The sequence below is a fragment of the Phenylobacterium sp. LjRoot225 genome, from assembly GCF_964252855.1.
Classification (GTDB): Bacteria; Pseudomonadota; Alphaproteobacteria; order Caulobacterales; family Caulobacteraceae; genus Phenylobacterium.
This window is the reverse complement of record NZ_CAXUPL020000001.1, coordinates 2,066,903-2,123,446: the sequence shown is the minus strand read 5'-3', so window position 1 is coordinate 2,123,446 and position 56,544 is coordinate 2,066,903. Positions and strand designations below refer to the sequence as shown.

The following is a 56,544-nucleotide window of genomic DNA, read 5'->3' as shown; positions in this document are numbered from 1 at the left end:
CCTGGGGGGCCTCTACGCCTGGGAGTTCGAGAAGGACGGGCGCGAGCTCAACGTCCGGGTCGACGGGCAGCTGGCGTTCAACGACGTGGCGATGATCCTCAACGCGGCGGTCGCAGGCTTCGGCCTGGCCTGTCTGCTGGAGGATGCGGTCGCCGATCATCTCGCGGCCGGTCGGCTGGTGCGCGTTCTCGAGGACTGGTGTCCGCCGTTTGCGGGCTACCACCTCTACTATCCAAGCCGCCGCCAGGCGGCGCCGGCCTTCACCCTGCTGGTCGACGCCCTGCGCTATCGCGGCTGACGGGCCCTGCAACCAAGCGCTTGCTAACAGACGTCGCGGGGTGCTTGATGCCGCTGCCGGGATGGTTTCGACGCAGCATCTGCTGTGATCGGGACGCCGACGCGGTGTTGCGAACAGGGGGAAGCGGCGTGCTGCAGGCGGGATATATCGACGGCGTCTTCGTGACTGGATCCGGGGAGATCCTGGCGGTCGAGGACCCCTCCGACGGGCGCGAGATCGCGCGCCTTGCGGGACTGTCCGCTCCGCAGGTCGAGGACGCCATCCGGGCGGCGCGACTGGCTTTCGATCGCGGCGTCTGGAGCGAGCTTGCGGTCGCCGAGCGCGCCGCGGCGCTTAGGCGCTTCGTCGCGGCTCTGGCGCAGCGCGAGGCGAAGCTCGCCGAGGTGACCGTCGCGGAGACGGGCTGTCCGCCGCATTCCGGGACCATGCGCGTGCAGGTGAAGGCGCCTCTGCGGATGGCGCTGGAGTGCATCGACTTCTTCGCCGCCCTGCCGGAGATCGAGGAAAATCCCCTGCCGCTGGCCGAGCGCGCGACGCCGACCGGCATGATGCTGCAGAGCCTGCGTCGCTACACCCCGATCGGGGTGGTGGCGGCCATCGCCGCCTACAACTTCCCCTTCTACACCGCGATCTGGAAGGTCATCCCGGCGCTGATGGCGGGGAACACGGTGGTTGTTCGCCCGAACCCGCTCACGCCGCTGTCGGCGATGATCCTCGGCGAGGCGGCCGAGGAGGCGAAGCTTCCGCCCGGCGTGCTGAACGTGGTGCTCGAAGCCGGCCACGACGGCGCCCGTCTGCTGACGACCCATCCGGCGGTCGACATGGTGGCCTTCACCGGATCCACCGCCGTCGGCGCCCAGGTCGCCATCCAGGCCGCGCCGACGTTCAAGCGGGTCCAGCTCGAGCTGGGCGGCAAGTCGGCCCAGATCTTCCTCCCGGACGCGGTCAATCGGTTTGCCGCCCAGGCGGTCGTCGTCTGCACCGCCCACGCCGGCCAGGGCTGCGCGCTGGGCACGCGGCTGTTCGTGCCCGAGGCGCAGAAGGCCGAGCTGGTCGAACAGGCCGCCGCCGCCTTCCGCCGCCTCAAGGTCGGTCCCGCCCTTGATCCCGAGACACAGGTGGGCCCGGTCATCAGCGCCGCCCAGGTGGCGCGTTGCGAGCACTTCGTGAAACTCGCCGTCGAGAACGGCGGGCGTGTCGCGGCCGGCGGCGCGCGCCCGTCGCACCTCGATCGCGGCCACTATTTCGAACCGACCCTGCTCGACCTGCCCGACAATTCGAACCCCGCCGCCCAGGAGGAGATCTTCGGCCCGGTGGTCTCGGTGATCGGCTATCGCGACCTCGACCACGCGGTCGAGATGGCCAACGATTCCAAGTACGGCCTGTCGGGCTACGTCCATGGCGAGGACGCGGCGACGGCGCTGAAGGTCGGCGCGCGGGTGCGCAGCGGCTCGGTGCACGTCAACGCCGCGGTGATGAGCACCTACGCCTCGTTCGGCGGCCAGCGGGCGAGCGGCTACGGACGGGAACGCGGCGTTGAAGGTATGCGCCTCTACCAGCAGCTCAGCTGCCTTACCCTGGGCGGCTGACCCCGCCGACGCGCCAGCCTCAGGCGGGCCGATTGAAATTGCGGCGCGCGGCGCTTCATTCCGCGGCTGGCGGCCGAGGCCATTGAATTTGGCCGAGCCCCTGACGCAGATCTCCGTCTCAGAGTGAGCGGTGCGATTCTGTGCGGTGGCGAGGCGTTCCATGAAGTGCGTTTGGGCTTTGGTGGCGCTGGTCGCCGTGGCGACGGAAAGCTTTGCGGGCGAGCCGCCGCCGCGCCCGAGGGCGGAAGCCCAGGCGCTCGAACTTGCCCAGAAGGCGATCTCGCTGCGCTCCGTCCGTGGACCGGGCAATCAGACGCCGCAGGTCGCCGAACTCTTCAAGGCCGCGCTCGTCCAGGGCGGGTTCGCCCCCCAGGACGTCAGCATCACGCCCGTCGACGACACGGCCTACCTCATCGGACGCTGGCGGGGGCGCGATCCGAAGCTCAAGCCGCTGGTCATCTCCGGCCATATGGACGTGGTCGAGGCAAACCCCGCCGACTGGAAGCGCGACCCGTTCACCCCGGTGATCGAGGACGGCTATCTGTTCGGCCGCGGGGCGACCGACATGAAGCTCGACGGGGCGATCGCCATCGCCTCCCTGATCGAACTCAAGCGCCAAGGCTATGTCCCGCGGCGCGACATCGTCATCGAGTTCTCGGGCGACGAGGAAACGACGATGAAGACGAGCGCGATCATCGCCGAGAAGCTCGCCGACGCCGACCTCGTGCTCAACATCGACGGCGGCGGCGGGGTGCTGGACGACAAGACCGGGGCGCCGCTCTACTTCACCTGGCAGGGCGCGGAGAAGAGCTACGCCGACTTCAAGCTCACCGTCACCAATCCGGGCGGACACTCCAGCCAGCCGCGTCCCGACAACGCCATCGACCAGCTGAGCGCGGCCCTGCTGCGCATTCACGCCTATCAGTTCAAGCCCGAGCTCAACCCGATCTCGCGAGCCTATTTCCAGGAGGCCGCGAAATACGAGTCGCCGGAAATCGGGGCCGCCATGCGCGCCTTCGCCGCCGACCCTGCGGACAAGCGCGCCATCGCCACCCTGAGCGGCGAGCCGGCCTTCGTCGGAAAGATCGGCACCACCTGCGTGGTCACCCTGATCAAGGGCGGCCATGCGGAGAACGCCCTGCCGCAGCGCGCGGAGGCGAACATCAACTGCCGGATCTTCCCGGGTCATCCGCGCGCCGAGATCATGGCCGAGCTGCAGCGGGCCGCAGCCGATCCCGCAGTGAGCATCACCGACGTGACCGAGGGCTCGGTCGCGACCGACGCCTCGCCGATGCGGCCGGATTTCATCGCCGCGGTGAAGAAGGCCCTGGGCACCGTCTATCCCGGCGTGCCCGTGTTCCCGAGCATCGCCTCGGGCGCCAGCGACAGCATGTGGTCCCGCGCCAGGGGGGTGGCCAGCTATGGCGCGGGCCCGATCTTCATCAAGCCGTCGGATGACTTCAGCCATGGGCTGAACGAGCGCACGCCGGTGGCCAACATCCGTCCCGCGATCGACTACTATCTGTCCCTCGTCACCGACCTGTCGAAGTAAGGGCCGACCATGTCAGAAGAGTCTCCTGCGCCGGGCCCGGACCGTCAGCCCGCGATCCGGGTGACGGCCATGCCGGCCGACGCCAATCCGAGCGGAGACATCTTCGGCGGCTGGCTGATGGCGCAGATGGACCTTGCGGCGGGGCTGGTCGCCATGCGGGTCGCCCGGGGACGAACCGTCACCGTGGCGGCCGACGCCATGACCTTTCTGTCGCCGGTCTCCGTGGGCGACGAGGTCTCGGTCTACGCCGACGTGGTCAGCCGCGGCCGGACCTCCCTGCGGATCGCCGTCGAGGCCTGGCGGCGGGAACGCCACGCGGAGGTCCGGCGCAAGGTCACCGAGGCGGTCTTCACCTTCGTCGCGATCGATAAGGACCGGCGGCCGACGCCCCTTCCGCCGGTGGACTAGAGGCGGCTACCAGCCGGGCCGGCCGGCCAGGAACACCTTCACCATCCTGCGGGTCCAGGCCTTGATTTCGGCCGCGGTGGCGACGTGGCCCTTCAGCATCACGTCGCCGTAGAAGCCCCGCAGCAGGGTCGTGAACATCTCGGCGGCGGCTTCGGGGTCGCGGCAGGTGATGCCTTCCTTGGCCGCGTAGTCCTGTATGAAGTCGGTGACCTGCTGCACGCCGGCGCGCGAGCGCGCCCAGGCGGCTTCGCCGAGCTCCGGAAACCGCCCGGCCTCGCTGTAGATCAGCCGGTTCAGTTGCACGATCTCGACGGACAGGCTGTCCTGCAGCGCGCGCTCCGCAAAGCCGCGCAGCATGGCTTCGAGGGTCTTGGGCCTGGGCCCCAGGTGACGGCCGCCGTCGCCGGTCTGCTGGATCTGCTGGTCGATGATCGCCCGGAAGAGATCCGCCTTCGACGGAAACCGGGCCCAGAGCGTTCCCTTCGAAATCCGCGCTGCCTTCGCCACCTCGTTCATCGAGGTCGCGCCATAGCCGTTGACGACGAACTTCTGACGCGCCACGCGGATCAGGCGGTCCTCGAGCTCCGCAAGGTCTTCAGCCTTGGGGCGGCCGCGCGCGCGCCGCGGCTCGATCTCGATGGCGGCTCTGGTGTTCTCCGGCATGACCTTCGCAAGCCTAATGGCGTCGCCCTGAGGCGTGCGAACGCCGACGCGGATGCGCCGCCCGCTCGCCCCGAGCTGCCTGCCTTTTAGCGCGTGGGCGGTTCGATTCCCACCAGAGCGCTCGCCCTGCAGATTCCGCCGCAGGGTCTCGGCGACCCTTGACAAGGCCCAGGCGACGAGGGCGTGATCGAACCGAACCAAATGGTACGATTTGGAGCCGGCCGCTTGAACGCCGGGCGCGCCATCGGAGGGAGAGAATGTCGTTCGAAGCGATCAAGCTGAAAGACTGCATTGGCTCGGAAATCCGCTCCGACGTTCCGTCGCTTTTGACGCCCGAGATCGCCGCCGAGGTGCGTCGCCTGCTGGTCAAGCGCGGCGTGCTGGTCTTCAAGACGCTCAACCTCAGCGACGACCAGCAGGTCACCCTGGCGGGAATGCTGGGTTCGCTCCGCGAAGAAGGGGAGAAGGGCATCTTCAAGGTGACCCTCGACCGGAAGCTCAATTCGCGCGCGGACTACCTGAAGGGCTCGTTCCTCTGGCACATCGACGGCACGCATGACGACACGCCGGTCTTCGCCTCGCTGCTCAGCGGCCGTACGCTCTCCACGATCGGCGGCCAGACCGAGTTCGCCAGCACCTACGCCGCCTATGACGCCTTGCCGCAGGAAACCAAGGATCGCATCGACGGGCTCAAGGTGGTTCACAGCTTTGCGGTCTCCATGCGCCGGGCGGGAGTCGAGCCGACAGAAGCGGATCTCGCCCATTGGCGCAGCATTCCGGACAAGACCCACAACCTCGTCTGGACCCACAGGTCGGGCCGGAAGTCCTTGGTGATCGGCTGTCATGCCTCGCACGTCGTCGGCATGGACCGTGCGGAGGGCGAGGCGTTTTTGCGGGAACTGCTGGATTGGGCGACCCAGCCGAGGTTCATGTACCGGCACGAATGGTCGCCGGGCGACATGCTGATCTGGGACAATACCGGCGTGATGCACCGGGCAGAGCCCTATCCGCTCGACAGCGGACGGGTCATGCACCGCACCACCCTGCTGGGCGAGGAAGCCTTCGCCTGACGGCGCGAGCCGGGGCGCCAACTATCACGGAGAGGTCTTCGATTCATGGCTGAGAGAACAGCTCTCGTGACCGGCGCAGCCGCCGGCATCGGCGCGGCCTGTGCGAAACGCCTGGCGCGGGACGGCGTCGCGATCGGCGTCCTCGACCTCGATGCGCAGCGGTGTGCGGGCACGGTCGAGGAGATCGCAGCCGCAGGCGGCAAGGCTGTCGCGCTCGGCGCCGACATCTCGGACCGCGCCCAGGTCGTGGCGGCGGTCGCCAGGCTGCGCGAGGCGTTCGGGCCGATCAGCATCCTCGTCAACAACGCCGCGATCACCGGCTATGGGCCCTTCCTCGAGTTGACCGACGAGCAGTGGGAGCGGGTGCTGAAGGTCAATCTCACCGGGACCTTCATCGTCACCCAGGTCGTGCTCCCGGACATGATCGCGGCCGGATGGGGCCGGCTGATCAACATCTCCTCGTCCGGAGCCCAGTCGGGCGCAAAGCACATGGCGCCCTATATCTCGTCCAAGGGCGGGTTGATTTCGCTGACCCGCGCGCTTGCCGTGGAATTCGGTCCGAGCGGCGTCACCGCTAACGTCGTCCCGCCGCGCTTCATCACCGGCACCATCATGTCGGAGCAGTCTTTCGCCGGTCAGAAGCAGCCGCGGGGACGCGAAGCGGAGGTCGAGGCCGGCCCGATCCAGCGCGAAGGCCGCCCGGAGGATGTCGCCGGCGCCGTGGCCTGGCTGGCGTCGGAGGAGGCCGGCTACGTCACCGGCCAGGTCATCGGCGTCAACGGCGGCCGCTATATCTGACGGGAGACCGGCCAGAAGACCGACCCGATAAACAGGAGGAAGCCCATGAGCGAACAGAACAAGCAGACCGTCGTCAGCTTCATCGAAGCCTTCAGCCGGGGCGATGTCGAGGCGGCGAAGGCCTGTCTGGCGCCGGACGCGCTGACGATCGCCAAGGGCTTCGGCAAGCTCTCCGGCCCGCGTCCGTATGAGCTCATCGTCGCCACGACCGGCGCATTCAAGGAGCTGATCCCCACCGGACTGCGGCCCAGCTTCAAGAGCGTGACGGCCGAGGGCGACCGTGTGGTGGTCGAATTCGAGGGCGACGCCACGCTGGTGAACGGCGAGCGCTACTGCAACCAGTATTGCATGGTGTTCACGCTCGAGGACGGCAGGATCAAGCTGGTCCACGAGTACTATTGCACCATCCTCGCCGACGAGAAGATCGGGCCCCTCCTGGCTGGGGTCGAGGCGCAACGGGCCGCAATCGCGCCCCCAAATCCATGAGCCTGCTGGACGATCTCCAAAGCGGGAAGCTGGGCCTTACGCCGGCATAAGGGAGAGGAGAAGCGTCATGACGGAGCCGTTCGCGGCCTATTGGATCCTGCTCGTGGGCGCGCTCATGCCCTATGTGCTGGTCTTCATCGCCAAGGCGAACCGCGACTACGACAACGCCGATCCGCGCAATCCCGCGGCGCTGACCACGCCTTTTCGGCGGAGCGCCTACGGGGCGCACCTCAACAGCCTGGAGGCGTTTCCGCTGTTCGCCGCGGCGGTGCTGCTGGCGGGACTGCGGCGTGCGCCGGCCGAGGCCGTAGACCTGGCCGCCTGGCTCTGGCTCGCGTTCCGGCTGGCCTATGCGGCCTGCTACCTGACGGGGCGGCCGAGCCTGCGCAGCCTGAGCTGGTTGGGCGCGACCGCCTGCAGCCTGGCCATTCTGGTGATGGCGCTCACCCACGGGGCGGGCGCCCCATCGTGAAGCCCTTCGCGCTTGACCTGCGGCCGCCCCGGGGCTGAACCTGATGGTTCGGGGCGAGCATTGAGCAAGGCGAGATCTGCGATGAGCGACCTGCGACCCCCGCGTACGCGCGACGAGATGGACTTCACGATCTCCGGCGAGAGCCATGTGCGCGCCTATCGCGCGACCAACGGCGAGCAGGGCTATATCTGGAACAACGCCCCGATCCTGCTGCTCACCACCAAGGGACGTGAATCCGGCGAGCCGCGGACCACCCCGCTGATCTTCGTGCGCGACGGCGAGAATTACGTGATCATCGCCTCGCTTGGGGGCGCCCCCAAGCACCCCGCCTGGTACCTCAACCTGCAGGCCGAGCCGCGGGTGCAGCTGCAAGTCAAGGCGGAGGTCTTCGACGCGATCGCGCGGACGGCTCCGTCGCCGGAGCGCGAGCGGCTCTGGGCCAAGGCGGTTGAGGTCTGGCCGCAGTACGAGGACTATCAGGCGATGACGGAGCGCCAGATCCCCGTCGTGGTGCTCGAGCGGGCGGCCGGCTGATCGGGCGCGCCCGTCAGCCCTTGCGGGCCATCTCGAAGCTTCGCGTCAGATGGTCCATGTAGCCGGTGACGCTGGGGAATATCCACAGCCTGTCGGTGTCGCGGATGGCGTCGATGTTGTCGGCCACATCGTCGATGGACCAGGCGGGGCGATAGACGCCCTCGGTTTCGGCGACGAAGGCCCTGGCGACGCGCCCGGCCATGGAGACGAACAGCTCTCCGGTGACCGAACAGGATTCGTGGGCGAGCCAGCCCACCACTGGAGAGACCAGCTCCGGACCCATGGGCGGATACTGAGTAGTGTCCAGACCCTCGGCCATGCGCGTCACGGCGCCGGGCAGGATGATGTTGGACTTCACGCCCTTCGGGCCGCCCTCGATGGCGATGACATTGTTCAGGCCGATGGTCCCGGCCTTGGACACGCCGTAGTTCACCACATTGTTGGTGCCGTAGAGGCCGCCGATCGAGGAGGTCAGTATGATCCGGCCGTAGCCGGCCTCGCACATGATCGGGAAGGCCGGCCGCACGACGTGGAAGGCCCCCATCAGGTGGACGTCGACGACGGCTTCGAAGTCTTCCTGGGTGATGGTGTCCAGCGACGCGTAGCGGACGTTGCCGGCGTTGTGGATCAGGATGTCGATCCGGCCCCAGGCAGCGAGCGCCGCCTGGATGATCGCTTGGCCGCCTTCGGGCGTCGCGACGGTGTCGGTGTTGGCGATGGCCTCGCCGCCCGCCGCGCGGATCTCCTGGGCCACCTCTTCGGCAGGGCCGGCGTCGACGCCGTCGCCGTGCATGCTGCCGCCGAGATCGTTGACGACGACCTTGGCGCCTTTCGAGCCCAGCAGCAGGGCGTATTCGCGCCCCAGGCCCCGTCCGGCGCCGGTGATCACCGCCACGCGGCCGTCGAATCTGCGTTCCGTCACAGGGCGTTCCTCGTCATGTCTCTTAGGGGGCGCGTCGCCGGCTAGACCGGAGTCCAGATCGGCGCGCCGCGCTCGGCGCGCAGCGACGGGATCGTCCGGCCGTCGACGTCGGTGACGCCATAGTCCTGCGCCAGCTCGGCGTTGATGAAGGTTCCGCCCGACCGCGTCATGACGTCAGGATCGCCGGCGAGGGCGGCGATGACCCGCCCGGGGAACTCCACCGAGCTGCCGACCGCGCTGTTGAGCTGCGAGGCCATGCCGGGGACGGTCTTCAGGTTCTCCTGCGCGCGCTCGGTGTAGGTGAACCCCTGCCAGAGCGACAGCGAGGCGACATTGTGGGGCTTCAGCTCGATGGCCATGTCGCGGGCCATCCGGTCGGTGGCGGCCTTACAGGTCCCGAAGATCACGTCGTAGGTGTAGGTCACCCCGACATAGCCGGAGAGGGCGACGATCAGGCCCGACTTTTGTGGAACCATGATGTGGGCTGCATTCCACGCGGCGGTGAAGTTGGAGCGCAGGCCGACGTCGATCATCTCCCAGTTGGCGACCGGCTTCTCCCAGAAGGGGACGCGGTCGGTCATCGAGGCCGGGATGGCGATGGCGTTGTTGACCAGCAGGTCGAGCCGGCCCTGCTCGCGTTTCACCTGGTCGAACAGGGCGGCGACCTGGTCGTCGTCGGCGTGGTCGACCTGGACGGCGATCCCCTTGCCGCCGCGGCGATCGACCTCGGCGGCGGTCTCGCCGACCGTGCCGGGGAGGGGATAGCTGCCGGGCGTGACCGTCCGGCCGGTGACGTAGACGGTCGCGCCTTGGTCGGCGAGCGCCAGGGCGATGCCTCGGCCGATCCCGCGGCTGGCGCCGGTGACGACGGCGACCTTGCCTGTCAGCGAACCCATGGGCTCTGCACCTGCCTCTAGGATTTCAGCGGGTTGCTCGGCTCGCGCCGATTGACCAGCGGACGCTGGTAGGACGGATCGGCCTTGCTGCGCGTCGGCGCGCCGTTGCCGAAGATGTCGGGCACGTCCGCGAAGGGGATCGGCATCGTCGGGACCATGCCCGACCATTCGATCGCATTGGTGCGCAGCGCGATCTTCCAGACCCCGTCGCGCCTTTCCAGCCGATCGAGGTAGCGGCCGCCGGCGATCCAGTTGCTGTCGTCGCGATTGCGCCCGACGAACAGGTAGTAGGTCTCGGTATGCGCCGTGTCGCCCTGGATGTCGTAGGTGACGTTCAGCAGGTTGTGGTGCGTGGCGACCTGACCTTGCTCGTGCATGGCCGAGGCCCAGTCGTAGCAATCCGCCGCGCTGCCCACGAAGGGGCCCGCGGCCATGGTCGCGTCCTCATGGAAGGCCGACAGGAAGATCTCCCGGTCGAAACGGTCCATGCCGCGGCTGAAGCGGTTCAGGCAGTCGAGGATGTCCTGGCGGTCGAGCAGTTCATCGAGCCGGGCCTGGCGATCAGCGGCCATGGCCGGCTTCCGCGATCGGCCGCCAGATCGGCGCGCCGCGCTCGGCGCGCAGCGAGGGGATGACCTTGCCGTCGATGTCGACGATCCCGTAGTCGGCCGCCACCTCGGCGGTGATGAAGGTGCCGCCCGACCGCTTCATCAGCTCCGGATCGGCCGCCAGCGCCGCGATCACCCGGCCGGGGAATTCCGTGGAGCAGCCGACCAGGGGATTGGTGACGGTCAGCTTCTTCATCTCGGGGTTCCGCTCGATGTTGCGATGCGCCCGTTCGGTGAAGGTGAGGCCCTGCCAGAGCGAGATCGAGGCGATGTTGTGCGGCTGGAGCTCGATGGCCATGTCGCGGGCCATGCGGTCGACCGCCGACTTGCAGGTGCCGAAGATCACCCCGTAGGTGTAGGTCACCCCGACGTAGCCGGAGATGTCGACGATCAGCCCCGACTTTTGGGGCACCATGATGTGGGCTGCATGCCAGGCCGCGACGAAGTTCGAGCGCACGCCGACGTCGACCATCTCCCAGTTGGAGAGCGGCTTTTCCCAGAACGGCTTGGGCTCGGTCAGGTCCTCGGGCAGGGCGAAGGCGTTGTTGACCAGGATGTCGAGCCGGCCCTGCTCACGCTGGACCTGCTCGAACAGCGCCGCCACCTGCTCGTCGTTGGCGTGGTCGACCTGGACGGCGACCCCCTTGCCGCCGGCCCGGGTCACTTCTTCGGCCGTCTCTCCGACGGTGCCCGGAAGCGGGTAGGAGCCGGGCGTCACCGTGCGCCCGGTGACGTAGACCGTGGCGCCTTCTTTGCCGAGCGCGATGGCGATGCCCTTGCCGATGCCGCGGCTGGCGCCGGTGACGACGGCGACCTTTCCTTCAAGCGAACCCGCCATGACTCAGACCAACTCCGCCTTGTTGGAGGTTCGCGTTTCGCTGAGCGTGAGACCCTCCAGATCACCCTTCGCCCGCCAGTCGGTGAGCATCTTCATGAAGCCGTTCCAGCCCGGCAGGTAGCCGCGGAACAGGGCCCACTTCGGCTTCGCCTCGCCGTCGTTGTTGAAGTAGCCGGGCGTGCATTCCCCGAGGAATTGCGCGGTGTCGAACTCGTTCTCGCGCATGTGGGCGACATAGGCGTCCATGGCGGCCTGGGTCGGCTCCACCGCGACGGCGCCGCGCTTCAGGGTCTCGTTGATGATGTAGGCGATGTGCTCGCACTGCCGGCCGAACTGCTCGGTGGTCGTCGAGTTGGCCCCGCCCTGGACGTAGCCGGTGTAGAACTGGTTCGGGAAGCCGTGGGTGCTCACCCCGTGGAAGGTCAGCGGGCCGTTGCGCCAGTGGTCGTAGATCGACTGGCCGTCGCGGCCCTCGATCACCGGAATGCCCCAGCGGCGCTCGAGGTCGCTGGTCACTTCGAAGCCGCTGGCGAAGATCATGCAGTCGACTTCGTATTCGACGCCGTCGGCGATGAAGCCCTTCTCCGTCATGGCCTCGACGCCCTGGGTCGCCGAGACGTCGACCAGCTTGACGTTGGGACGGTTGAACGAGGGGTAGTAGTCGTTGTTCGACAGCGGCCGTTTGCACATGAAGCGGAACCACGGCTTCATCGCCTCGGCGGTGGCCTTGTCCTTGACGGTGGCGTCGACGCGACGACGCATCCGCTCCATCACCTGGTAGTCGACCATCTCGCGGCGGGCGACGAACTCCTCAGGCGTGAGCTGCGGCCAGCCTTCGGCCTCCAGTTCGGCGGCGAGGTTGCGGCTGATCTCCGTCCAGATGTCGCAGACCAGGTCGGGATCGCCGGGGTGGAAGGCCTCCTGGGCGCCGCGATGGAAGTTGGCCATCCGCTCGGCCTGCCAGCCGGGCTTGAGCGACTTGGCCCATTCCGGATCGGTCGGCGGGTTGGAGCGCTCGTCGATGTTCGAGGGCGTGCGCTGCAGGACGTAGAGCTGCTTGGCGTACTTGGCGAGGTAGGGCACCGCCTGGACCGAGGTCGCCCCCGTGCCGACGATGGCCACCGTCTTGTCGGCCAGCTTCGTCAGTTCCGGATTGCGCCAGTCGCCGCCGGTGTACTCATGGTCCCAGCGGGCGGTGTGGAACATCTCGCCCTTGAAGGTGTGGATGCCCGGGATGCCCGGCAGCTTGGGCATGTTCATCACCCCGCCGGCCATGATCACGAACCGCGCGCGCAGCTCGTCGCCGCGGTTGGTGGTGACCCGCCAGCGCTGGATGTCGGCGTCCCAGCGCAGGCCGGTGACCAGGGTGTGGAACAGTGCGCCGCGGTAGAGGTCGAACTTGTTGGCGATGATCTTGAAGTAGTCATAGATCTCGTAGCCGTCGGAGAACTTCTTCGACGGCAGGAAGCCGGTCTCTTCCAGCAGCGGCAGATAGCAGTAGGCGTCGTTGTCGCACTGCAGCCCGGGATAGCGGTTCCAGTACCAGACGCCGCCGAAGTCGCCGGCGTGGTCGATGTTGCGGAAGTCGGTGATCCCCAACTTCGTCAGGTGGTAGCCGGCCAGAACGCCGGTCCAGCCGCCGCCGAGGATGGCGACCTCGAGATCCTCCACGATCGGATCGCGCTGCGTCACCGGCGTATAGGGGTCGTGCTCGTAGTCGGCGGCGAGATCGTGCGTCAGGTGTTCGTACTGGTTCTGACCCTTGGTGGTCAGACGCTTGTCGCGCTCCTGGAGGTATTTGGCCCGCAGGGCCGGGATGTCGATCTCTTCCCGCGGCGGGGTGTCAGTGGGCTCGCACTTCATATCCGCTCCAACAAATCAGCCCGGCGCCGTCCTCGGCGCGACCGGGCGAAGGTCGTCAATATTAGTCCTGTCAGGGGGTTGGGAATATGTCAGCGCCGCGCCGGGGCCGACAGACCTTATTCCCCGGCAGGCCGCTTCCCGAAAAAGGTCTCGCTGTAATCGCCCACCGCCCGGCCGGGGAAGTGCGGCGCGCTGAACGGCAGGCCCATGACGCCTTGCGACCAGTCGATCGACAGGCCGAAGTCCTGATACCAGTCGTAGAGCATGGTGCGTTGGGCGATGCGCCATTCGCCGCCGCGCTTCTCGATCCGGTCGAGGTAGCGGCCGCCGATGACGGTATCCCGTTCCTCTTCGCCCATGTTGATCCGATGGTACGAGGTGACGTGGGTCTCGACGAGGGCCGTCTCGCCCAAGAGCTCGATCAGGCTCTGCCCCAGGACATGCTGCGTCACCGGGATGGCCGGCGAACCCGGCACGACCCAGGCGAGATAGTCGTCGAACGAGCCGGCGAACACGCCGTAGTCGGTCGTCGAGTCCGCCCAGTAGGAGGCGGTGATCATCTCGGCGTCGCGGCGGTCCTCGCCCCGGGCGAGCCTAACAATGCAGTCGCGGACCTTCTCGCGCTCGAGCAAGGCCTTCAACTCCTCCATGGTGGGGTCCATTTCCGCCCTCTTTCCCGCTTTTTTGCCTGATCCGGCGATTTTTCGAGGCGCGCCTGGAGGCGAGCTCGCCCGCCGGCGCCTCTGGTAAGCAGCTTGATCAGTTCGGGCGAAGATTAAGCGTCGGGTCAAGGGAGCCGCTTGACCGTTTCAGACAAAAACGCTTCCTCAGCCGTCACGCGCGGGCCGAGATCGCCTGGGAGGACCAAGGGAGGCCGGCATGTCGGTGGAGCAGGACGCCAACGGCGCAGAAGTCTTCGACGTCGTGCACGCCAGGCTTCTGCGGTTCTTCCCCGACCTGGTCCAGGAGCTCGGCGGCGACCCGACGGCCCTGATGCGGCAGGCGGGAATCGACGTGACGAGCCCGCCGGAAAGCCCATCGGCCGCCACCTATCGGCAAGCGATCCAGCTCCTCGAACTCGCGGCGACGCAGCTGCATTGCCCGGACTTCGGAATGCGGCTGGCGACGCTTCAGAGCGGTCGCATGTTCGGTCCCCTGGGCCTGGTCATGAAAAATTCGAAGACCTTCGGCGACGCCCTCGACTACGTCGGCAAACACACCCATGCCCACAGCCTGGCGGCGCGGATCTGGCTGAAGCGCATTCCGGGCGAGAAGGCCGCCTTCGCCGGTCACGACATCCTGCTCGACCGCTCGCCGAACAAGAGCCAGGCGATGGAACAGCTGCTGCTGGTGGGACACCTCGCGGCGATGGAGATCACCGGCGGCCAGGCGCGCGTGCGCAAAGTCTATTTTCGCCACCAGCCGGTGTCGCCGCTGAAGACCTACCGTCGCTATTTCGGCTGCGAAGTCTGCTTCGACCAGAAGGAGGACGGGGTGATCTTCTCCGAGCGCGACCTGGCCTCGCCGGTCGTCGACCCGGATTCCCGGATCTATGAGCTGGCGACATCGTTCATCGACGCGGAATTCACCCGAGACCGGCCGCCGCTTCGCGCGCTGACGCGCGGCGTGATCATGCAGTTTCTCGGGACCGAGGACTGCAGCAACGAGCGGGTCGCCGCCGAGCTCAACCTGCACGCACGGACGATGCACCGGCGGCTCACGTCGGAGGGAACCTCCTTCCGGCAGATCAAGGACGAGGTCCGTCGCGACCTCATGCTCTACTACATCCAGCATACCGACCTGGAGTTCGCGCACATCTCCGAGCGGCTGGGATTTGCCGAGCAGTCGGTGATGACGCGGACCTGCAACCGATGGTTCGCCGCCTCTCCGACACAGCTCAGATCGCGACGCCATCGTCTTTCGCAGGCTAGCTGACCGCTGTATTTTGTCCAAATTCGTCAAGTCGAACGGACGTCCCGCCGCACACAAGTTCGCCCAAGGGCGTGAAACGCGCGGCGACCGACCTCGGGCCGACCTTTCGCGAAGGCTCCAGTCACTCGTCCGCGCCCGGCATGCCGACAGAACAATTGGGAGAGACCAATGGCGGATTCCGGCGCGGCGGTTCAGCTCGACCTTGGCGACATCGGCGGCGGGCAGCTCTGGGAGCCCTCGCAGCGGTCAATGACGTTGAGCTCCCGTACCAGGCCAGTGGCCTGCCGAAAGGATTGGGGCGCCCGTCAATGAGCGATCATGTGTTCGTCCAGGATAAGTCGGTCTCGATCGTTCGCGGCCCGCCGCTGTCCGAGGAGCCGGGGCTGGGCGAACTGACCCTGGCCGGCTTCATCCGGCAGGTGACCGAGCGCTTCCCCGCGCGCGAAGCCCTGGCGCAACCGCGTCTCGATGGCGGAATGGAGCGCTGGTCCTATCGCGACCTTTGGGACCATTCGGTCGAGGTGGCGCGGTCGCTGATCGCCTGCGACCTCGGCAAGGGCGAGCGGGTCGGCGTCCTGATGACCAATCGGGCGGAGTTCCTGTCGGCGGTCTTCGGGATTGCGCTGGCGGGCGGCGTCGCTGCGCCGCTCAGCACCTTCTCCACGCCGCATGAGCTGGAATACCTGGTCGCCAGTTCCGCCTGTTCGGTGCTGCTGCTCGAGCGGCGCGTGCTGGCCAAGGATTTCGCCCAGATCCTCTGCGATCTCGATCAGGCGATCGCCGAGGCCGCGCCGGGCCAACTCGTGTCGCTCAAGTTCCCGTTCCTGCGGCGTCTGGCCATGGTCGGGGGCGAGGGGGCCCAGGGCGCGATCGAAACCTGGGAGAGCTTCCTGGCGCACGGCGCCGGAGCCTCCGTGGCCCAGGTCGAAGCGCGCGCGGCCACCGTCGCGCCGGCCGATCCGGGCGTGCTGTTCTTCTCTTCGGGATCGACCAGCAAGCCCAAGGGGATCTTGAGCGCCCACCGCGGGGTCTCGATCCAGCTGTGGCGCATGAACTGGGCGCAAGGGCTGGGCGAGAACGTCCGCTACTGGACGGCGAACGGCTTCTTCTGGTCCGGCAACTTCGCCATGGTGATCGGCGCGACGCTGGCGGCCGGCGGGACGCTGGTGCTCCAGCCGACCTTCCAGCCGGCGGAGGCGCTGGATCTGATGGCCGCCGAGAAGGTCGACTTCCTGTTCGCCTGGCCGCACCAGTGGGCCCAGCTTGTCGCCGCGCCCAACTGGGAGACGGTCGATCTCTCGTCGCTCAAATACATCGACGCCGACTCGCCCATCGCCAAGCACCCGACCGTGAAGACGAGCTGGATCCTGCCGCGCCACGCCTACGGCAACACCGAGACCTTCACCCTCAGCACCGCCTATCCGGCGAACACGCCGCGGGAGGTTGCGGGCGAAAGCCACGGGCCGCCGCTGCCCGGCAACACGCTGAAGATCGTCGATCCCCTGACGGGGGCGGTGACGCCGCTCGGCGAGCGAGGCGAGATCGCCATCAAGGGGCCGACCCTGATGCTCGGCTACCTCGGCGTCCCCCTCGACGAGACCCTCGACGACGAAGGCTATTTCCGGACCGGCGACGGCGGGTACGTGGACGAAGCCGGGCGGCTCTTCTGGGAGGGGCGTCTCAATGACATCATCAAGACCGGCGGGGCCAATGTCTCCCCGGTCGAGATCGACAGCATCATCCAGGACTGCCCTGGCGTGAAGGTCTCCCAGACGGTCGGCGTGCCGCACGATACCCTGGGCGAGCTGGTTGTCACCTGCATCGTCCCCCACGCAGGCGCGAACCTGGACGAAGAGACCGTCCGCAACTTCGCGAAGCAAAAGCTGGCGAGCTACAAGACGCCGCGCCGCGTCCTGTTCTTCGCCGAAGGCGACCTGCAGCTGACCGGAAGCGCCAAGGTGAAGACGGCCGACCTGCGCAGCCTCGCCGCCCGGACGCTGGCGGCGGAAACGGCCGCCTGACCGACGGCGCCGCGTGACGAGCCCTCGATCCGGGGCCCTGGCGCTGGCTGCTCAACGAAGCGGGCGTGACCCCGCGATAACGAACGGGAGGAAATGATCATGGCGAAAACGGCGTTGGTGACGGGCGCGGCGGCAGGCATCGGCCGGGCCTGCGCCCGGCGGCTGGCGAGCGAGGGGACCGCCGTCGGCGTGCTCGACATCGACCTCGAGGGCTGCCAGCGGGTGGTGGGCGAGATCGAGGCGGCGGGCGGCAAGGCGATCGCCCTGCAGGCGAGCATCGCCGACCGCAGCCAGGTGACGGCGGCGGTGGCCAGGCTGCGCGAGGCCTTCGGCCCGGTCACCATCGTGGTGAACAACGCCGGCGTCACCGACACCACCCCGTTCAAGGAGATCACCGACGCCCAGTGGGACCGGATCCTGGAGATCAACCTCAAGGGGACCTTCATCGTCACCCAGGTCGTCCTGCCGGACATGGAGGCGGCCAAGTGGGGCCGCATCATCAACATCTCCTCGTCGAGCGCCCAGACGGGCGCCATCGGCATGGCGCCCTATTCGGCCTCGAAGGGCGGAATGGTTTCGCTGACCCGCACCCTGGCCCAGGAGCTTGGCCCGCTGGGCGTGACGGTCAACAACATCCCGCCGGGCACGGTGATGAACACGCTGATGTCTGAGGCCAATCGGGGGAAGTTCCCGATGTCGATGGAAGCTCTGATCCAGAGCATCCCGGTGCGTCATACCGGCGAACCCGAGGACATCGCCAACGCCTGCGCCTGGCTGGCCTCCGAAGCCAGCAGCTACGTCACCGGCCAGACCATCGGGGTCAACGGCGGACGGGTGGTCTCCTGAGGACGCCGCCGCCCTGACCCGGAGCGGTCAGGATCCCAGGGTGCGTACGATCTCCGCCACCAGAGGCTTCAGGTGGAAGTTGCTGAGCGGCTGGATCGCGGTCTGGCCGCCGGCCAGGCCGACGGCGTCGGCGGTCAAGGGGCCGACCGCCGCGATCTTGGTCTTCTCGAAGGCTCGCGCGAGCTCCGCGGTCAGGCCCAGTCGTTGCGCCACCTCGGTCAGACGACGCACCTGGGGGCTGGATGTGAAGGCGATCAGATCGACGCGGCCGGCCGACATCTCCCCAATCACCAGCGCGACCCGCTCGTCGGCCTCGTCGGAGACGTACTGGTAGGGCAGGACGGGATCGAAGACGGCGCCTGCCGCTTCGAGCGCGGTGCGCAGCGCGGCCTCGTCGGCGTCCGGGTAGAGCTGCACGCCGATGCGCGTCCCCTCGAGCGCCAGGGTGGGCAGCAGCGCCAGCACGCCTGCGGTCGTGGGCTGTTCGGCGACCAGGTCGACGCCGAGCCCGAGCTTTCGCAGGGCGGCGATCGGTTTGGGGCCTCTGGCGATCTTGCGCGCCTTGCCCAGGGCGTCGAACACGGCGGACTGCAGGCCGAGCCGTTCGGCGGCGGCCCAGATGCGGGTCACGCCTTCGCCGGTGTAGAAGATGATGCTGTCGTATTGACCCTGGCTCAGCCGGCCGATCCAGCCGTCCAGCTCCGTCGTCTCCTCGATGTCCCGCACGAGGATCAGCGGGCAGCGCACCACCCGCGCGCCGAGCTTCTCCAGCATCGAGGTGAAGAGATCCAGCTCGCGGCTCTCCGGAACGACGATGCGGGCGTCTCGCAGGGGTGACTGGCTCACGCTTCTTTCCATGGGTTCAGGGTGGCTGAGCCGGACGCTTACGTCCACGACGGTCTGCGAGTTCCGCGCCGTCAGGGCTGTGGTGCGCGGAAGCTGGACCTGCCTAGATGACCGCCGTCGCCGCCCGGATCGTTAGCGCCAGCAGCACCAGCGAGGCGACCATGAAGACCCCGAAACGCACCAGGATCACATTGACCAGCGCCTGCACCAGGCTGTGGACGATCCGCAGCGCCACATAGGCCCAGGCGAGCCCGGCGTTCAGCCCGTCGCCGGCGCCCGCGAACGCCAGGACGAGCGCGACGGCGTAGAACAGCGTCGGCTGCTCCATCAGGTGGTTGTAGTTGTCGGCCTTCCACCGCACCTGCGGCGGGAGCACCGCGTGAGGTCGGCGGCGGTCATCTCCGGCTTCATCGGCGCTCCGGCCGCCTGGATCGCCGGGATGCGGGTGGCGTAGAGCCAGGCCCACATGACGAACGACCACAGGACGAGCGCCACGATGGGCTGCAGAATGGGGCTGGGCATGGCGGGCTCCCGACTCGGTAGGTAGAGCAGAGATACGCCAGCTGCGGCCGCCGTGCTTGCACGCGAAGCCGCCGCGTCGCTCTGACGAGCGCATCGGCTTCGTCGAAAAGATGACTGTAATGAAGACGATCTGCCGTGGATCGCCGTCGCGGGCGCGAACGGCGCCTGCGAAATAGGCGCCGAGCCGCGAACGCCGCGTGGCTTCCGTGACGACCCGCTCCGGCTCGCCTACGATCCCGGACCCACTTGGTTTCGGGATAATAAGCTGCTGGACCTTTTGAATTCCGTTCCCGTCGAAAAGCCGTTGCTCAATCCCATGAAGGCGTGGGGCTTCACGACGGCGGGCCTTCCGGAGGAGGATTGCGAGCCTGCGTGGCGGGAGGTGATGAACCGCCTGAATCTGCCGCTGGCGCGTCTCGACCACCCCGAGCCCTTCCAGGGCGACGTCTCCTGCCTGCGCTCGCCGCTGGGCATGGACTTCGCCGTCATGTCTGCGAGCCCGCAGGAGATCTCGGGACGCAATCCGAACCAGCCCGCGGCGGTCTGGCTGGTGGTTCTGATCGAGGGATCCGCCACCTTCTGGGACGGCCACCTCACGACCACCACCCTGGACACCGGCGACATCATCTACGGACCCACCGGGATCGACGCCGCCCTGACGCTGGAGACGCCGTTCCGCCTGCTGTTCGTCAGCGCGCCGCGCGTGGCGCTCGACCATCGGCTGCTCGCGCCCCAGTCCCTGAGCGTCGGCCGTTTCGGCGGCGACCGCGGGCTGGGACATGTCTTCTCCGGCCTGCTGCGGGCGACCGCCGAGGCGCTGCCCCAGCTCACCAGCGAGCAGCTGCGGCCGATGGAGCTGGCCATCACCGAATTCCTGGTGGCCAACCTGGCGGCCGAGGAGTCCCCCGCGGCGCTCGGCGGGGCGGAGGCGGCGCGGGCCGCCCACCTGCACCGGGTCTGCCAGACCATCGAGACCCTGCTGCCGGAGCCCGACCTGACGCTCGAACAGGTCGCCGCAGCGGACGGGATCTCGCCGCGATCGCTGCAGAAGCTCCTGGCCTCCGCCGACCAGAACTTCACCACCTATCTGCGGCACCGCCGGCTCGAGCGCTGCCGGCTCGACCTCTCCAGCCCGATCTGCGCCAGCCTCTCGATCTCAGAGATCTGCTTCCGCTGGGGATTCAACGGCTCGGCCCACTTCAGCCGCGCCTTCAAGGAACGCTATGGCGTGACGCCGCGGGAATATCGGCGCGCCAGCCTCGGCGAGGCGGCGGCGGCCGAGCCGCATGAGGGGTGAGGAGTCTTCTGCCGAGGAGGTAATCGCCCCCACGACTGTCATCCCGGTTTCGCGCAGCGAAACCGGGATGACAGTCGTGGGTTGAGAGACGATTTGGCCGCTTCGCCAGGATTTTGGGCAAGACTGTTCAATCGACGCGCAGGCCGCTCCTGGATCGCGCAAGTCTTAAGGCGCGTGCATGCAAGACGCTCTCCAAGCGAAGCGTAGCCTCATCCAGCTAGATGGGGCGCCCTGACCCATCTCAGCCAGCAAGGACCAGAATGGCGACCCCCAACACCCTGATCTTCGTCGACCTCGCCTCCGACGACCCGGCCGCGGCCGGCCGCTTCTACAGCGAAGTCTTCGGTTGGCAGGACGACGCGCGCCCGCTGGGCCTCTTCCACCGCATGGTTCCGGGCGGGAGCTTCCGCAATCCCGACGGTAGCGACAGCCAGATCGGCAACCTCCACCTCGGCATCTTCAAGGCCGAGAACGCCCGGCCCCACCCGGATCCGGCGGGCGTCGCGCCGCGCACCCTCGCGGCCGACGGCCGCAAGGCGCGGATCTGGATCGAGGTGGGGGAGGGCCAGTCGCCCGAGCAGATCATCGGCCGGGCGCTCGAGCGCGGCGCCGTCGAGCTCTGGCGAAATCACTACTGGAAGGAATTCAACGGCTTCAACCACGCCATCCGGGACCCGTGGGGCAATGAGATCATCCTCTGGGTGAAGGGCGGGCCCGACCCTCGGATCCCCGACAACTACACCCGCGAGTAGGAGCTCACCGTGCCCGGCTTCGTCTCCCCCCGTTGGCTGACCTTTTCGGCCCTGAGCCTGCTGTTCTTCGTGGTCACTGCCGGGGCCTTCTCCTCGCTGGGCGTGGTGCTTCCCGCCATGGTCAGCGAGATGCACTGGACCTGGACCGAGGCCGGCGTCGGCTACACCGTGCTGGGGGTGGCCTGCGGGCTCGCCAGCTTCATGCCGGCGGTGCTGATCCGGCTGGCCGGCGTGCGGGGGACGATGTTCGTCGGCACGGTGGCGCTGGTCACCGGCTTCGGCGCCATGGCGGTCACCCACTCCGTCGCCATGTATCTGGCCGCGACCGTGCTGATCGGGATGGCGTTCGCGCTCGTTAGCACCGTCCCCGGCACCCATGTCCTGACCGACCTGTTCGAGAAGCGCGCCTTCGTGATCGGCGCCTATTTCACCATCGGCTCACTGGGCGGGGTCGCCGGCCCGATGATCTATGTGGCGGTGCATGCGCTGAGCCATGGCTGGCGCCTCTATTGGGTGACCTTCGTGGCCCTGGCCGCGATCGCCGGCGTGGCGGCGATCCTGACCACGCCCGGGCGGCGCGACGAGAGCCGCCACAAGACCGAGGTCCCGGAGCATCCGGGTCCCGCCGAGGTGATCGAGGGATTAAAGGACTGGACCGTGCGCCGCGCGCTGAGGACCTGGCAGTTCTACGTCATCGTCGGCGGCTACACGACCTATCTGCTGGTCAACACGACGGCGCATGGGTTCGGCGTCCAGCACCTCACCGAGCGCGGCGTCAGTCCCCAGGCGGCGGCCGCCATGCTCAGCCTCGAGGCCCTGGTCGGCTCCGTCATCGCGGTCTTCGGCGGGATGCTGGGCGAGAAGCTCTCGCCGAAGGTGCTGATGATCGTCTCGCTCGCCGCCCTGACGCTGGGCATGGCGGGCCTGGCGGAGGCGCGCGGCTGGGGCCTGATGAGCGTCTTCGTGGTCGGCGTCGGGCTGGGCTTCGGCCTCTGCTTCGTCGCCTCGACCATGCTGCTGTTCAACTATTTCGGCCGCGGGCCGAACCTCGAGCTCTTCTCGATCATGTGCATGATCAGCACCGTGGCCGCAGCCGGTCCGGCGTTCGGCGGCTGGGCTCGCGACACCCTGGGCAGCTTCTCGCAGATGTTCCTGCTGTGCGCCGGCGTCACCGGCCTGTTGCTCTTCGCCACCCTCTTCCTCAGCCCGCCGCTGCGCCGCCCGGCCGCGGCCGCCGAGTTCCTCGGGGAACCCGCCGAATGAGCGAGCCTACGCTTCGCGCCGACCTGATGATCTCCGGCGCGACCCTGATCACCATGGACGCGACGCGCCAGGTGATCGAGGACGGCGCCCTGGCGATCGCCGGCGACCGCATCATCGCGGTCGGCAAGCGCGAGGCCCTGGCGCGCACGGTGCAGGCCCAGACCGTGTTCGACGGCCGTCGCTTCGTGATCACCCCGGGCTTCGTCGACGCCCATATCCACATTACCGGCGACCCGCTCACGCGCGGGTTCGCGCGCGGCGCGCCCGACGAGAGCTGGTCGGACAAGCTGATGCGCTGGGTGATCCCGATCTTCCGCGCCCAGACGGCCGAGGACGAACGGCTCGCCGCGCAATGCGCGGCCCTGGCCATGATCCGCTACGGAACGACCACCTTCGTGGAGGCCGGCACGGTCCTGCAGCTCGACGCGGTGATGCAAGGGCTCTCTGAAACGGGTATCCGCGGCCGCGTCGGAGAGTGGGTGGAGGGCCGCGCCTACGATCCGGGCGCGGACCAGGCGAAGGCCTCCGCCGCGGCGATTCGCATCCTCGAGTCGGAAGTCGAGCGCTACCCCGACGCCGGCGGCGAGGCGCGGCTGGCGGCGTGGCCGCTGCTGGTCGGACATTCGACCAATTCCGACGAGGTCTGGCGGGCGGCGAAGGTGCTGGCCGACGATCGTGGCCTGCGGGTCTCGGCGCACATGAGCCCGCGGTCGGGCGACCCCGACTGGTTCCTGGCCCGCTACAATCGCCGGCCGCTGGAGCACCTGGCGGACATCGGCGTGCTGGGCGAGAGCGTCATGCTCACCCACCTGGCCGACATCGACGCGAGCGAGCTCGACCTCCTGGTGCAATCCGGGGCGGGCGCGATCCACTGTCCGCACGCGGCGCTGCAAGGCGGCTTCGGCCTCGCCCACATCGGCCTCTTCCCGGAAATGCTCGATCGCGGCGTGGACGTGATGCTGGGCACTGACGGCATGGCCGCCGACATCCTGGCCTCGGGCCGGTTGATGGCGAGCCTGTTCCGCGACGCGCGGCGAGACCAGGACCTCTTCCCGGCGACCGCGGTGCTGGAGATGGCGACCGTCATGCCGGCCCGCGCCATGGGGATGTCCCACCTGATCGGTTCGTTGGAGGCGGGCAAGAAGGCCGACTTCGTGCTGCACGACACCGACCTGCCGGAGTGGGGGTCGGTCTTCGACGTGGTGGGGCAGCTCGCGTTCAGCGCGCCGTCGGGCGGCGTGCACAGCGTCTGGATCGACGGCGTGCGCGTGCTGGAGGACGGCCGGGCCACTCTCATCGACGAGGAGAAGGTGCGGGCCGACGCGCGCCAGGCTGGCCGCGATCTCATCGCCCGCACAGGACTTCCGAACCGGACACCATGGCCGATCCGCTAGCCTCCCTCGCCGAGACCGTCCCCAGCCCGTCCGAGTGGCGTCTCGCCATGGGCGGATTTGCGTCCGGCGTGACGATCGTCACCAGCTGGCGCGAGGGAGGCCCGGTGGGCGCCACGGTCAGCGCCTTTTCCTCGGTGTCGCTGAGTCCGCCCTTGCTGCTGATCTGCCTGGGCCTCAAGAACCCGCTTTGCGCGCCCATCGCGGCCAGCAAGGTGTTCGGCGTGAACATCCTGGGCGACGACGGCCAGGAGCTCGCCAAACGCTTCGCCTTTGCGCCTGAGGCGGAGCGGTTCGAAGGCCTGCCGTTCCGCAGGACCGGTCGCGGCGCGCCCCAGCTCGACCAGGCGTCGGTGTTCATCGACTGCGTGCTGCATGAGAGCATCATCGCCGGCGACCACCTGGTGGTGGTGGGCCGAGGCGTGCGCACCGAGCACCCTTCGCCGAGGCCGCCGCTGGTCCATCACCGGGGAGCGTTCGCGAACCTCGCCCCGAAGGCATGACGCGGAAAGATCTCATGCGCCTACGAGCAAGCCAGGCGCGCCGCGCCGGTATAAGCCTTTAAGATGAAGGTGTTGACCGAGGCGTCGAGCATGGCCAGCCAGAACAATCACACGACGGGTCCGAAGCGTACGACCTGGACGCACATCGCCTTGGCGGTGAAGGACATCGACGCCAGCATCGCCTGGTACAAGAGCTTCACCCACCTGCGCCTGCTGGCGCGCGGCGAGGACCTCGACGGCAAGAACGCCTGGCTGGGCGACCCCGCCCAGGCCGAGGCGCCCTTCATCCTCGTGCTTGGCCAGTTCTTCGAGGGCCACGACCCGTTCGCGCCCGCCGCCCACCTGCCGATGGGCCCGTTCGCCCACATCGGCATCGAGGCGGCGAGCCAGGCCGCGGTCGACGAGATCGCCGCGCGGGCCAGGGCGGAAGCCTGCCTCGCCTTTGGTCCCGTCCAGATGCCCAAGCAGATCGGCTATGTCTGCTTCATCAAGGATCCCGACGGGAACACCATCGAGTACTCCTACGACCAGGGCGTCTACGAGAAGGCCCGCGAAGTCTGGGGCCGGAAATCCGCCCTGGTCTGACAGCCCATTCCGCCGCCAGGCGGACGCGGATGAAGAAGGTTGAACGTCGGAAGCGCGAGCGGATTTCGCCGTCTCGACGAGATCGCTTCTAGCAATAATACGTAAAATTAGGTTACGTGAAGTAGTGGATCGCTGGATCTTCTGCGCATGAGCTCGCGTTGTGGTATTTTGTGCTGTAATTCATATGTGAAATATTATTTCATATTCAGCCTTTATTTTAGACGGTGATATAGTGTTACTGATCAAATAGGACGCACAATCGAAAAAATCGTCGATCAAGCATTGTTGTGTGGGGTGATCAGAGGTCGTTGCAGTCAACTTTCAGAACAGGATCATCATTCCTGAATTGAGAGGGGGCCATGTTAAGTCGACCACAGCGCAAGAAGCGCGACCTCATGCTTACCACCTGTCTGTTTGCTATCGCAGCGTGTATGGCGTCCGCCGCCTCGGCTGAAGCCCTGGAGGCGGCGACGGAGGCCGCGCCCGCCAACGTGACGCTGGACACCGTCATCGTCACGGCTGAGCGTCGCGGCGTCGACGTCCAGCGCACCGCGGCCGCGATCACCGCTGTTCAGGCCAAGAGCCTGGACGAAGGCTTCATCACCCACATCACAGGGTTGAACTCCCAGGTGCCCAGCCTGCAGGCCACCAAGACCGCAGGCTTCGAGAACCTGGTGACGATCCGCGGGGTCGGTTCGGGAACGCCGGAGAACGGCCTGACCACCTCGCCCGGCGTGTCGCAGTTCATCGACGGCGTCTACATCGCCAACACCATCGCGCTCGACCAGACGCTGTTCGACATCGACCGGATCGAGGTGTTGCGCGGGCCGCAGGGCGCGCTCTACGGGCAAAGCTCGATCGGCGGGGCGATCAACATGGTCACCAAACAGCCGCAGCTGAACCGGTTCGACGGCTATGCCGACGTGAGCGTCGGGACCTATGAGCTCTTCCGCGAACGGGCGGCGGTGAACATCCCGGTGAACGACAGCGTGGCCATCCGGGCCTCGGTCCAGAAGTTCGACCGCGAAGGCTTCACCAAGAACGTCGCGCTGGCGCCGCTGACGCTCGACGACGCGCACGATGCGAGCGGCAAGGTGGCGGTCCTCTGGAAGCCCAGGGACAACTTCTCCGCCACCCTCACGGCCCAGCTCTACAAATCCAACCAGCACGGCGACGCGCAGAAGAATATCAACGACCCGCTGCCCGACCCGCGCGAGGTCTTCCAGGACTATCCGAGCCACTTCAGCCTCGAGAGCCAGCTCTACCACCTGAACCTGCAGTGGGACGGGCCGGCCTTCTCGCTCCGCTCGGTCAGCGCCTATCAGGGGCTGGACCACGTGCAGCAGATGAGCTCGTCACGCAGCGCGTTTTCGCTGATCGGGGCCTACGACAACATCGCGGCGTGGAACACCCACGTGCACAACTACACCCAGGAGTTCGACATCCTCTCGCCGGAGGGATCGACCTTCGAGTGGATCGTCGGCGCCTTCGCCCTCTACCAGGGCAGCAAGCAGTATGTGGTGGAGTTCGGCGGCAATACGCAGCCTACGGCGGAAGACCTGACAATTCCGCCCGACGTCAGCACGAATCCGCCCTCCAACCTGAACTACGGCAATATCTCGCACGTGCTCAGGCGGTCCTTTTCGGCCTTCGCCCAGGGTACCTATCACGTGAGCGACAAGCTGCGGGTGACGGGCGGCGTCCGGCTGAACCACGACTATTTCAAGAACAACAGCTACAATTTCTCGGCCTTCGGTACGAGCACCGTGGTCAACCGCAGCAAGGGCACGACGCCGACCGGGCGGATCGAGGCGAACTACGACGTCACGCCCGACAACATGGTCTACGCCAGCTATGCGCGCGGCTATAAGCCGGGCGGCGTCAACGGCAACTCCGGCCAGGCGGTGATCCTGCCGACCTTCAAGTCGGAAAAGAACGACGCCTTCGAGATCGGCTCGAAGAACTACTTCTTCGACCGCTCGCTGCGCTTGAACGTCGCGGCCTTCTACTACAACCAGAAGAACTTCCAGTACATCCAGACGGACCCGGTGCCCTTCGCCGCGGGCATCTCCAACATCCCGAAGATCCGCGACTACGGCGTCGAGTTCGAGGCCCAGTACGTCGGCCTCGACAACCATCTGCGGAGCGGCGCGACCCTCTCGCTGGTCAAGGGCGAGATCGTCGGCTCCTACAAGACCATCGACTCCACCGTGGCCAACGCCATCATCAACGATCCGTCGTTCTCCAGCCCCTGCGCGTTCGGCGGCGCCTTCTACAATCCGGCCTGCTGGGACGCGGTGATCGCGGCGGCCCGGGACATCAAGGGCAAGACCCCGCCCGCCATGCCCAAGGTCTCGGGCACGGCCTACGTCTCCTATCGGTGGGATCTGCCCCGCGGGTCGATCACCAGCAAGGTCCAGTACACCTATCGCGGATCGATGTGGGCGCGGGTCTTCAACCAGCCTGCGCTGGACCGGGTGAAGTCCTACAGCACGACCGATCTCTACTTCGAGTACGCGCCCAACGACGCCAAGTACCGGGTCTCGCTCACGGCGACCAACCTGTTCGACAAGGCGGGCGTCAATTCGCGCTACACCGACCCGTACGGCACCGGCCAGACGAGCCAGCAGTTCATCCCTCCGCGCCAGGTGATCGGGACGATCACCTACACCTTCTAGTCCCAGTCGCCCTTGGCCGCAGACGCCGGGCGCGCCAGCCCTTCTTCCCACGTCGGAAGAAGGGCCGGCGAAACTCTCCGTGCGTCCTGGGGCAAGATCAGATCTGACGCGCCGCCTACCGTTGCATCGGTCGCCTACGCGTCCTCTTCAGCAAGGTTGTTCCAGATGTCCTCCGTCCTGACGGACGCTTTTTTTCGGAGTCTCGAGACCTCGACCTTGAGCCTCGACAGGGCGCAGACGCTGCCGCCCGCCTGCTACGTCGCCGCCGACTTCTACGAATTCGAGAAGGAGGCCCTGTTCAACCATGAGTGGCTCTGCGTCGGCCGCGAGGACTGGGTCAAGGAGCCCGGCGACTACTTCACCAGCCAGATCATCGGCGAGCCCATCGTCGTCGCGCGCGCCCGCGACGGGGTCGTGCGGGCCATGTCGTCGGTCTGCCAGCACCGCGGGATGCTGGTGGCCGAAGGCAAGGGGAAGGCGCGCGGCTTCCTCTGCCCCTACCATCACTGGGTCTATGGCCTGGACGGCCGGCTGGTGAACGCCCCGGCCATGGAGCGCACCTGCGACTTCGACAGGAAGCAGGTGCGTCTGCCCGAGTTCAAGGTGGAGATCTGGCTGGGCTTCATCTTCATCAACTTCGACCTCGAGGCCCCGCCGCTGGCGCCGCGCCTCGGCAAGGTGACCGCGGCGCTCGCTGGCTACGACCTCGAGCGCGCCGAGCCCGCGGGCGTCAACACCGGCCAGTTCGCCTGGAACTGGAAGGTGATGTTCGAGAACAATAACGACGGCTATCACGCCTCGAAGCTGCACCAGGGCCCGCTGCACGACTTCGTGCCGAGCGAACTGGCGGTCTTCCCGCCGTCAGAACCCGACGACGCCGGCTTCCTGCGCTTCAACGGGACCCTGCATCCCGACGCGAGCTTCAACCCCACTCAGCGCGCGGTGCTGCCGGTGTTTCCCAAGCTCAGCGAGGCCGAGCGCGGGCAGATGACCTTCGCCAATGTGCCGCCGACCCTGTCGCTGGTGCTCACCTGCGACCTCGTCATCTTCTTGATCCTGCGGGCGACGGGGCCGGAGACGATGGAGCAGGACACCGGCGTGCTGGTGGCGCCGGGCGCCGCCCAGGTCCCCGGCTTCGCCGAGCGCCTGGAGATGATCATGACCAGCGCGGGCAAGATCATCGCCCAGGACATGCATGTGGACGCCCTGGTCCAGGTGGGCCTGCGCTCCCGCTTCGCGCCCCGCGGCCGCTACTCCTGGCAGGAGGGCGCGCAGGGACAGTTCAACCACTGGCTCGTGCCGCGCTACCGCGCCGCGCGGGACCGGCTGCAGGCGAGCGCTGCGGCTGCGCAGCCAAGCGGAGAGAGCAAGTCATGACCGCCGACGCCCGCATGCCCGTGGTCTTCTTCGGCCACGGAAGTCCGATGGTCGCGATCCTGGCCAACGACACCAGCCGCTCCTGGTACGAGGTCGCCCGGTCCTTGCCGCGGCCGAAGGCGATCCTCAGCATCTCGGCCCATTGGGAGACCCGGGGGACGGCGGTGACCGCGATGGCGCGGCCCCAGACCATCCACGACTTCGGCGCCTCCTTTCCGAAGGCGCTGTTCGACAAGCAGTATCCGGCGCCCGGCGATCCGGCCCTGGCGAAGCGCGTGGTCGAGCTCCTCGCCCCGACCACGCGGGTGGCGCTGGACGACGGTCAGTGGGGCCTCGACCACGGGACCTGGTCGGTGCTCGTCCACGCCTATCCAGAGGCCGACGTGCCCGTCGTCCAGCTCAGCCTCGACGTCCGCCTGACGCCGCAGCAGCGGTTCGAGATCGGCCGCGGGCTCATCCCGCTGCGGGACGAAGGCGTGCTGATCCTCGGCACCGGCAATGTCGTGCACAACCTGCCGGCGATGAACTGGGGCGACGCGGCCTGTCCGCCCTACGACTGGGCGGCGCGGTTCAACGACGAGATGCGCCGGGCGATCGTCGACGCCGAGCCGGAGCGGGCGATCGACTTCGTTCGGATGGGCCAGGACGCGGCGCTCGCGGCGCCGTCGCCGGAACACTTCTGGCCGCTGCTCTACGTCCTGGGGGCGCGCGGGCCGAACGACCAGGCGCGGCTGTTCAACGACCGTATCGAACACGGGTCCTTGGGCATGACCAGCTTCGTCTTCGAGGCGGGCTGAATCCGTCGGTCGACCCGTTGCGGATACTGATCGCCGAGCAGCATATGAATGCGGGCCGATGAACGAGCGGGGCGTCGACATGACCGTGCATACTTGGTGGCTGTTTTTCGGGGCGGTGTTCCTGCTGTCCGGCACGCCGGGGCCGAACATGCTGCATGTCATGACCCGCAGCGTGAGCTTCGGCTTCCGGCGCAGCGTCTTGGCGATGGCCGGGTGCCTCACGGCCGTCGTCGCCGTTCTCGCCGCCTCGGCGGCCGGTCTTACGGCCCTGCTCGTGGCGTCGCCGACGATCTTCGGCCTGCTCCGCTATGCCGGGGTCGCATATCTGATCTATTTGGGCGTGAAGGCTTGGCGCGCCGACGATGCGCCCATTGACGTTGGAAAGGACACGCTGACGCCGACGTTGTCGGGATGGCGGATGTTTCGCGGCGGATTTGTCATCGGCGTCAGCAATCCGAAGCTGCTCCTTTTCGCCGCGGCGTTCCTGCCCCAGTTCGTGAACAGCGCCCAGCCTAAGGTCCCGCAGTTCATGATCCTCGTCCTGACGTTCGCCGTCATCGAGATGTTCTGGTACGTCGTCTATGGCGCAGGTGGCCAACAACTGGCCCGTTATCTGACGAGGCCGGCGCTGAAGCGAGCCTTCAACCGCATCACCGGCGGCATCTTCATCGGCTTCGGTTGCGCCTTGCTGCGGGTGCGCCCGAGCTAGAGCACGTGGTCGCGTTCAGTCCGCAAACCCCGTCGACAGGCTGAGGGCCGCCCAGCGGCCGAACTCCTCCTGGAAGGCGGCCATCGCCTGGGTGGCGTAGTGGACGGCGTCGGCGCCGAGCAGCAGTTGGACCGGCGCGTCCGCCGCGCCGGCGATGCGCAGGATGGCGGCGGCGACCTTGGCCGGATCGCCGCCCTCCTGTCCGGAGTGGCCGCCCAGCACCCGTTCGGCGTTGTGCGCGGTGGCGTCGTAGTCGGCGATCTTGCGCTCTGTCACCCGCATGGAGCGGCCGGCGTAGTCGGTGCGCATGCCGCCGGGCTCGACGTTGGTGACCTTGATCCCGAAGATCTCCACCTCCTGGGCCAGCGTGCGGCCGATCCCTTCGAGCGCGTGCTTGCTGCCGCAGTAGATCCCGGTGCCGGCCCAGGCGGCCAGGCCGCTCACCGAGGTGACGTTGATGATGTGTCCCGCACGCCGTTCGCGCATGTGCGGCAGCGCCGCCTGGATCGCCGCCACCGGCCCGAAGACATTCACCGCGAACTGTTCGCGCACCTCGGCGAGGGAGGCTTCCTCCACCGCGCCCACCAGGCCGTAGCCGGCGTTGTTGACCAGCACGTCGAGCCCGTCGAGGGCGGCGATCGCGCCACGGACCGCCGTGCGGACCTGGCCCTCGTCGGCCATGTCGGCCAGGAAGCCGTAGGCGCGCCCCGGCGCCAGCGCCTCGAATTGGGCGAGCGCCGCCTCTGTGCGCACCGTGCCGGCGACGCGGTCGCCGCGTTCCAGCGCCGCCAGCGCCAGCGCCCGGCCGAGCCCGCTGTTGGCGCCTGTGATCAACCAGTTCATCAGCGCCTCAGAACGGCTTGTCGCCGCGCACCCACAGGCGGTGCATCTCGCGGATGTATTTGGTGTCGTCGAACAGAGTGCCGGTGTGCAGAGTGCAGCGGTTGTCCCACATCAAGACGTCGCCGACCCGCCACTTGTGCCGATAGACGAACCTGTCCTGGGTCGCGTACTCGACCAGTTCATCGATCAACTCCAGCCCCTCGGGATTGGGCATTCCGACCACCTCCATCACCGTTCCGGTCGAGGGCCACAGCGCCTTGCGGCCGTCCGCGGGATGGGTGCGCACCAGCGGATGGAAGACGTCAGGATTCTGCGCCTTCAGCTCCTCGCTCAGCTCGCGCGCGCCGTATTGGCGGGTCGCCATGAAGTGCTGGTAGGAGTGGTGCAGCACCTTGCCGTCCAGCTCGGCCTGCCGCTCGGGCGGCAGGGAAGCCCAGGCCGCCACGCAGTCGGCGAGCAGGGTGTCCGCGCCCTCGGCCGGCACTTCCACGGCGTAGAGCATGGTCGACATGACCGGCTCGGGTTTGTAGCTGTAGTCCGTATGCCAGCCGACCCCGTCGTTGTGGGAGCCGATCGGCTTGCCGTCGACGATGCGGTTGGACAGCCGGAACACCTTGGGGAAGCCGGGCACCGTATATTCCAGCAAGGTGTGGTCTTCCGGCTCGCCGAACTGGGCGACGAAGTCGGTGAGCTCGCCCGGCGTCAGCGTCTGATCGCGCAGGACGATCGCGCCATGCCTGTGGAAGGTGCGCACCACGCCCTGCAAGGTGTCGATGTCGGCGGTCCGGATATCGACGTCCAGGATCTCCGCTCCGAAGCCCGGCTTCAAAGGCCGTGTGCGAATGTCGGCCAAGGTGCTCACGTCAGAACCCCGTTAGGTGCAGATTTCGATGCAAACTTACGAACCGATTTTCCGGCTCGTCTTGCACCCATACGCCTCATTGCTTGCGCGAACGAAAAATCGCCTGCGCGCCGATCGGCCAGCCTTGGTCAAAAACCACGCGGCTTCGCCGAACAGCCGCGCCGGGGCGGGCGGGCTGAAGACCCGGGATCGGCGCGGGTCCTAGCGTCCGAGCCGGATTTGACCTTTTGGGGGAATTTCGCGCCGATGCCCTTCTTCTGCGACGACGGTGAGACCCGTCCCGACACCAAGCCCGGAGCCCTGCATCAGCTCAAGGCGACGCCCAGCACCGTGCACTGGGGCTATTTCGACGCCGCGCTCGCGCCCGTGCTGAAGGTGAAGAGCGGCGACCTGATCCAGGCCGAGGCGATCACCCACCACGCCGGCGACGCGCCGGAGCTGATGATGGACGAGGCCGTCCACGCCATCTTCCGCGAGATCCCGGAAAGCGACCGCAACCCCGGGGTCCACATCATGACCGGGCCGATCTACGTCGAGGACGCCAGGCCCGGCGACATGCTGGAGGTGCGCTATCTGCGCATGACGCCGCGCTGCAACTACGGCTCCAACCTCGCCGCCAACTGGGGCTATCTCTACAAGGAGTTCGACGAGAAGGAGCGCGTCACCATCTACGCGCTCGACCCCAACGCCCAGCAGGCCGAGGCGCTCTACGCCTACGACTTCCCCGGCAAATATCTCACGCCCGGCACGATCACCCACTGCCCGACCTGCGACCGTCAGCCGGCGCTGCAGGGCGTGCGGGTGCCGGCGCGTCCGCACCTCGGCACGGCGGGCGTTGCGATGGATGTGGCGGGCCGGGTCAGCACCATCCCGCCAGGCGCGCACGGCGGCAACATCGACAACTGGCGGATCGGGGCAGGGGCGGTGATGTACTATCCCGTCCAGGTGGAGGGCGGCCTCTTCTCGATCGGCGATCCGCACGTCAGCCAGGGCGACGGCGAGCTCTCCGGGACGGCGATCGAGGCCTCGCTCGACGTGCTCTTCCAGATCGTCCTGCGCCGCGACTTCCACTTCCCGTCGCCGCTGCTGGAGACGCCGAACTACTGGATCGTCCACGGCTTCGACGAGGACCTGAACGTGGCCACCCGCAACGCCTCGCTGGACATGCTGGGCCTGCTGCATGGCGAGATGGGCCTGTCCCGCAACGACGCCTATTCGCTGATGAGCGTCGCCGCCGACTTCGCCATCACCCAGGTCGTCGACGGCCGCCAGGGCGCGCATGTCCGCATTCCCCGTTCGGTCTTCCCTCGCAAGACAGCGGGCGGTTGAATAGGGCCGAATGACGCCAGCTGAGATCGTCGTCGTCGGAAGCTACAATCGCGACTTGGTGCTGTCGGTCGCCCGGCTGCCGGCGCCGGGGGAGACCTGCCTCGCGCTCGGACGGACGGAGGCGCACGGCGGCAAGGGCTCGAACCAGGCCGTGCAGGCGGCCCGCTGCGGCGCCAGCGTCGCCATGCTGGCCGCGGTCGGCGCCGACGCCGCTGGCGAGGCGGCGCTGGCCATGTGGCGTGACGCGGGGATCGAGGCCGGCCATGTGGCGCGCCTTCCGGGCGCGGCCACCGGAACGGCGGTGATCCTGGTCGATGCGGCGGGCGAGAACAGCATCGTCGTCGACCCCGGCGCCAACGCAGACCTCAGGCCCGCCCACGTCGAGGCCGCGGCCGGGCTCGTCCGCGCAGCCCGGCTGGTGCTGGCCCAGCTCGAAACCCCGGTCGCGGCCACCCGCCGGGCCTTCGAGATCGCCCGCGCCGCCGGGGTGACGACCGCGCTCAACGCGGCGCCGGCGCCGGAGGCGCTGGACCCACAGCTGCTGGCGCTTACCGACATCCTGTTCGTCAACCGGGTCGAGGCGCGCGCCCTGGCCGACGACGACCGCCCGGAGCGGGTGGCCGCAGCCCTCCTGCCCAAGGTCCGCCGCGCGGTGGTGCTGACCCTCGGGGCCGAAGGCGCTGTGCTGCTGCGGCCAGGCGAGCCGCCGCTGGCCCGGCCGGCGCGCCCGGCCGCCGTGGTCGACACCACCGGCGCCGGCGACGCCTTCATCGGCGCCTTCGGCGCAAGGCTCGCCGCGAGCGGGGACTACGGCTCGGCGCTGGACTGGGGCCTCGCAGCCGGCGCGCTCGCCTGCACGGCGCTCGGCGCGACGTCCAGCTTCCACGACGCCGAGGCGATTGCGCGGCAGGTCTAAAGCGGCTTGGAGATGGTCAGCAGGGCGTAGGCGCCGCCGCGTTTGCGGCGGCGATGCTCGGCGCCGAGCGGCGTCCGGTTGCTGTCGGGACTGGCGAAGCGCCGCTCCCGGTCGAAGACGACGTCGGTCAGCGCATAGCCTTCGAGCTTCACCTTGAAGCCGCTTTGCAAGGTCTTCTCGACATAGGCCTCCCAGACCGGATGGTTGGTGTCCACCAGGGTCTCGCCCGGGAAGTAGAGGTATTCCGACGCCCTGGAGGTGTAGTCGACGCCCCAGGCGGCGCGCCATCGCGCCAGATCCTGGCGAAAGCCGACCGTGACGCTGACCGGAATGGTCCCGTTGATCCGGCGGCGGCGGCCGTCGATCGGATCGCGCAGCCGGGTCTGGTCGAGCTCGCCTTCCACCCGCAGCTGGCCGCCCGGAACCAGCGGCTCCAGCGGCTGGGTGACCTTCACCGAACCGCCCCAGGCCGTCGCATGGGCGACGTTGCCCAGCGCCGAGCCGCCGTCGGCGAGCAGGATGTATTCGAGCACGTCCTCGCGCCAGGCGTGGAAGACCTCGACCGTCAGCGCGCCGCCCCGGCCGTAGCGCCGGTCGTAGTTGAGGCTGAGACGGGTGGCGGCATCCGGGCGCAGGTTCGGATTGCCGCCGAGCGGGCGGTCGTCGCTGGCCACCACCGAGGCTGCGAAGTCGGCGAAGTCCAGCTGACCCACGCTGCGCGCGACGGCCAGACGCCACTGGGTCCGCGCGTCGGCCTTCCAGAGCAGGGCGGCCGACGGCTTGAGGTCGACCAGGTTGCGGCGGCTCTGCGCATCGCCGCTGACGGCGATCCGCGACCATTCGCCGGCGAGCCCGGTCTCCAGCGAAAGGCGGGAGGTCAGCTGGGTCTTGAGGTTGACGAAGGCCTCGCCGCGCAGCTCCGTGACCCTTACATTGGCGGCGGGCAGGGTGATCGGCGTGACGACGCCGTCCTCCAGGACGGCGGCCCTCAGCCGGCTGTCCAGACGGTTATGGGCCAGCTCGATCCCGACTTCCGGAAGGAACCGGTGTTCGCCGATCCGCGACAGCGTCACCCGTCCGATCTGCTCGGCCGAACGCTGGCGCAGCACGAAGGTCTCGGCGCTGACGCCGCCGGCGGCGTCGCGGCCTTCCTGCTCCTGATCCTGGTCCGCCCGGCCCCAGATCGCCAGACCCACCAGCTTGGCCTGCCAGTCCCGGGCCAGCGCGCGCGTCCAGTCGCCGCCGACCTCGGTGTTGGCGATGCGGTCGAACACCACGAGGTCCTCCGTGCTGGAGGGCGCCCCGGCGCCGGCCGGCGCGAAGACCACCTGGTCCTGGCGCTCCCGGACATCCTTCTGTTCGTGCCGGCCGTTCAGGGCGAGGAGGCCGCCGCCGAATGGGCCGGAGAGGGCGCCGGTCAGCACGCCCTCGATGTAGCGCTCCTCGACGTCTTCTTCCCGGACCTCGGTCGGCGCTCCGGCCGCGTCGACGATGCGGTAGCGGCCGTGGAACGGATGGTATTCCAGCTCGAACCGCCCCGTCGCCGAAGCCTGCCAAGCGCCCACCGCCCGCGTGTAGCTGGCCTCCGCATTTGGAAAGACGCGCCCCTGCGGCCCGTACTCGATGGTCAGGGCCGCCGAGCCGGCGCCGGCGGCTTCAGGCCGGCGGACTACATTGGCCACCAGGCTCTGGCCCGGGACCTGGCCCGACATCCCGCTGCGGATGATCTCGATCTTCTCCACGTGCGAGGCGGGGATACGGCGCAGGGCGTCCTCGAGCCCGTCGGACTTGGTGGAGGGCCGCTGGCCGTTGACCAGCACATTGCCGGCGCCGCCGGCGAACCCCCGGACGCTTTCGCCGACGTCCAGGACGAAGCCCGGGGTGCGCGCCAGCATGTCGACCGCGGTCTGCGGCGCGAAGCGGGCATAGAAGCTGCTCGGATAGGTCAGGGCGGTCTCCGGCGAGGCGGAGGCGGCGATCAGCGGCGCTGGGCGCAGGTCGGCGGTTTCGGCGCGGACCTCTTCGCCGGCCATAGCGGCGAGGAGGGCGAGCGGCGGGCCGAAACGCCGGACTTTTGTCCCGGCCTCGGAGGGTGAACAGGCGTCAGGGGCGGTCGTCTGTTCGGGCATCGGCTCTCGGAATGGTTATCAGGCTAAACAAGCGGTTTTCGGAGATGCGGTAGCGGCCGGGGACGACAGCGCCCGCCGGCCAGCTGGGACTGAGGGCGCGCAGCAGCCGCAGCTGGGCGCAGCCGTCCGCGAGGCAGGTGAGCTCCGCGTCCTCATGGAAGAACTGGGCGCCGGTCAGCGGATTCAGCGCCTTGAACAGGCTCTCCTTCAGGGAGAAGGCGGCGGTCGCCACCAGCGTCGGCTCGCGGTCGGCGAGCCGGCGCCGTTCGTCGGCGGTCAGGATCAGGTCTTCCAGCTCGCGCGCCCGGGCCGGCGAGAACACCTCCTCGACGTCGACGCCCAGGCCGCTGTAGCGCGCCGCCAAGGCGGCCACCGCCACGGCGCGGCCCGCGCCGTGCGAGATCGATCCGCACAGGCCCGCCGGCCAGACCGGCCGGCCGTCGGTCTCCATGCCCGGGACGGCGGCGACGCCGGTGAGGCGAACCAGGGTCTGGCGGGCGCAGAGCCGGCCGGCGGCGTAGTCGGTTCGCCGCTTCGCCGCAGCCCCGGCCACCCGTTCCGGCAGCGCCTCGCCAAGCGCTGCGAGCATCTCCGACAAGGGTTGGCGCCGGACGTCCATGACCGCCACGGCGAGGCCGGGCGCGCACTCCCATGGCCAGCGGGGCTCCAGCAGGCAGGGCGGTTCAGGCGCCAAGGGTCGCGCCGCCGTCGATCACCAGGTCGTGCAGGGTGATGTGGCTGGCCCGGTCCGACGCCAGGAACAGGACCGCGTCGGCCACCTCGGCGGGCGTGGCGATCTTGCCCAGCGGAACGCCCAGCTTGAACTGCTCCGGAGAGCCCGCGACGGCCCGGGCGGCGCTGTCGGCGTCCGGCCACATGCCGCTCAGCATCGGGGTGTCCGTCGATCCGGGCGAGACCAGGTTGCAGCGCACGCCATAGGGGGCGAGCTCCAGTCCGGCGCAGCGGACGAGGCTGGCGAGGGCGGCCTTCGAGGCGCAGTAGGCGGTCATGCCGACCCGCGGCACATGGCCGGCGTTCGAGGCGATCGCCACCACCGCGCCGGCCCGGCGGGCGCGGAACGACGGGGTCAGGTTGCGCAGCAGGCTGAAGGCGCCGCCGGCGTTGACGTCCAGGCAGTCGCGCCAGTCCGCCTCGGTCAGGGTCTCCAGCGGTCCGATCCGCAGAACCCCGGCGGCGAGGATCACGACGTCGGGCGGGCTGTCGGCCAGCAGGGCTCGGCAGAGGCCGTCGACTTCGTCCGGGCGAGCGATGTCGAGCGCTTCGCAGGGGAAGGGAAAGGCTCCGCCGTCGAAGGTTCGATCCAGGCCAACCACCCGGGCGCCTTCCGCGACGAAGCGGCTGGCGATCTCACGGCCGATGCCGCGTCCGGCGCCGGTGACCCAGACGCGCTTTCCGATGAACTCAGCGACCATCGGGTCAGGCGAGCGCCGCGGCGGGCGCCAGCCGCGCCTGGATCAGCGCCCACCAGGCGTCGAGGGTCGGGCGGCGCGCAAGATCCTCGAAGCTGATGTCGACGCCCTGCCGTTTCCAGTCGGCGACCAGCTCCATCAAGCGGATGGAATCGAGGCCGAAGTCGACCAGGTTGTCGTCGCCGGCGATCTCCTCCTCCGCGTCCTCGACCAGCAGGCGAAGCGTCGCCGCCAGCGCCTCGCGGGTCCGCGGCGGGCCGACGATGTCCTGGACGCTGACCACCCGGCCGCAGCGACCGGCGACATAGGTCAGCGCCATCAGGTGCTCCTGGCGCGAGAAGTCGCCCAGGGCGTCGGCCACCATGAACGGCTGGATGTCGCGCATGAAGGCGTCGAGCGCCGTGGTCAGGCAGCCGATGTGGGCATAGACCCCGCAGATCACCAGCTGGTCGCGGCCCCAGGCCTGCATCTTCTCCTGCAGCGGCGAACGCTGGAAGGCGCTGTAGCGCCACTTCACCAGCACGGTGTCCTCGTCGCTGGGCTCCAGCTGGGGCGTGATCCCGGCCAGCGCCGGGTCGGCCGCGGTGAGGCCGGGCCCCCACATGTCGTTCAGCAGAGCGCGGTCCAGCGGGCTCTGTTCGGTCGGCTGGGCGGTGTAGACGACCGGCACGCCGAGCGCGGTGCAATAGGCGCGCAGCCGCCGGATGTTCTCGATCAGCTCCGCGGCCAGCGGGCTGTCCTCGCCGTAGAAGGCCATGAAGTAGCGCTGCATGTCGTGGATCAGCAGCACGGCGCGGCGCGGGTCGAAGGCCCACGAAGTCTTGCCGGCGGGGATCTCGTCGGCGGCGGGCAGGGGATAGGCGGCGATCCTGGGGATGCTCATCGCGGGGCTCTCACTCGGCGTCTAGCGGTTCGGGCTGAGGGGGCGGATGCGGGCGCGCAGCGCCGTCTTGTCGACCTTGCCCACGGGAGTGAGCGGCAGGCGCTCGAGGGTCTCGAACCGGTCCGGCAGCTTGTAGTCGGCGAGGCCCAGGCCGCGCAGGTGGCGGCGCAGGGCGACCGGTCCGGCGGCGTGCCGGGCGTCGGGGCCGCGCGGCACGATGAAGGCGCAGCTCTTCTCGCCCAGCAGGGGATCGGGCATGGCCACCAGGGCCGCCTCGCCGACGGCCTCGTGACGCATCAGCAGCCGCTCGATCTCCTCGGCGGCGATCTTTTCGCCGCCGCGGTTGATCTGGTCCTTGGCCCGGCCGACCACCTGCAGATAGCCGTCCGGCCGCTGGCGCACGAGGTCGCCCGACCGGTAGAAGCCCTCGGCGTCGAAGGCCCGCGCATTGTGCTCGGGGCTGCGGTAGTAGCCGCGGAAGGTGTAGGGCCCGCGGGTGGTCAGCATCCCGACCTCGCCGACCGGGACCGGCAGGCCGCTGTCGTCGACGACGCGAATTTCGTCGTCGGGGCTGATGGGCCGGCCCTGGGTGGTGAAGACGCGCTCGTCGTCGTCGTCCAGGCGGGTGTAGTTCACCAGGCCCTCGGCCATGCCGAGCACCTGCTGCAGCCGGCAGCCCAGCTCGGCTGGAATACGCCGCGCCAGCTCTTCCGGCAGCATGGCGCCGCCGACCTGGACCAAGTCCAGCGTGCGCAAGGCCTCGCGCCGTCCTGCCGCCGCCTTGACCCAGAGCCGCGCCGCCGCCGGCACTAGGCCGGCCATCGTCAGGCCGTGGCGCGCGATCAGGTCGAAGCAGCGTTCCGGCTCCGGATCGGGCGCCAGGGCGACTAGACCGCCGGCATGGAAGACGCCCAGGGCGCCCGGGGAGCTCAGCGGAAAATTATGCGCGGCCGGCAGCGCACAGAGATAGCGGGTCGCCGGGGTCAGGCCGCAGATCTCGGCGCTCGCCCGGACGCTGTAGTCGTAGTCGTCGTGGGTGCGCGGGATCAGCTTGGGCGAGCCGGTGCTGCCGCCCGACAGTTGAAAGAAGGCGACCTCATGGGAGGCGGTGGGCGCGCCGCCGTCCGCCTCCGCCCCGACGACGGGGCGGGTCAGCAGGGCGCCGAGGTCCTCGACCTCCAGGCCGCGTTCCGCCGCGCCTAGCAGCAGAACGGTCTGCAGCCCCGGAGAGACCCCGCGCAGCTCGGCGATGAAGGCCCGGTCCGCGAACAGCGGGTGGTCCGCCGAGGCGATCAGCAGCCGGGGCTGGATGGCGCGGGCGTAATGGCCGAGCTCGTAGCGCTGGTGGCTGTAAAGAGCGTTGAGCGGGACGACGCCGATCTTCAGCAGGGCGAAGAAGACGATGTAGAATTCCGCGACGTTGGGCAGCTGCACCAGGGCGGTGTCATGGGCTCCGAGGCCTCGCTGGCGCAGCGCCGCGGCCAGCCAGTCCGACATCAGGTCCAGTTCGGCGTAGCTGAAGCGCCGCTCGCCGCACAGCAGGGCGATCGCGTTGGGACGATCCTTCGCCGCCTTGCGGAGGATCTCGTTCAGCGGCCGGCCGATCCAGTAGCCCTTGTCGCGGTAGCGACGGGCGAGATCTTCCGGCCAGGGGGTGAAGGCGATGCTCACGACGCGGCCGCCTCCAGGCCGAAGACGCGCAGCATGGTGGCTAGCTTGTCGCCGGTCTCCTTCCATTCCGCGGACGGAGAGGAGTCCGCGACCACGCCGGCGCCGGCGAACAGGCGCAGCTCGTCGCCGCGTACGACGCCGCAACGGATGGTCACCGCCCACTCGCCGTCGCCTTCGGCGTCGCACCAGCCGACCAGGCCGGCGAACAGGTCGCGGTCGAACGGCTCCAGGCTGGCGATCAGGGCGCGCGCGGCCTCGGTCGGGTGGCCGCAGACCGCCGGCGTCGGGTGCAGCCGGCAGGCGACCTGCAGCACCGACACGGCCGGATCCGCCAGCTCGCCCTGGATCGGCGTCGACAGGTGCCACATGGAGGCGGTGGTCATCAGGCGGGGCGTCTCGGGAACGTCGAGCCGGTCGCACAACGGGCTGAGCGCCTCGCGCACGGCCTCGACCACATAGGCGTGTTCGCGCAGGTCCTTGCCCGAGGCCTGCAACGCCAGGCCGATGGCCTCGTCCTGCTGCGGATCGGCGACGCGGCGGGCCGATCCGGCCAGCGGGTTGGACTGGACGCGCCGGCCCTCCTTCCTCACCAGCAGCTCCGGGCTCGCCCCCACCAGCACGCCGCCGTCCGCCATCGGCACGCGGAAGTGGAAGCCCGACGGGTTCTGCTGGACCAGGCGGTGCAGCACCCAGTCGGCCTCGATCTCGCGGTCGAGCTTGAGATCGCAGACGCGGGCCAGAACGGCCTTGTCCAGCACGCCGTTGCGGATCGCCGCCACGGCGTTGGTCACCGCAGCCTCGTAGCCGGCGCGGTCGGGGGTATGGCGCGCGCGATCGAGCGGCGCATAGGCGGGCGGCTCGCCGGGCGCCTGGGCGACCGGCACGGCGTCACGCTCGAACATCTCGTGGCACTGCGGAATGTAGAGACAGGTCGGCCGGGTCTGATCGAAGGGGATCGCGCCGATCATGATCGGCTTGCGCACGCCTGCGCGGCGCGCCCGCTGGAAGCTGTCCGCCACGGCCTGGCGGAACAGGCTGTCGGGGTGGCCGGCGCCCGCGGCGGGGACCGTGATCCGCGCGAAGACGCCAGAGGCCCGCAGGTTGCGGTGGCGCGACATGAACAGGAAGTCGGAATGCAGCGGCGACACCCAGCCGGCGACGTTCTCGAACAGCGGATCAGCAGTCATCAGGCTTCCTCGCTCACTAGTTGATAGTGATTCTTATTAGCAAAAACACGTTCTAATGGTTGTCCCTCAAAGGCAAGTGAAACCTTTTTGCGAGGGGGCGTATTGGCGTCTGGCCCGTCTGGGTTGTGGCGTGGCGGCGGCTCCGGCGGCCGAGCCCTATTCCGCCGCCGGCTCCGCCAGGGCGTCCTCAAGCGGCGCCTTGGTCGCTGGGCGATCGCCGTGCAGCTGGCGCAGATTGCCGAAGCTTGCGGCCATCCCCAGGCCGAGCGCCAGGGCGCCGGCGCCAAACCAGAAGACGCCGAGGACTGGCGGCAGCAGGCGGGCCAGGCCGCCCATGGCGAGGGCGCCGCCGGAGTCGCCGATCACGTCCTGTCCGCTCCACAGGCCGCTGACCCGGCCGAGCAGGTGGTCCGGCGTGTGGGTCTGAACCAGGGTGAACTGCAACAGCGACGCGATCGAGCCGAGGTAGCCGAACACCACCAAGGCGGCGAGGGCCGGCGCCAGGGCGCCTGCCCAACCGAGGCCCGCGATCAGCGCCGCGCAGCTGCAGACGCAGCCGATCAACAGGGCGCCGGGCCGGGCGAAACCGCCGACCCATCCGCTGGTGAAGGCGCCGACCATCGCTCCGAGCGGGACGGCGGAATACATCAGGCCGATGCCGACGGGGCCGGCCTGGAAGGCTTCGGCGAGCGAGGGGAAGACCACGCGGATGGCGCTGAACGTCGCCTGCAGGGTGCCCACCGCGACCACCGCGCCGACGATCCGGTTCTGCAGCAGGAAGGCGAAGCCGCCGGCCAGGGCCTGCAGCGGCCTGTCGCCGCTGGGCTCGCCGGGCCGCAGGGTCGGCAGGCGGACCAGTGGGATCAGGGTGCCCAGGGTGCCGATCCCGGCGACCAGATAGTTCCAGCTGACGCCCGCCGAGGCGATGATCAGGCCCCCGACCATCGGCGCGAGCACCGCGCCGAAACGCACGGTGAGCATCGAGAGCCCTCCGGCCGCGGCCAGGTTCTCGCGTCCCACCAGGCCCGGGATGGCGGCCATCAGGGCGGTCATGCCGATCGCCCCGAAGAAGCCGTCCCACAGGGAGACGAGATAGAGGGCCGTCACCGAGGGGGCGGCCAGGAAGCCGTTCAACGCCAGCGCCAGGAAGCCCAGGCCGCAAAGCCCGCGGGCCATCAGGATCAGCCGGCGACGGTCGTAGCGGTCGGCGGCCACTCCGCCGACCATCAGGCCGACGAACATGCCGAAGCCGTCCAGCGCGACCGCCACGCTGACCTGCAGCGCCGATCCGGTCAGCTGATGGATCTGCACCGGCGCGGCGACGGCGAGAATGCCCAGCGAGAAGACCGACATCATCCGGGCCACGAAGACGGCGCGGAAATGCGGGTTTCGCTTCAGCAGGCCGAAGTCGACGAGGAAGGGGGACGCCATGAAGCCTACTTAATGCAAATAAGAGTCATTTGCATTTAACTGGGGCTGGAGAAGTGCGCCACCCCAAATTGTCGAGCTCGAAGGCCTTCCCTCGTCGCGCGAGCGGCGAGGGAAGGCGGATCATTGCAGCGAGGGCAGATCCGCAAGTCGGCCGGCGAGGATCGGCCCGACGGTCTCGAGGGTCTCGGGCGCCAGGATGTCTTCGTGGGCGCAGTCCACGGCATGAACCTGCAGCCCGCCGATGCGGCCGGCCCAGGATCCCCGCACGTCCCAGTCGCCGGGCAGGGTGCGGGCGGCGACGAACAGCACCGCCTCGCCCCGGTAGGCCGGGGTCCGCCCGCTCGCGAGCAGCTTCACCGCGTCGGCGTAGTTGGCGACGATGTCGGCGAACATCGCCGCCTTCTCCGCTTCGAGGGCCTCGTCGGTCGCCTCGTCGGCGGCGGCGAGGAACTGCTCGCGCTCGCGGTCGGCCTCAGCCTGGGCTTCGGTCTCCGTGGCGCCGCTCCAGTCCTGGCCCTCGGGCGGATAGGTGTCGAAGAGGCCGAGGAAGGCGACCGCTTCGCCCTGCGCCTCGAGCCGCGCCGCCACCCCGTGCGCCAGCGAGCCGCCCAGGGAATAGCCGAGCAGATGGTAGGGGCCCTGGGGCTGGATTTCGCGGATCGTGCCGAGGTGGCGCTCGCAGGCCTCGTCCAGGCTGGAGGCCGCGGCGATCACGCCGCCCGACCGCGGCGACTGCAGGCCGATGAGCGGCAGATGCGTCGGCAGGTGCCGGGCGAGCGCGCTGTACTGCCAGGCGAAGCCCGAGGCCGGATGGAAGCAGAAGAGCGGGTTCCCGCGTCCGCCGCGCAGGTGCAGCACTTCTCCGCGGCCGGAGTCGCCCGTGGCCTCGCCCGATAGCAGCGCCGCGAGCTTCGCGACGCTGGGCGAGGCCATGACCTGGCCCACCGAGACGGGCTGGTCGAAGGTCCGGCGCAGCTCGGCGGCCAGCCGCATGGCGAGCAGCGAGTGGCCGCCCAGCGCGAAGAAGTCGTCCTCGGCCTGGACCGAAGGGCGGTCGAGCAGGCGGGCGAAAACGCCGGCGATGCGGCTCTCCAGACCGGGCCGCGGCGGCCGGCCGAGGCCGCCGCCATCCACGGGCGCCGGGAGCGCCTTGCGGTCGAGCTTGCCGTTCAGGCTGAGCGGGAAGGCCGCCATCACCACGATGGCCGCGGGAACCATGTGGGCGGGCAAGGCTCGGGCCAGCGCGGCGCGCAGGCCCTCGACGTCGATCCCGCCGTCCGCGACGGTCACATAGCCGACCAGCTGGCGCGCATCCTCGCCGGCCGCGCCGCCGGCGCCGAGGATGCAGGGATTGACCACCGCCCCGGTGACGCCCGGCTGGGTCGCGAGCGCAGCCTCCACCTCGCCGAGCTCGATCCTCTGGCCGCGGATCTTCAGCTGGTCGTCGCAGCGGCCGAGGTAGTCGACCTCGCCGTCGGGTCGCCAGCAGGCGATGTCGCCCGTGCGGTACATGCGTTCGCCCTCCGCGAAGGGGTCGGCGACGAAGCGGGTGGCCGTCAGCCCGGCGCGGTCGAGGTAGTAGTCGGCGAGTTGCACGCCGCTCAGATAGAGCTCGCCCGGAACGCCGACCGGCGCCGGCCGCAGCATCGGATCGAGGATCCGCAGCCGGGTGTTCCAGACCGGCCGGCCGATCGGCACGCCTGCGCCGGAGGTCGCCTCGGCGGCCGGCCTGTAGGTGACGTCCACCGCCGCCTCCGTCGGGCCGTAGAGGTTGTGCAGGTCCGCACCCACAAGCCGTCCGCATCGCTCGGCGAGCGTCCGCGGCAGGGCTTCGCCGCTGCAGAAGATCCGCTTCAGGCTCGCGGTCATCGGGACGCGGCCTTCGGGGTCGTCCTCGATCCAGCTGAGGAAGGCGGCGAGCATCGAGGGGACGAAGTGGAGCGTGCTCACCTGGTCGCGGGCGACGAGCTGTAGCAGGGCGTCGGGATCGCGGTGGGCGTCCGGCGGGGCCATGACCAGGCTCGCGCCTTCCAGCAGCGGCCAGAAGAACTCCCAGACCGAGACGTCGAAGCTGCAGGGCGTCTTCTGGAGGACGGGCTCGCCGGGCGATAGGCGATATTCGTGCTGCATCCAGGCCAGACGGTTGACGATGGCGCGATGGGAGACCAGCACGCCCTTCGGCCGGCCGGTCGAGCCGGAGGTGTAGATCAGATAGGCGGGACGCTCCGGCGTCAGCCCGTCGCCAGCGGGAGTGGGGGCGGGGGCGTGGCCGAACTGCGGCTCGGGCGCCAGGGCGTCGAACAGCATCAGCTCGCCGAGGCCCGCGAAGCGTTCGGCCAGGGCCGTTTCGGTGACGATCAGCCGGGGCCGGGCGTCCTCGAGCATCATCGCCAACCGTTCGTCCGGATAGCCGGCGTCCAGCGGCAGATAGGCTGCGCCGGCCTCGATGACGGCGTGGATGGCCACCGTCAGCCGGACCGACCGCGGCAGGGCGACGGCGACGATGTCCCCGACGCCGACGCCGGCCTGCCGCATCTGCGCGGCCAGGTGCGCGGTCTGGGCGCGAAGCTGCGCGTAGGTCAGCCGGTGGTCGGCGTCGACCAGGGCCAGGGCGTCGGGGATGAGCTGCGCCCGGCGGGCCAGGAGCTGACGCAAGGTGGCGTCCGGCGCGGCATGGTCGGTGGCGTTCGCCGCCGCCATCAAGGCCCGTTCCTCCGGGAGGCGCGGATCGAACTCCGCCCAGGGCCGGTCGGCGGCGGCGAGGTGCTCCAAGAGGGCGGCGATGCGCCCGATCAGCTGTTCAGGCGCCGCCAGCACGTCGCGGTATTCCAGCAGCAGCCGCAGACGCTCGCCCGGCAGGACCATCAGGGTGAGCGGATAGTGGGTGTAGCCCCGGTTGGAGACGCCCGTCAGGCGCAGGCCGGCGTGGTCGCGCGCGGCGAGCGCATGGTCGTCGGGGTAGTTCTCGCTGACCAGCAGGGTGTCGAACAGCTGGCCGCCGCCGGCCAGCCGCTGGATCTCCGCCAGGCTCAGGCCGTCGTGCTCCATCAACTCGCCCTGGCGCGCCTGGAGATCGGCGAGCTGGTCGAGCAGCGGCCGGCGCGGGTCGAGCCGAACCCGCACGGGGACGGTGTTGCTGAACAGGCCGATGTGTTCGTCGACGCCTTCGATCGGGCTGAAGCGGCCGGACACCGGCGTGCCGAACAGCACGTCGTCGCGACCGGTGAGGATCGACAGCAGCGCGCCCCACATCCCCTGCATCAGGGTGTTGAGCGTCAGGCCCTTGTCGCGGCAGCGCGCGCGCAGCCTCGTCTCCAGCTCGGCCGGGACCACGAACTCGATCTCCCGCACGCCGGGCCCGGCGGCGGCGTCGCCGAACGCCAGGGTCGGGCGGGCGCCGTCCAGGGCCTCGGTCCAGGCGGCGCGGGCGGGCGCCGGATCGCGGGCGGCCAGCGCCTGCACCACCTCGGCGTAGGCGACGCGCGGCGACGCCAGGCGCTGACCGTCGTCGGCGTAGGCCTGCAGCAGGTCGCGCAGCAGGATCGGCGTCGACCAGCCGTCGACCACCAGGTGGTGGGCGTTGAGCAGCAGGCTGAACTGGGTGTCGGCGCGGCGGACGAGCACCGCCCGGACCAGCAGGCCGCCCTTGCCGATGAAATCCCGCGCCAGCTCGACGGCGGTGATCCGGCGCATCATCGGGTCGGTCTCGCCAGCGGGAAGGCCGCGCAGGTCGTAGAGGTCCAGCGGCCAGCTTCCGGGATCCAGCGCCAGGACCTGGCGCGCGCCGGCCCTCAGGTCGGTCTCGAAGCGAGCGGCCAGCTGGGGGTGACGGCGCAGGACGGCGTCCAGCGACCGTTGCAGCCGCTCGATATCGATGGCGCCCTCGAGGTCGAGGCGGGTCATCGAGGTGTAGGCGCTGGCGGCCTCGCCCAGTTGGGCGTGGAACAGCAGGCCCTCCTGCAGCGGCAACAGCGGGAGGACCGCGGCCAGCGGCCCATGCGTCTCGCGCAGGGCGTCGAGCTCGCCCTGGCTGAGGCCCGGCGCCTCGGCGGGCGTGAGGGTGTCGGCGGCGGTCAGCGGCGCGGTGCGGGCGAGCTCGGACAGCGCGCGGACATTGGCCGCGACGGCGTCGTGCAGCGCGCGGATCGTCGGCGCGTCGAGCAGGCCGGCCGCCCAGGTCCAGTTCAGCGCCAGGCGCGGCGCTTCGCCGGCTTCCTCGACGAAGGCGTTCAGCTCCAGGGGGTGCGCCATGGCCGCCGCGGGATCGAGGTCGACGGCGAAGGCGTCGGCGAAATGGCCGCCCACCGGTTGCGGCGCCCAGCAGCCGGCCTTGGCGGCGAACCGTCCGAGGTAGTTGAACAGCAGGTCCGGCCGGCGGGCGGCTTCGAGCGCCGCCAGGGCAGGCCCGGTCTGCGGATCGAGATAGCGCAGCACGCCGTAGCCGACGCCGAGGTCGGGCGCCTGGCGAAGGGCCTGCTTCACCGCCCGGAGCGCTCCGGTCATCTTGCGCGCCGCGCCGAGGTCGACGGCCAGCGGATATTCGGCGGTCAGCCAGCCGACGGTGCGGGACGGGTCGACGCGCTCGTCCAGCATCTCCCGGCCGTGCGATTCCAGGGTCAGGGCCAGGGTCTCGCCGCCGAAGCGCTGGGTCAGCGCCAGGGCGACGGCGGTCAGGATCACCTCATCCACCTTGGCGCGGCAGGCGGTGGGAAGCTCCAGCAGGACGGCCTGGGTCAGGTCCGCGTCCAGCAAGGTGCGCAGGCGCTCCGCCGCGCCCTCGGTGTGGTGTCGGGGATCGAGCTCGCGTCCGGCCAGCAGGCCTGCCGGCGCCGACAGCATCCGCCGCCAGAGCGCCGCCTCCTCGCGTCGCGCCGGAACCTGGGCGGCGAGCATTCGCGCCCAGTCCTGGATGGACGCCTCTTCACCTTGCAGCGGCGGGGCTGCGCCCGCCATGGCGGCGGCGCAGGCGGTCTCCAGCTCCGGCAGCAGGATGCGCCAGGACATGCCGTCGACGACCAGGTGGTGGGCGACCAGCATCAGCCAGCCGTCGCCCGAGGGCGCGGCCCAGTGCGCCGCTTGCAGCATCACCCCGTCGGCGGGCGCCAGGCGCGCCGCGGCCGCCTCGAAGGCGGCGTCGAAGATGGGGACGAGCGCCGACGACGGGGTCGCGTCGGCGAGGCGCTTGCTCCACAGCAGGGCGCCGGCGTCGAACTCCGCCTCCATCGGCGGGATGGTCAGCCCCTCGCCGACCGCCCGGGCCCGGAGCGCCGGATGGGCGCGGCACAGGGCGGCGAGCGCCGCCTCGATCGCGTCCCGGCGCAGGTCGGCGGGCACGCGCAGTAGGACGCCCTGGGCGAAGCGCGTCGTCAGGCCGTGGCGCTCGGCGAACCAGCGGACGAGGGGCAGGGCGCCGACCTCGCCCTCGACGACGGCGGCGGGCGGACCGGCTTCCTTCAGCGGCGTCAGCGCCGCGGCCATGCGGTCGGCGCGCCGCAGCGTGAAGACGTCGCGCGGACGCAGCAGATAGCCGGCCCGGCGCAGCGCGGTCCCGAGCGCCATGGCGCTGATGCTGTCGCCGCCCAGGGCGAAGAAGTCGTCGTCGCCGCGCACGGGAGCCGCGCCGATCACCGCGGCCATGCTCTCGCAGACCAGGCGTTCAGCCTCGCTGGCGTAGGCGATCGCGCCGGACGTCTCGTCCCGGCGGCCGGGCCGGGGCAGGGCGCGCCGGTCGATCTTGCCGTTCACCGTCAGCGGCCAGGCGTCGAGCCGGATCAGGCTGGACGGCGTCATATAGTCGGGCAGCCGCTCAGCGAGCTCTCCCAGCCATTCGGCTTCGTCGCCCTGGCCGGTGCAGTAGGCGATCAACCGATGGCTGGCGCCCGCCGGCTCCGCCACGACCAGGGCCGCGGTCACGCCGGGCAGGGCGCAGAGCGCGTGCTCGATCTCGCCTGGCTCGACGCGGAAGCCGCGCACCTTCACCTGATGGTCGCTGCGGCCGACGTATTCCACCAGGCCGTCGCCGCGCCAGCGGGCGAGGTCGCCGGTGCGGTACATCCGATCGCCGTCGCCGGACGGATCGGCGACGAAGCGCGAGGCCGTCAGGCCGGGGCGGTTCAGGTAACCCTCCGCCAGGCCGGGACCGGACAGATAGAGCTCGCCCTGCACGCCGGTCGGAACCGGCTGCAGCCGCGCGTCAAGGATGTGGATGCGGCTGTTGGCGACCGGCCGGCCGATGACCGGGGTCTCGGCGTCGAGGATGCCCGCGCCGAGGGCGTCGACGCTGTATTCGGTCGGGCCGTAGAAGTTGTGGAAGCGGACGTCACTGTGCCGCGAAAGTTCGCGCCACAGGGCCGCCGGCGCCGCCTCGCCGCCGATCTGGATCATCGCCGGGCGGTGGCCGCCCGTCTGCCCGGGCTCGAGCAGGCCGCAGTTCAGCATCTGCTGCAGCATGGAGGGCGACAGGTCGAGGGTGTCGATCCTCCGCTCACGGACGAACTCGGTCAGGGCCTGGGCGTCGCGCCGCTGCTCCTCGTCACAGAGGTGCATCTCGTGGCCGAGCAGCAGCCAGATGACCTGCTCCCAGGAGGAGTCGAAGGCCAGCGACATGGCGTGGCCGGCGCGCACCGGCCGGTCGCCGACCTTGCGCATCACCTCGCCGAACAGGCTCGCCTCGTGCGACAGCAGCAGGTTGAGAAGCCCCGCATGCGGCGTCGTCACCCCCTTCGGCGTCCCCGTCGAGCCGGAGGTGTAGATGATGTAGGCGGGGTCCTCCGGGCGAAGCGGCCGGCGGCGGTCGGCGTCGCAGACCGGGGCCGCGGATTGCGCGGCCAGCAGGGCCGCGAAAGACGGGTCGTCGACGTCGATCACCGGCGCGCCCGCGCCGATCTCGTCGCCCGCAGCGCCGCCGGTCAGCAGCAGGGCCGGCCTGGCGTCGGCGCACATCAGCGCCAGCCGCTCCGTCGGATAGTCCGGATCGAGCGGCATCCAGGCCGCGCCGGCGGTGATCACCCCCAGCAGGGCGACGACCGCCTGGGCCCGGCGCGGCAGGGCCGTGGCGACGATGTCGCCAGGACCTACGCCCTTGGCGATCAGCAGCCGCGCGAGGCGGGCGACGTCGCCGGCCAGGGTGGCGAAGTCCAGCGAGCGTTCGCAGTCGAAGAGCGCCGCCTGCCCGGCGCGCCGCCGGGCGTGGTGGTCGAACACGTCGAGCACCGTCCGGACGCCTGTCGGGCGCGTCACCGACGGGCCGCGGGACCAGGCCTCGATCCGCCGGGCCTCTTCCGGCTCCAGCAGCGCAATCGAGCCGATCGGCGCCTCGGGCGCCTCGATCAGCCGCCGCATCAGGGCCTCCAGCCGTCGGCCGTGGAGCTCCAACTCCTCAGCGCCGTAGCGGGCGGGATTGGCGGCGAGCTCGACGACGAGGGCCTCGCCGTCCCGCCACAGGCCGAACTCCAGGTCGTCGACCGGGCCGGCCGCGAGGACGTGGACGGCGGACGTCGCGCCGGGCAGGGCGAGGTCCTGGTCGAAGATCTTGAGGTTGATCGTCGGGCCGTAGAGGCCGCGCCCGGAGCCGACCAGGCCGAGGTCGCGCTGGATCTGCTCGGCGTCGTAGCGCTGGCGACCGCGCACCCGCTTCAGCTCGGCGGCCAGCCGCTGGCCGATCTCGGCGAAGCAGAGCCGCGGCTCCACCGCGACCCGCACCGGCAGGACAATGACGACGGCGCCGACCGCGTCGATCGCCGCCGACCCCAGCCGGCGCATGTAGGGCAGGCCGACGGCGACCGGGGTCGCGCCGGTCATCAGGTGCAGGTAGGCGAAGACGCCGGCCATCGCCATTTCCGGCGCGCCCAGCCGCCGCTCGCGGCCCAGCGCCGCCAGCCGGGCCGCCGCCTCGGGCTCGATGCGGAAGGTCCGGCGCAGCACATTGGCGTTGGCGATCGGGACGGTCGCGCCGCCGTCGGCCGCCAGGCTGATGAGGGGCGCGTCCTCGCCCGCGTAGGCGCGCCAGAAGGCGCCGTCCTCGGCCCAGGCGTCCGAGGCGGTGTAGGCTTGGTATTCCTCAACCACGTCGGCGAAGTGGCGCCACGGCGGGGGCGAGAGCGGCCGCGCCTCGACCAGGGCGCCGTAGATGGCGGTGATCCGGCGGGTGAGGGCGGCCAGGCTGTAGCCGTCGACGCAGGCGTGATGATAGCGCTGGAGCCAGAACCAGCGGTCCGGCGCCACCTGCAGCAGGGCGTGCCGGTAGAGCGGCGCGGCCTCGTCCAGCAGCGGGGCTGCGGCCAGGTCGGCGGCCATCCAGGCGTGCGCGGCGGCGATCGGGTCGGGCTCGGCCGTCAGGTCCAGCAGATCGGGCGCTGCGACATCCTCGGGGCTTCGCCGCAGGGGCCAGGATTGGATCGGCCCGTCGTCGCCCTGGCTGAAGCGGGCGTGGACCGTGTCCGCTTCGGCGAGCGCCGTGCGGATCGCCCGGCCGAGCGACGTCACGTCGAGCTGGCCGCGAACGTCGGCGTACTGGGCGACGACGAAGGCCCTCTCGTCCGGCGCGATCTGATCCGCCAGCCAGATGCCCGGCTGGGCGGCGACCAGCGGCAGGGTCGTCGCCCCCTCCGGATCCGCGGCCGGATGGGGGACGGCGTGGCTTTGCAGCGACATGATCTCGGTCCTCGAAGGCGGCTCAAACGGTGGAGGCGGGCGCGGCGGGCGGACGCGGGCGGAGCGAGGCGGCCCAGCTGGACTCCACGAACTCCAGACAGGCGACGCGGCTGTCGGGGCCGGCGACCGTCCGCCAGCCGCGGGGGACCTGGGCGAACTCGGGCCAGAGGCTGTGCTCGCCACGGGCGTTCAGCAGGACGAGGAAGCGCCCGGTTTCGTCGTCGAAGGGATTGGTTCGGTCGGTGCTCATGACGGCGTCTCCTGTGTGGGGGCTAAGAGGCAGCGCAGGCCGTCGACGAGCCCGCCGCGCCAGCACAGGCTGTCGTGGCCGCCCTCGAACCGGCGATGGGTGACGTGATGGCCGGCCTGATCGAGGGCGGCCCGCATGGTCTCGTTGACGTCGAGCATCGCGCCCTCGCGGCTGCCCACCTCCATGAAGACGCGCAAGGCGCCGGCCGGCAGGCCGCCGGCCTCGACCTGGCGGGCCAACCAGCCGCGGGCGCCGGGACGCCTGGCCTGGGCGCCCCCGGCGGAGCCGTCGACCCAGGCGGTCTGCGGCCACCAGAAGGAGCCGGACTGGCTGAGGACGCGGCCGAAGCGCGAGGGCCAGTGCAGGCCGGCGTAGAGGGCCGAAAGGCCGCCATAGCTCTGTCCGGCGACCACGGTGCGCTCCGGCTCCCGAGCGAGGGGGGCGAACTGCGACGCCAGCGGCAGGAGTTCGTCCTGCACGGCCCGCCAGAAGGCCGGGTTGCACGGCAGGTCCTGCTCGCGGTGCGCGCCGTCGATGGAATCCACGAAGAGGTAGACGGCGGGCGGCAACCGCCCGGCTCGCGTCTCGGCGTCCAGCACCCCGGGCAGCGGCATCCGCTCGATCCAGTTGCGGCCGTCGAGCAGGATCGCCAGGGGATAGCCGCCCGCGGGGGCTCGGCCCGGTTCGTCGGTCAGGTGCAGCCAGACGGTGCGGCCCTTGCCCTGAATTGCGCTGCGCCACTCGAAGGTCGCGCCGCGCGCCGGATCGGACGGCGGCGGCTGTCCGGCGTCCACCGCGGCCCACATCGACTGATCGGGCGCCTGCGGAAGATGAAGCCCTGAGGCCTGGCCGTCCCAGCCGGAGGGGTGGGGCCGGACCGGATTGAGCGGGTCCGGACGGGCGAGGGCGGAGATGGACCGCCACCAGTCTCGCTGCTGGTCCCACCGGGCGGCGGCCTCGGACATCGGCGCCGGCGGGCGGTGCTGGGGCCCCGTGGGGATGAAGGCGTAGCTGCCGCGCCAGGCCGGCGGCAACGACGCCTGCCAGAACCAGACGTCCGAGCCGGGGATCTGCTCCAGTCCCTCCGGCGCAAAGCTGTGGTGGTCGGTCACCGAATTGACGTCGATGTAGACCCGGTCGCGCTGGTCGTCCCGCCACAGGAAGGTGACGCACACCCGGTCGGCCGTGATCGGCTCGACGATCGGCGCGCCGCGATCGGCGATCCGCGACCACCAGCCGGCCTCACCGAGGTCCGGCGCGCGCAGCAGCGCCGCAGCCTCGCTGGCCGCAGGGTGGATTCGCCTCAAGGTGGTGTCGAGATCCGCGTCTTCAGGGCGAGAAGTCTCATAACTCACGGTATTTGCGATCTTTTTCACGAACCAAGGCCAAGCTGGTTGCATATAGGAATGAGAATCATTATCAACTCCAGCGCCGCCCGTCACGGGTGGATCAAAAAAAGAGGGGTCGGGTTTGATGAAGCGGGCTGGAAAGTTCGGGGTTGGATCGCGGTCGATCCTGGTCGCAAGCACGGCCGCAGCCGCCGTGTGCGCGGCGTGGACGCCGGCGGCGCGGGCGGCGGACGCCGAAGCCTTCCAGGTCGGCGAAGTCGTGGTGACGGGGGAAAAGATCGACCGCTCGCTGAAGGAGACCACCACGGCGGTGACCGTGCTGCGTCACGTCGATCCGAATGAGTTCCGTTCGCCCTACGACCTGGCGAGCCGCGTACCGAACATGCTGGGCACGGCGGCGGATCTGCCGAGCATCCGTGGCGTGACCGGCTCCGGGCCCGGCGGCGGCATCTTCACCCTGATGTCAGGCGCGCGCCCGCGGGTCGCCACCCTCATCGACGGCCTGCCGGAGACCTTCGGCGGTCAGCGCTATGCCGACGTCGGTCTGTGGGACGTCGACCAGGTGGAGGTCCTGCGCGGGCCGCAGTCGACGACCCAGGGCCGCAACAGCCTGGGCGGCGCCATCGTCGTCACCACCAAGGACCCGACGTTCAAATGGGAAGGGGCGGCGCGCGCCGGCTACGAGACCGAGGGCGGCAAGAGCTATCTGGCCGGCGTCGTCTCCGGCCCGATCGTCGCCGACGAGCTCGCCGTCCGCCTGGCTGCCGACGGAACCCGGGGCGAAAGCTACATCCACTACACGGGCGACGGCTGGCCGTTCGATCCCTCGAAGATCGAGCAGAGCAATGTGCGCGGCAAGCTGCTGTGGACGCCGAAGGCCCTGCCGGGCTTCAGCGCCCTGGTCACCGCCACCCAGCATTGGCAGGAGGGCGAATACCTCTATCTCGCCACCGGTCCGAACTTCTTCGACTACAAGTTCGACAACGTCGACATGAACACGCGCTACAGCGACTCGCGCGCCGGCAATGTCAGCGTGAAGCTCGAATACCAGCTGTCGGAGGCGGCGACCGCCCACCTGCTCTATGGCCACGGCTGGTACAAGGCGAGGTTCCAGCAGGCCAACTCCACGGGCGGCGGCCTTGGCAATCTGTCGCTGGACGAAGACAACGACACCGTCGAGGCGCGCCTCACCTACGCCCCGGCCGATCGCCGGCTCAGCGGCGTGCTCGGGCTCTACTACTACGACCGCCACCAGGACCTGGTCTCGGACATGGGGGTGAACGGCCCCGACTCGGTGAAGACCTACGCCGCCTACGCCGACGGCTGGTTCGAACTGACGGACCGGCTCAGCCTGCTGTTCGGCGGCCGGGTCGAGCAGGAGAAGCAGACGCGCGACGTCGCCCTGTCGTGGGGCGCGGTGACGACCGACCGCAAGGAAAGCCTCTTCCTGCCCAAGGTCGGCCTGCAGTACGTCGCCACGCCCAGCACCAATGTCGGCTTCGTGGTCCGCAAGGGCTACAGCCCCGGCGGCGGGGCCATCGATTGGGATAACGGGACCTACTACCAGTACGACAAGGAGGAGGTGGTCTCCTACGAGCTCAGCACCCGCACTGAGCTGGCCGATCGGCGGGTGACCCTGAGCACCAACCTCTTCTACAACGACTACGACAACTACCAGGGGCTGCTGAACTTCACCTTCACCAACATCCCGAAGGCGCGAAGCTACGGTCTCGAGGTGGAGGCCACTATCCGGCCGCGCGAGGGCCTGGACGTCTTCGGCGGGCTAGGGCTGCTCGACACCAAGATCACCGAGGCGCCCGCCTCCTTCCCGACGGCGGACGGCGCGCGCTTGAACAATGCGCCCAAGGTCACCGTCTCGCTCGGCTTCGAGCAGACGTTCGCGTCAGGCTTCTTCCTCGGCGCCAGCGCCAACCATGTCAGCCGCTATTCCTCTCAGGTCGAGAGCGGCGTGGCGATCGACGGCGGTGACTTCACGGTGGTCAACGCCCACCTCGGCTACCAGACCGAACACTGGGCGATCCGCGGCTACGTCAAGAATTTGGGCGACGCCGACATCCTCTACTCCGGCCGCACCAACTGGGCGGGCGCCCAGGCCCAGGTCGGCCAGCCGAGGGCGTTCGGGGTCGTGCTCGACGCAAACTTCTAAGCCGAGCTGGGGCCGCGCATGATCATCCTCCAGACCCTGCTCGCGGTGCTGCTCGCAACGGCGGCGAGCGTCATGCTCTATCTGGCGGCCCCGAACCAGAGGCTGCTGGCGAGACGGCCCGCCGCCCCGACCCTTGTGCGGGGCGGCGGCGTCTCGCTGGTCGCGGCGCTGGCGCTGCTGCTGCGGGTCGCGGGGCCCGCCGTCGCGGTCTTCGCGCTCATGACCCTGACGATGACGGTCCTGCAGGCGCTGCCCTTCCTCGCTGTGCTCCGGCGCCGGAGCGATCGCCCATGACCGCCCACAAGCTCACCAGCCGGGACTGGTTCGGCAAGACCTGCGCCGGCGTGGTCCTCGGCTTCACCCTGGCGCTCGCGGTGAGCGGCCTCTTCGCCTGGTTCGGGCCTGGCGGCGCGGGGACGGACGGGGGCGCCGACAAGGCGCAGTTCAACATGTGGCTGATCTCGCCGCTCTGGGTGGGCGTGCTCAGCTTCGTCTTCCTGTTCCGCAATCCACGGCGGGCCTGGCTGTGGCTCGCCCTCGCCAATCTCCTGGCGTTCGGCCTGCTGTACGGCGGCCGGGCCCTGCTGTCCTGACCCGAGGTCCCATGCGCACCGACGTCGTCAAGACCTACCTCGACATCCACACCTGGGTCGGCATCTTCAGCGGCCTGGCGCTGTTCATCGCCTTCTACGCCGGCGCGGTCACCATGTTCGAAAGCCCGCTGCAGCGCTGGGCGCAACCGCCCTCGACGTTGCCGGCGCCGGTCGCGCTGGACGAGGCTCCGCGGCTGGCCGCCGCCGTGATCGCCCGGCATCCCGAGGCCGGGAAGGACTATGCGATCCACGTCGCCACCGGCCCGGATACGCCGGCGCGCATGAGCTGGACGGTTCATGCGCCGGGCGCCGAGCGGGAGGAGGGGGTGGACTACG

At 69.5% G+C, this 56,544-nt stretch carries 50 protein-coding genes (2 of these 50 only partly in view); 28 read left to right on the top strand and 22 right to left on the bottom strand.

Annotation, left to right across the window (positions count from 1 at the left end; translation table 11 throughout):
• From ACSQ2B_RS09920 to ACSQ2B_RS09905, 4 genes are all read left to right on the top strand, one after another.
• Positions 1–298 carry the 3' end of a LysR family transcriptional regulator gene (locus ACSQ2B_RS09920; protein ID WP_436049399.1) on the top strand. The gene continues 596 nt to the left of window position 1, outside the view, so 298 of the gene's 894 nt are visible here — the last part of the coding sequence; the start codon falls outside the window, past its left edge; its stop codon occupies positions 296–298.
• A 128-nt stretch (positions 299–426) separates the two neighbouring features.
• Positions 427–1,887 (top strand): aldehyde dehydrogenase family protein, encoded by a 1,461-nt coding sequence (locus ACSQ2B_RS09915; RefSeq protein WP_436049397.1) that lies wholly within the window; start codon positions 427–429, stop codon positions 1,885–1,887.
• Positions 1,888–2,047: 160 nt separating this feature from the next.
• Positions 2,048–3,439 (top strand): M20/M25/M40 family metallo-hydrolase, encoded by a 1,392-nt coding sequence (locus ACSQ2B_RS09910; protein ID WP_436049396.1) that lies wholly within the window; start codon positions 2,048–2,050, stop codon positions 3,437–3,439.
• Positions 3,440–3,448: 9 nt separating this feature from the next.
• Positions 3,449–3,847, top strand: a complete 399-nt coding sequence (locus ACSQ2B_RS09905; protein ID WP_436049395.1) for an acyl-CoA thioesterase — start codon at positions 3,449–3,451, stop codon at positions 3,845–3,847.
• A 6-nt stretch (positions 3,848–3,853) separates the two neighbouring features.
• On the opposite strand, the gene ACSQ2B_RS09900 is transcribed toward ACSQ2B_RS09905, so the two are convergent.
• Entirely contained in the window at positions 3,854–4,510 is a 657-nt protein-coding gene (locus ACSQ2B_RS09900) for a TetR/AcrR family transcriptional regulator (RefSeq protein WP_436049393.1), read from the bottom strand.
• 257 nt (positions 4,511–4,767) lie between these two features.
• On the opposite strand from ACSQ2B_RS09900, the gene ACSQ2B_RS09895 reads away from it, so the two are divergent.
• From ACSQ2B_RS09895 to ACSQ2B_RS09875, 5 genes are all read left to right on the top strand, one after another.
• Complete coding sequence (locus ACSQ2B_RS09895) at positions 4,768–5,580, top strand: TauD/TfdA dioxygenase family protein (protein WP_436049391.1); 813 nt, start codon at positions 4,768–4,770, stop codon at positions 5,578–5,580.
• A 45-nt stretch (positions 5,581–5,625) separates the two neighbouring features.
• Complete coding sequence (locus tag ACSQ2B_RS09890; RefSeq protein WP_436049390.1) at positions 5,626–6,378, top strand: SDR family NAD(P)-dependent oxidoreductase; 753 nt, start codon at positions 5,626–5,628, stop codon at positions 6,376–6,378.
• Positions 6,379–6,423: 45 nt separating this feature from the next.
• Positions 6,424–6,864, top strand: a complete 441-nt coding sequence (locus tag ACSQ2B_RS09885; protein ID WP_436049388.1) for a nuclear transport factor 2 family protein — start codon at positions 6,424–6,426, stop codon at positions 6,862–6,864.
• A 67-nt stretch (positions 6,865–6,931) separates the two neighbouring features.
• Positions 6,932–7,336: an MAPEG family protein gene (locus ACSQ2B_RS09880; protein ID WP_436049386.1), complete on the top strand. Its 405-nt coding sequence runs from the start codon at positions 6,932–6,934 to the stop codon at positions 7,334–7,336.
• Positions 7,337–7,417: 81 nt separating this feature from the next.
• Complete coding sequence (locus ACSQ2B_RS09875; protein ID WP_436049384.1) at positions 7,418–7,870, top strand: nitroreductase family deazaflavin-dependent oxidoreductase; 453 nt, start codon at positions 7,418–7,420, stop codon at positions 7,868–7,870.
• Positions 7,871–7,883: 13 nt separating this feature from the next.
• Here ACSQ2B_RS09875 and ACSQ2B_RS09870 read toward each other — a convergent pair whose 3' ends face one another.
• The 6 genes from ACSQ2B_RS09870 to ACSQ2B_RS09845 all read right to left on the bottom strand — a co-directional run bounded on the left by ACSQ2B_RS09870 (position 7,884) and on the right by ACSQ2B_RS09845 (position 13,659).
• Positions 7,884–8,792 (bottom strand): SDR family NAD(P)-dependent oxidoreductase, encoded by a 909-nt coding sequence (locus tag ACSQ2B_RS09870; RefSeq protein ID WP_436049382.1) that lies wholly within the window; start codon positions 8,790–8,792, stop codon positions 7,884–7,886.
• A gap of 41 nt (positions 8,793–8,833) precedes the next feature.
• Complete coding sequence (locus ACSQ2B_RS09865) at positions 8,834–9,688, bottom strand: SDR family NAD(P)-dependent oxidoreductase (protein WP_436049381.1); 855 nt, start codon at positions 9,686–9,688, stop codon at positions 8,834–8,836.
• Positions 9,689–9,705: 17 nt separating this feature from the next.
• Positions 9,706–10,260: a nuclear transport factor 2 family protein gene (locus ACSQ2B_RS09860; RefSeq protein WP_436049379.1), complete on the bottom strand. Its 555-nt coding sequence runs from the start codon at positions 10,258–10,260 to the stop codon at positions 9,706–9,708.
• Positions 10,250–11,134 carry an SDR family NAD(P)-dependent oxidoreductase gene (locus tag ACSQ2B_RS09855; protein ID WP_436049378.1) on the bottom strand — a complete coding sequence of 295 codons (885 nt, stop codon included), beginning with the start codon at positions 11,132–11,134 and terminating at the stop codon, positions 10,250–10,252. Before ACSQ2B_RS09855 ends, ACSQ2B_RS09860 begins: the two co-directional genes overlap by 11 nt.
• A gap of 3 nt (positions 11,135–11,137) precedes the next feature.
• Positions 11,138–12,997 (bottom strand): flavin-containing monooxygenase, encoded by a 1,860-nt coding sequence (locus ACSQ2B_RS09850; RefSeq protein WP_436049376.1) that lies wholly within the window; start codon positions 12,995–12,997, stop codon positions 11,138–11,140.
• Between the two features lie 116 nt (positions 12,998–13,113).
• Positions 13,114–13,659, bottom strand: a complete 546-nt coding sequence (locus ACSQ2B_RS09845; protein WP_436049374.1) for a nuclear transport factor 2 family protein — start codon at positions 13,657–13,659, stop codon at positions 13,114–13,116.
• A gap of 217 nt (positions 13,660–13,876) precedes the next feature.
• Here ACSQ2B_RS09845 and ACSQ2B_RS09840 point away from each other — a divergent pair, with 217 nt between their 5' ends.
• From ACSQ2B_RS09840 to ACSQ2B_RS09830, 3 genes are all read left to right on the top strand, one after another.
• Entirely contained in the window at positions 13,877–14,932 is a 1,056-nt protein-coding gene (locus tag ACSQ2B_RS09840) for an AraC family transcriptional regulator ligand-binding domain-containing protein (RefSeq protein ID WP_436049372.1), read from the top strand.
• Positions 14,933–15,237: 305 nt separating this feature from the next.
• On the top strand, positions 15,238–16,950 hold the full coding sequence (locus ACSQ2B_RS09835; protein ID WP_436049370.1) for a class I adenylate-forming enzyme family protein: 1,713 nt from the start codon (positions 15,238–15,240) through the stop codon (positions 16,948–16,950).
• Positions 16,951–17,049: 99 nt separating this feature from the next.
• Entirely contained in the window at positions 17,050–17,796 is a 747-nt protein-coding gene (locus ACSQ2B_RS09830; protein WP_436049368.1) for an SDR family NAD(P)-dependent oxidoreductase, read from the top strand.
• A 27-nt stretch (positions 17,797–17,823) separates the two neighbouring features.
• On the opposite strand, the gene ACSQ2B_RS09825 is transcribed toward ACSQ2B_RS09830, so the two are convergent.
• The 3 genes from ACSQ2B_RS09825 to ACSQ2B_RS09815 form a co-directional block, all read right to left on the bottom strand.
• Positions 17,824–18,642 (bottom strand): uroporphyrinogen-III synthase, encoded by an 819-nt coding sequence (locus ACSQ2B_RS09825; protein WP_436049366.1) that lies wholly within the window; start codon positions 18,640–18,642, stop codon positions 17,824–17,826.
• Positions 18,643–18,745: 103 nt separating this feature from the next.
• Complete coding sequence (locus tag ACSQ2B_RS09820) at positions 18,746–19,003, bottom strand: MAPEG family protein (RefSeq protein ID WP_436049364.1); 258 nt, start codon at positions 19,001–19,003, stop codon at positions 18,746–18,748.
• On the bottom strand, positions 18,970–19,164 hold the full coding sequence (locus tag ACSQ2B_RS09815; protein ID WP_436049362.1) for a hypothetical protein: 195 nt from the start codon (positions 19,162–19,164) through the stop codon (positions 18,970–18,972). The genes ACSQ2B_RS09820 and ACSQ2B_RS09815 overlap by 34 nt, the downstream gene beginning before the upstream one ends.
• 385 nt (positions 19,165–19,549) lie before the next feature.
• On the opposite strand from ACSQ2B_RS09815, the gene ACSQ2B_RS09810 reads away from it, so the two are divergent.
• The 10 genes from ACSQ2B_RS09810 (at position 19,550) to ACSQ2B_RS09765 (ending at position 30,516) form a co-directional block, all read left to right on the top strand.
• Positions 19,550–20,461 carry a helix-turn-helix domain-containing protein gene (locus ACSQ2B_RS09810; RefSeq protein WP_436049360.1) on the top strand — a complete coding sequence of 304 codons (912 nt, stop codon included), beginning with the start codon at positions 19,550–19,552 and terminating at the stop codon, positions 20,459–20,461.
• A 260-nt stretch (positions 20,462–20,721) separates the two neighbouring features.
• Positions 20,722–21,213 carry a VOC family protein gene (locus tag ACSQ2B_RS09805; protein ID WP_436049358.1) on the top strand — a complete coding sequence of 164 codons (492 nt, stop codon included), beginning with the start codon at positions 20,722–20,724 and terminating at the stop codon, positions 21,211–21,213.
• Positions 21,214–21,222: 9 nt separating this feature from the next.
• Positions 21,223–22,476, top strand: a complete 1,254-nt coding sequence (locus ACSQ2B_RS09800; RefSeq protein WP_436049356.1) for an MFS transporter — start codon at positions 21,223–21,225, stop codon at positions 22,474–22,476.
• Positions 22,473–23,870, top strand: a complete 1,398-nt coding sequence (locus ACSQ2B_RS09795; protein ID WP_436049355.1) for an amidohydrolase family protein — start codon at positions 22,473–22,475, stop codon at positions 23,868–23,870. Before ACSQ2B_RS09800 ends, ACSQ2B_RS09795 begins: the two co-directional genes overlap by 4 nt.
• Positions 23,855–24,370, top strand: coding sequence for a flavin reductase family protein (locus ACSQ2B_RS09790; protein WP_436049353.1), 516 nt, complete (start codon positions 23,855–23,857; stop codon positions 24,368–24,370). The genes ACSQ2B_RS09795 and ACSQ2B_RS09790 overlap by 16 nt, the downstream gene beginning before the upstream one ends.
• A gap of 63 nt (positions 24,371–24,433) precedes the next feature.
• Positions 24,434–24,955 (top strand): VOC family protein, encoded by a 522-nt coding sequence (locus ACSQ2B_RS09785; protein ID WP_436049351.1) that lies wholly within the window; start codon positions 24,434–24,436, stop codon positions 24,953–24,955.
• Positions 24,956–25,386: 431 nt separating this feature from the next.
• Positions 25,387–27,633: a TonB-dependent receptor gene (locus ACSQ2B_RS09780; protein ID WP_436049350.1), complete on the top strand. Its 2,247-nt coding sequence runs from the start codon at positions 25,387–25,389 to the stop codon at positions 27,631–27,633.
• Between the two features lie 216 nt (positions 27,634–27,849).
• A complete protein-coding gene (locus tag ACSQ2B_RS09775; protein WP_436049349.1) occupies positions 27,850–29,010 on the top strand; it encodes an aromatic ring-hydroxylating oxygenase subunit alpha in 1,161 nt (386 codons plus the stop codon).
• A complete protein-coding gene (gene ygiD / locus ACSQ2B_RS09770) occupies positions 29,007–29,807 on the top strand; it encodes a 4,5-DOPA dioxygenase extradiol (RefSeq protein ID WP_436049347.1) in 801 nt (266 codons plus the stop codon). Before ACSQ2B_RS09775 ends, ygiD begins: the two co-directional genes overlap by 4 nt.
• A 58-nt stretch (positions 29,808–29,865) precedes the next feature.
• Entirely contained in the window at positions 29,866–30,516 is a 651-nt protein-coding gene (locus ACSQ2B_RS09765; RefSeq protein ID WP_436049345.1) for a LysE family translocator, read from the top strand.
• A 15-nt stretch (positions 30,517–30,531) separates the two neighbouring features.
• Here the strand turns inward: ACSQ2B_RS09765 and ACSQ2B_RS09760 are convergent, their stop codons facing one another.
• On the bottom strand, positions 30,532–31,359 hold the full coding sequence (locus ACSQ2B_RS09760; RefSeq protein WP_436049343.1) for an oxidoreductase: 828 nt from the start codon (positions 31,357–31,359) through the stop codon (positions 30,532–30,534).
• Positions 31,360–31,366: 7 nt separating this feature from the next.
• On the bottom strand, positions 31,367–32,221 hold the full coding sequence (locus ACSQ2B_RS09755) for a TauD/TfdA dioxygenase family protein (protein ID WP_436049341.1): 855 nt from the start codon (positions 32,219–32,221) through the stop codon (positions 31,367–31,369).
• A 246-nt stretch (positions 32,222–32,467) separates the two neighbouring features.
• On the opposite strand from ACSQ2B_RS09755, the gene ACSQ2B_RS09750 reads away from it, so the two are divergent.
• Both ACSQ2B_RS09750 and ACSQ2B_RS09745 read left to right on the top strand, forming a co-directional pair.
• Positions 32,468–33,550 carry an acetamidase/formamidase family protein gene (locus ACSQ2B_RS09750; protein ID WP_436049339.1) on the top strand — a complete coding sequence of 361 codons (1,083 nt, stop codon included), beginning with the start codon at positions 32,468–32,470 and terminating at the stop codon, positions 33,548–33,550.
• Between the two features lie 10 nt (positions 33,551–33,560).
• Positions 33,561–34,466: a ribokinase gene (locus tag ACSQ2B_RS09745; RefSeq protein WP_436049337.1), complete on the top strand. Its 906-nt coding sequence runs from the start codon at positions 33,561–33,563 to the stop codon at positions 34,464–34,466.
• Here ACSQ2B_RS09745 and ACSQ2B_RS09740 read toward each other — a convergent pair.
• The 10 genes from ACSQ2B_RS09740 to fes form a co-directional block, all read right to left on the bottom strand.
• Positions 34,463–36,595, bottom strand: coding sequence for a TonB-dependent receptor plug domain-containing protein (locus tag ACSQ2B_RS09740; protein WP_436049335.1), 2,133 nt, complete (start codon positions 36,593–36,595; stop codon positions 34,463–34,465). The genes ACSQ2B_RS09745 and ACSQ2B_RS09740 overlap by 4 nt on opposite strands.
• The gene (locus ACSQ2B_RS09735; RefSeq protein WP_436049333.1) at positions 36,570–37,289 is read right to left on the bottom strand and encodes a 4'-phosphopantetheinyl transferase family protein; all 720 of its coding nucleotides are present in this window, start codon (positions 37,287–37,289) and stop codon (positions 36,570–36,572) included. The genes ACSQ2B_RS09740 and ACSQ2B_RS09735 overlap by 26 nt, the downstream gene beginning before the upstream one ends.
• Complete coding sequence (dhbA, locus tag ACSQ2B_RS09730; RefSeq protein ID WP_436049331.1) at positions 37,279–38,028, bottom strand: 2,3-dihydro-2,3-dihydroxybenzoate dehydrogenase; 750 nt, start codon at positions 38,026–38,028, stop codon at positions 37,279–37,281. Before dhbA ends, ACSQ2B_RS09735 begins: the two co-directional genes overlap by 11 nt.
• A 4-nt stretch (positions 38,029–38,032) precedes the next feature.
• On the bottom strand, positions 38,033–38,908 hold the full coding sequence (locus tag ACSQ2B_RS09725; RefSeq protein ID WP_436049329.1) for an isochorismatase family protein: 876 nt from the start codon (positions 38,906–38,908) through the stop codon (positions 38,033–38,035).
• Positions 38,909–38,929: 21 nt separating this feature from the next.
• Complete coding sequence (locus tag ACSQ2B_RS09720) at positions 38,930–40,579, bottom strand: (2,3-dihydroxybenzoyl)adenylate synthase (RefSeq protein ID WP_436049327.1); 1,650 nt, start codon at positions 40,577–40,579, stop codon at positions 38,930–38,932.
• Positions 40,576–41,766 carry an isochorismate synthase gene (locus ACSQ2B_RS09715; protein WP_436049326.1) on the bottom strand — a complete coding sequence of 397 codons (1,191 nt, stop codon included), beginning with the start codon at positions 41,764–41,766 and terminating at the stop codon, positions 40,576–40,578. The genes ACSQ2B_RS09720 and ACSQ2B_RS09715 overlap by 4 nt, the downstream gene beginning before the upstream one ends.
• Before the next feature lie 156 nt (positions 41,767–41,922).
• On the bottom strand, positions 41,923–43,197 hold the full coding sequence (gene entS, locus ACSQ2B_RS09710; protein ID WP_436049325.1) for an enterobactin transporter EntS: 1,275 nt from the start codon (positions 43,195–43,197) through the stop codon (positions 41,923–41,925).
• A gap of 120 nt (positions 43,198–43,317) precedes the next feature.
• Positions 43,318–51,849 (bottom strand): amino acid adenylation domain-containing protein, encoded by an 8,532-nt coding sequence (locus tag ACSQ2B_RS09705; protein ID WP_436049323.1) that lies wholly within the window; start codon positions 51,847–51,849, stop codon positions 43,318–43,320.
• Positions 51,850–51,871: 22 nt separating this feature from the next.
• Positions 51,872–52,099, bottom strand: coding sequence for an MbtH family protein (locus ACSQ2B_RS09700; RefSeq protein ID WP_436049322.1), 228 nt, complete (start codon positions 52,097–52,099; stop codon positions 51,872–51,874).
• Positions 52,096–53,454 carry an enterochelin esterase gene (gene fes / locus ACSQ2B_RS09695; protein WP_436049320.1) on the bottom strand — a complete coding sequence of 453 codons (1,359 nt, stop codon included), beginning with the start codon at positions 53,452–53,454 and terminating at the stop codon, positions 52,096–52,098. The genes ACSQ2B_RS09700 and fes overlap by 4 nt, the downstream gene beginning before the upstream one ends.
• Before the next feature lie 118 nt (positions 53,455–53,572).
• Between fes and ACSQ2B_RS09690 the strand changes: the two genes are divergently transcribed.
• The 4 genes in view from ACSQ2B_RS09690 to ACSQ2B_RS09675 are tightly spaced (at most 18 nt apart) and all read left to right on the top strand, a layout consistent with a single transcriptional unit that may run on beyond the window.
• Positions 53,573–55,615, top strand: coding sequence for a TonB-dependent receptor (locus ACSQ2B_RS09690; protein WP_436049318.1), 2,043 nt, complete (start codon positions 53,573–53,575; stop codon positions 55,613–55,615).
• Positions 55,616–55,633: 18 nt separating this feature from the next.
• A complete protein-coding gene (locus ACSQ2B_RS09685) occupies positions 55,634–55,909 on the top strand; it encodes a hypothetical protein (protein ID WP_436049316.1) in 276 nt (91 codons plus the stop codon).
• Positions 55,906–56,208, top strand: a complete 303-nt coding sequence (locus ACSQ2B_RS09680) for a hypothetical protein (protein ID WP_436049314.1) — start codon at positions 55,906–55,908, stop codon at positions 56,206–56,208. Before ACSQ2B_RS09685 ends, ACSQ2B_RS09680 begins: the two co-directional genes overlap by 4 nt.
• A gap of 11 nt (positions 56,209–56,219) precedes the next feature.
• On the top strand, positions 56,220–56,544 hold the 5' portion of the coding sequence (locus tag ACSQ2B_RS09675; RefSeq protein ID WP_436049312.1) for a PepSY-associated TM helix domain-containing protein. The gene runs 1,295 nt beyond the window's last position; 325 of the gene's 1,620 nt are visible here — the first part of the coding sequence; the start codon lies at positions 56,220–56,222; its stop codon lies beyond the right edge, outside the window.

Bases quoted from the DNA above. Each gene is read 5' to 3' on its own strand.
- ACSQ2B_RS09785 (WP_436049351.1), top strand. From the start codon at position 24,434: ATGAAGGTGTTGACCGAGGCGTCGAGCATGGCCAGCCAGAACAATCAC.
- ACSQ2B_RS09805 (WP_436049358.1), top strand. From the start codon at position 20,722: ATGGCGACCCCCAACACCCTGATCTTCGTCGACCTCGCCTCCGACGAC.
- ACSQ2B_RS09865 (WP_436049381.1), bottom strand. From the start codon at position 9,688: ATGGGTTCGCTGACAGGCAAGGTCGCCGTCGTCACCGGCGCCAGCCGC.
- ACSQ2B_RS09815 (WP_436049362.1), bottom strand. From the start codon at position 19,164: ATGCCCAGCCCCATTCTGCAGCCCATCGTGGCGCTCGTCCTGTGGTCG.
- ACSQ2B_RS09725 (WP_436049329.1), bottom strand. From the start codon at position 38,908: ATGAGCATCCCCAGGATCGCCGCCTATCCCCTGCCCGCCGCCGACGAG.
- ACSQ2B_RS09780 (WP_436049350.1), top strand. From the start codon at position 25,387: ATGGCGTCCGCCGCCTCGGCTGAAGCCCTGGAGGCGGCGACGGAGGCC.
- ACSQ2B_RS09700 (WP_436049322.1), bottom strand. From the start codon at position 52,099: ATGAGCACCGACCGAACCAATCCCTTCGACGACGAAACCGGGCGCTTC.
- ACSQ2B_RS09740 (WP_436049335.1), bottom strand. From the start codon at position 36,595: ATGCCCGAACAGACGACCGCCCCTGACGCCTGTTCACCCTCCGAGGCC.
- ygiD (WP_436049347.1), top strand. From the start codon at position 29,007: ATGACCGCCGACGCCCGCATGCCCGTGGTCTTCTTCGGCCACGGAAGT.
- ACSQ2B_RS09750 (WP_436049339.1), top strand. From the start codon at position 32,468: ATGCCCTTCTTCTGCGACGACGGTGAGACCCGTCCCGACACCAAGCCC.
- ACSQ2B_RS09715 (WP_436049326.1), bottom strand. From the start codon at position 41,766: ATGACTGCTGATCCGCTGTTCGAGAACGTCGCCGGCTGGGTGTCGCCG.
- ACSQ2B_RS09905 (WP_436049395.1), top strand. From the start codon at position 3,449: ATGTCAGAAGAGTCTCCTGCGCCGGGCCCGGACCGTCAGCCCGCGATC.
- dhbA (WP_436049331.1), bottom strand. From the start codon at position 38,028: ATGGTCGCTGAGTTCATCGGAAAGCGCGTCTGGGTCACCGGCGCCGGA.
- ACSQ2B_RS09890 (WP_436049390.1), top strand. From the start codon at position 5,626: ATGGCTGAGAGAACAGCTCTCGTGACCGGCGCAGCCGCCGGCATCGGC.
- ACSQ2B_RS09680 (WP_436049314.1), top strand. From the start codon at position 55,906: ATGACCGCCCACAAGCTCACCAGCCGGGACTGGTTCGGCAAGACCTGC.
- ACSQ2B_RS09790 (WP_436049353.1), top strand. From the start codon at position 23,855: ATGGCCGATCCGCTAGCCTCCCTCGCCGAGACCGTCCCCAGCCCGTCC.
- entS (WP_436049325.1), bottom strand. From the start codon at position 43,197: ATGGCGTCCCCCTTCCTCGTCGACTTCGGCCTGCTGAAGCGAAACCCG.
- ACSQ2B_RS09830 (WP_436049368.1), top strand. From the start codon at position 17,050: ATGGCGAAAACGGCGTTGGTGACGGGCGCGGCGGCAGGCATCGGCCGG.
- ACSQ2B_RS09690 (WP_436049318.1), top strand. From the start codon at position 53,573: ATGAAGCGGGCTGGAAAGTTCGGGGTTGGATCGCGGTCGATCCTGGTC.
- ACSQ2B_RS09795 (WP_436049355.1), top strand. From the start codon at position 22,473: ATGAGCGAGCCTACGCTTCGCGCCGACCTGATGATCTCCGGCGCGACC.
- ACSQ2B_RS09895 (WP_436049391.1), top strand. From the start codon at position 4,768: ATGTCGTTCGAAGCGATCAAGCTGAAAGACTGCATTGGCTCGGAAATC.
- ACSQ2B_RS09855 (WP_436049378.1), bottom strand. From the start codon at position 11,134: ATGGCGGGTTCGCTTGAAGGAAAGGTCGCCGTCGTCACCGGCGCCAGC.
- ACSQ2B_RS09860 (WP_436049379.1), bottom strand. From the start codon at position 10,260: ATGGCCGCTGATCGCCAGGCCCGGCTCGATGAACTGCTCGACCGCCAG.
- ACSQ2B_RS09850 (WP_436049376.1), bottom strand. From the start codon at position 12,997: ATGAAGTGCGAGCCCACTGACACCCCGCCGCGGGAAGAGATCGACATC.
- ACSQ2B_RS09685 (WP_436049316.1), top strand. From the start codon at position 55,634: ATGATCATCCTCCAGACCCTGCTCGCGGTGCTGCTCGCAACGGCGGCG.
- ACSQ2B_RS09760 (WP_436049343.1), bottom strand. From the start codon at position 31,359: ATGAACTGGTTGATCACAGGCGCCAACAGCGGGCTCGGCCGGGCGCTG.
- ACSQ2B_RS09875 (WP_436049384.1), top strand. From the start codon at position 7,418: ATGAGCGACCTGCGACCCCCGCGTACGCGCGACGAGATGGACTTCACG.
- ACSQ2B_RS09835 (WP_436049370.1), top strand. From the start codon at position 15,238: ATGAGCGATCATGTGTTCGTCCAGGATAAGTCGGTCTCGATCGTTCGC.
- ACSQ2B_RS09840 (WP_436049372.1), top strand. From the start codon at position 13,877: ATGTCGGTGGAGCAGGACGCCAACGGCGCAGAAGTCTTCGACGTCGTG.
- ACSQ2B_RS09765 (WP_436049345.1), top strand. From the start codon at position 29,866: ATGAACGAGCGGGGCGTCGACATGACCGTGCATACTTGGTGGCTGTTT.
- ACSQ2B_RS09705 (WP_436049323.1), bottom strand. From the start codon at position 51,849: ATGTCGCTGCAAAGCCACGCCGTCCCCCATCCGGCCGCGGATCCGGAG.
- ACSQ2B_RS09880 (WP_436049386.1), top strand. From the start codon at position 6,932: ATGACGGAGCCGTTCGCGGCCTATTGGATCCTGCTCGTGGGCGCGCTC.
- ACSQ2B_RS09900 (WP_436049393.1), bottom strand. From the start codon at position 4,510: ATGCCGGAGAACACCAGAGCCGCCATCGAGATCGAGCCGCGGCGCGCG.
- ACSQ2B_RS09885 (WP_436049388.1), top strand. From the start codon at position 6,424: ATGAGCGAACAGAACAAGCAGACCGTCGTCAGCTTCATCGAAGCCTTC.
- ACSQ2B_RS09845 (WP_436049374.1), bottom strand. From the start codon at position 13,659: ATGGACCCCACCATGGAGGAGTTGAAGGCCTTGCTCGAGCGCGAGAAG.
- ACSQ2B_RS09745 (WP_436049337.1), top strand. From the start codon at position 33,561: ATGACGCCAGCTGAGATCGTCGTCGTCGGAAGCTACAATCGCGACTTG.
- ACSQ2B_RS09810 (WP_436049360.1), top strand. From the start codon at position 19,550: ATGAACCGCCTGAATCTGCCGCTGGCGCGTCTCGACCACCCCGAGCCC.
- ACSQ2B_RS09910 (WP_436049396.1), top strand. From the start codon at position 2,048: ATGAAGTGCGTTTGGGCTTTGGTGGCGCTGGTCGCCGTGGCGACGGAA.